At 66.3% G+C, this 42699-nt stretch carries 50 protein-coding genes and 1 pseudogene (1 of these 51 only partly in view); 28 read left to right on the plus strand and 23 right to left on the minus strand.

Annotation, left to right across the window (positions count from 1 at the left end; genetic code table 11):
- A protein-coding gene (locus tag ACT3SZ_RS09535) for a TetR/AcrR family transcriptional regulator (protein ID WP_444618295.1) crosses the window boundary here: on the minus strand, nt 1–565 show its 5' portion. Its footprint begins 80 nt before the window's first position; only the first 565 of its 645 coding nucleotides appear in the window; it begins with the start codon at nt 563–565; the stop codon falls past the left edge of the window.
- A gap of 66 nt (nt 566–631) precedes the next feature.
- Here ACT3SZ_RS09535 and ACT3SZ_RS09540 point away from each other — a divergent pair, with 66 nt between their 5' ends.
- Nucleotides 632–2053, plus strand: a complete 1422-nt coding sequence (locus ACT3SZ_RS09540; protein WP_444618296.1) for a DHA2 family efflux MFS transporter permease subunit — start codon at nt 632–634, stop codon at nt 2051–2053.
- Nucleotides 2054–2427: 374 nt separating this feature from the next.
- Here the strand turns inward: ACT3SZ_RS09540 and ACT3SZ_RS09545 are convergent, their stop codons facing one another.
- Complete coding sequence (locus tag ACT3SZ_RS09545) at nt 2428–3063, minus strand: GNAT family N-acetyltransferase (protein ID WP_444618297.1); 636 nt, start codon at nt 3061–3063, stop codon at nt 2428–2430.
- Nucleotides 3064–3087: 24 nt separating this feature from the next.
- A complete protein-coding gene (locus ACT3SZ_RS09550) occupies nt 3088–3705 on the minus strand; it encodes a TetR/AcrR family transcriptional regulator (RefSeq protein ID WP_444618298.1) in 618 nt (205 codons plus the stop codon).
- A 116-nt stretch (nt 3706–3821) separates the two neighbouring features.
- On the opposite strand from ACT3SZ_RS09550, the gene ACT3SZ_RS09555 reads away from it, so the two are divergent.
- Nucleotides 3822–5027, plus strand: a complete 1206-nt coding sequence (locus ACT3SZ_RS09555) for an MFS transporter (protein WP_444618299.1) — start codon at nt 3822–3824, stop codon at nt 5025–5027.
- Here ACT3SZ_RS09555 and ACT3SZ_RS09560 read toward each other — a convergent pair.
- On the minus strand, nt 4951–5574 hold the full coding sequence (locus tag ACT3SZ_RS09560; protein ID WP_444618300.1) for a TetR/AcrR family transcriptional regulator: 624 nt from the start codon (nt 5572–5574) through the stop codon (nt 4951–4953). The genes ACT3SZ_RS09555 and ACT3SZ_RS09560 overlap by 77 nt on opposite strands.
- Nucleotides 5575–5634: 60 nt before the next feature.
- Between ACT3SZ_RS09560 and ACT3SZ_RS09565 the strand changes: the two genes are divergently transcribed.
- Nucleotides 5635–6207: a GNAT family N-acetyltransferase gene (locus tag ACT3SZ_RS09565; RefSeq protein ID WP_444618301.1), complete on the plus strand. Its 573-nt coding sequence runs from the start codon at nt 5635–5637 to the stop codon at nt 6205–6207.
- A 143-nt stretch (nt 6208–6350) separates the two neighbouring features.
- On the opposite strand, the gene ACT3SZ_RS09570 is transcribed toward ACT3SZ_RS09565, so the two are convergent.
- The 4 genes from ACT3SZ_RS09570 to ACT3SZ_RS09585 all read right to left on the minus strand — a co-directional run bounded on the left by ACT3SZ_RS09570 (nt 6351) and on the right by ACT3SZ_RS09585 (nt 8682).
- A complete protein-coding gene (locus tag ACT3SZ_RS09570; RefSeq protein WP_444618302.1) occupies nt 6351–6980 on the minus strand; it encodes a class I SAM-dependent methyltransferase in 630 nt (209 codons plus the stop codon).
- An 82-nt stretch (nt 6981–7062) separates the two neighbouring features.
- Nucleotides 7063–7419 (minus strand): excisionase family DNA-binding protein, encoded by a 357-nt coding sequence (locus tag ACT3SZ_RS09575; protein ID WP_444618303.1) that lies wholly within the window; start codon nt 7417–7419, stop codon nt 7063–7065.
- A gap of 80 nt (nt 7420–7499) precedes the next feature.
- Nucleotides 7500–7796: a PLD nuclease N-terminal domain-containing protein gene (locus ACT3SZ_RS09580; RefSeq protein ID WP_444618304.1), complete on the minus strand. Its 297-nt coding sequence runs from the start codon at nt 7794–7796 to the stop codon at nt 7500–7502.
- A gap of 106 nt (nt 7797–7902) precedes the next feature.
- Entirely contained in the window at nt 7903–8682 is a 780-nt protein-coding gene (locus ACT3SZ_RS09585; protein WP_444618305.1) for a class I SAM-dependent methyltransferase, read from the minus strand.
- Between the two features lie 103 nt (nt 8683–8785).
- Here ACT3SZ_RS09585 and ACT3SZ_RS09590 point away from each other — a divergent pair, with 103 nt between their 5' ends.
- Both ACT3SZ_RS09590 and ACT3SZ_RS09595 read left to right on the plus strand, forming a co-directional pair.
- Nucleotides 8786–9109 carry an ArsR/SmtB family transcription factor gene (locus tag ACT3SZ_RS09590; RefSeq protein ID WP_444618306.1) on the plus strand — a complete coding sequence of 108 codons (324 nt, stop codon included), beginning with the start codon at nt 8786–8788 and terminating at the stop codon, nt 9107–9109.
- Nucleotides 9106–10269: an MFS transporter gene (locus tag ACT3SZ_RS09595; protein ID WP_444618307.1), complete on the plus strand. Its 1164-nt coding sequence runs from the start codon at nt 9106–9108 to the stop codon at nt 10267–10269. The genes ACT3SZ_RS09590 and ACT3SZ_RS09595 overlap by 4 nt, the downstream gene beginning before the upstream one ends.
- On the opposite strand, the gene ACT3SZ_RS09600 is transcribed toward ACT3SZ_RS09595, so the two are convergent.
- Nucleotides 10250–11299: a glucose 1-dehydrogenase gene (locus ACT3SZ_RS09600; protein WP_444618308.1), complete on the minus strand. Its 1050-nt coding sequence runs from the start codon at nt 11297–11299 to the stop codon at nt 10250–10252. The two genes, ACT3SZ_RS09595 and ACT3SZ_RS09600, sit on opposite strands and share 20 nt — an antisense overlap.
- Before the next feature lie 18 nt (nt 11300–11317).
- Nucleotides 11318–12196, minus strand: coding sequence for an SMP-30/gluconolactonase/LRE family protein (locus tag ACT3SZ_RS09605; protein ID WP_444618309.1), 879 nt, complete (start codon nt 12194–12196; stop codon nt 11318–11320).
- Nucleotides 12197–12239: 43 nt separating this feature from the next.
- On the opposite strand from ACT3SZ_RS09605, the gene ACT3SZ_RS09610 reads away from it, so the two are divergent.
- Complete coding sequence (locus ACT3SZ_RS09610; protein ID WP_444618310.1) at nt 12240–12887, plus strand: YczE/YyaS/YitT family protein; 648 nt, start codon at nt 12240–12242, stop codon at nt 12885–12887.
- On the opposite strand, the gene ACT3SZ_RS09615 is transcribed toward ACT3SZ_RS09610, so the two are convergent.
- Genes ACT3SZ_RS09615 through ACT3SZ_RS09625 form a run of 3 tightly spaced genes read right to left on the minus strand, consistent with a single transcriptional unit; the run spans nt 12888 to nt 15045 of the window.
- On the minus strand, nt 12888–13673 hold the full coding sequence (locus tag ACT3SZ_RS09615; RefSeq protein ID WP_444618311.1) for an SCO1664 family protein: 786 nt from the start codon (nt 13671–13673) through the stop codon (nt 12888–12890).
- 1 nt (nt 13674) lies between these two features.
- Nucleotides 13675–14259, minus strand: a complete 585-nt coding sequence (locus ACT3SZ_RS09620) for a DUF3090 domain-containing protein (protein ID WP_444618312.1) — start codon at nt 14257–14259, stop codon at nt 13675–13677.
- A gap of 54 nt (nt 14260–14313) precedes the next feature.
- Nucleotides 14314–15045, minus strand: coding sequence for an MSMEG_4193 family putative phosphomutase (locus tag ACT3SZ_RS09625; protein ID WP_444618313.1), 732 nt, complete (start codon nt 15043–15045; stop codon nt 14314–14316).
- 429 nt (nt 15046–15474) lie between these two features.
- On the opposite strand from ACT3SZ_RS09625, the gene ACT3SZ_RS09630 reads away from it, so the two are divergent.
- From ACT3SZ_RS09630 to ACT3SZ_RS09645, 4 genes are all read left to right on the plus strand, one after another.
- Nucleotides 15475–15654, plus strand: coding sequence for a ribbon-helix-helix protein, CopG family (locus tag ACT3SZ_RS09630; protein WP_444618314.1), 180 nt, complete (start codon nt 15475–15477; stop codon nt 15652–15654).
- A 319-nt stretch (nt 15655–15973) separates the two neighbouring features.
- Nucleotides 15974–17509 (plus strand): DUF3375 domain-containing protein, encoded by a 1536-nt coding sequence (locus ACT3SZ_RS09635; protein WP_444618315.1) that lies wholly within the window; start codon nt 15974–15976, stop codon nt 17507–17509.
- Entirely contained in the window at nt 17506–18153 is a 648-nt protein-coding gene (locus ACT3SZ_RS09640) for a DUF4194 domain-containing protein (protein WP_301441868.1), read from the plus strand. Before ACT3SZ_RS09635 ends, ACT3SZ_RS09640 begins: the two co-directional genes overlap by 4 nt.
- Before the next feature lie 2 nt (nt 18154–18155).
- On the plus strand, nt 18156–21512 hold the full coding sequence (locus ACT3SZ_RS09645; protein ID WP_444618354.1) for an ATP-binding protein: 3357 nt from the start codon (nt 18156–18158) through the stop codon (nt 21510–21512).
- Between the two features lie 269 nt (nt 21513–21781).
- Here the strand turns inward: ACT3SZ_RS09645 and ACT3SZ_RS09650 are convergent, their stop codons facing one another.
- From ACT3SZ_RS09650 to ACT3SZ_RS09680, 7 genes are all read right to left on the minus strand, one after another.
- Nucleotides 21782–22252 carry a universal stress protein gene (locus tag ACT3SZ_RS09650; RefSeq protein ID WP_444618316.1) on the minus strand — a complete coding sequence of 157 codons (471 nt, stop codon included), beginning with the start codon at nt 22250–22252 and terminating at the stop codon, nt 21782–21784.
- A 78-nt stretch (nt 22253–22330) separates the two neighbouring features.
- Nucleotides 22331–22801: a universal stress protein gene (locus ACT3SZ_RS09655; protein WP_444618317.1), complete on the minus strand. Its 471-nt coding sequence runs from the start codon at nt 22799–22801 to the stop codon at nt 22331–22333.
- Nucleotides 22798–24411: a tripartite tricarboxylate transporter permease gene (locus ACT3SZ_RS09660; RefSeq protein WP_444618318.1), complete on the minus strand. Its 1614-nt coding sequence runs from the start codon at nt 24409–24411 to the stop codon at nt 22798–22800. Before ACT3SZ_RS09660 ends, ACT3SZ_RS09655 begins: the two co-directional genes overlap by 4 nt.
- Entirely contained in the window at nt 24408–24899 is a 492-nt protein-coding gene (locus ACT3SZ_RS09665; protein WP_444618319.1) for a tripartite tricarboxylate transporter TctB family protein, read from the minus strand. The genes ACT3SZ_RS09660 and ACT3SZ_RS09665 overlap by 4 nt, the downstream gene beginning before the upstream one ends.
- Nucleotides 24899–25912 carry a tripartite tricarboxylate transporter substrate binding protein gene (locus tag ACT3SZ_RS09670; RefSeq protein WP_444618320.1) on the minus strand — a complete coding sequence of 338 codons (1014 nt, stop codon included), beginning with the start codon at nt 25910–25912 and terminating at the stop codon, nt 24899–24901. The genes ACT3SZ_RS09665 and ACT3SZ_RS09670 overlap by 1 nt, the downstream gene beginning before the upstream one ends.
- 125 nt (nt 25913–26037) lie before the next feature.
- Complete coding sequence (locus ACT3SZ_RS09675; RefSeq protein WP_444618321.1) at nt 26038–26349, minus strand: cupin; 312 nt, start codon at nt 26347–26349, stop codon at nt 26038–26040.
- Nucleotides 26350–26380: 31 nt separating this feature from the next.
- Nucleotides 26381–27538: a DNA alkylation repair protein gene (locus ACT3SZ_RS09680; protein WP_444618322.1), complete on the minus strand. Its 1158-nt coding sequence runs from the start codon at nt 27536–27538 to the stop codon at nt 26381–26383.
- Nucleotides 27539–27684: 146 nt separating this feature from the next.
- On the opposite strand from ACT3SZ_RS09680, the gene ACT3SZ_RS09685 reads away from it, so the two are divergent.
- The 6 genes from ACT3SZ_RS09685 to ACT3SZ_RS09710 all read left to right on the plus strand — a co-directional run bounded on the left by ACT3SZ_RS09685 (nt 27685) and on the right by ACT3SZ_RS09710 (nt 30844).
- Entirely contained in the window at nt 27685–28227 is a 543-nt protein-coding gene (locus ACT3SZ_RS09685) for a type IV toxin-antitoxin system AbiEi family antitoxin domain-containing protein (RefSeq protein WP_444618323.1), read from the plus strand.
- A 66-nt stretch (nt 28228–28293) separates the two neighbouring features.
- Nucleotides 28294–29082, plus strand: coding sequence for a nucleotidyl transferase AbiEii/AbiGii toxin family protein (locus ACT3SZ_RS09690; RefSeq protein ID WP_444618324.1), 789 nt, complete (start codon nt 28294–28296; stop codon nt 29080–29082).
- On the plus strand, nt 29042–29614 hold the full coding sequence (locus ACT3SZ_RS09695; RefSeq protein WP_444618325.1) for an NUDIX hydrolase: 573 nt from the start codon (nt 29042–29044) through the stop codon (nt 29612–29614). Before ACT3SZ_RS09690 ends, ACT3SZ_RS09695 begins: the two co-directional genes overlap by 41 nt.
- Nucleotides 29615–29945: 331 nt before the next feature.
- Nucleotides 29946–30239, plus strand: coding sequence for a hypothetical protein (locus ACT3SZ_RS09700; protein ID WP_444618326.1), 294 nt, complete (start codon nt 29946–29948; stop codon nt 30237–30239).
- A gap of 84 nt (nt 30240–30323) precedes the next feature.
- The gene (locus tag ACT3SZ_RS09705) at nt 30324–30665 is read left to right on the plus strand and encodes a hypothetical protein (protein WP_444618327.1); all 342 of its coding nucleotides are present in this window, start codon (nt 30324–30326) and stop codon (nt 30663–30665) included.
- Complete coding sequence (locus tag ACT3SZ_RS09710) at nt 30662–30844, plus strand: hypothetical protein (protein ID WP_145942898.1); 183 nt, start codon at nt 30662–30664, stop codon at nt 30842–30844. Before ACT3SZ_RS09705 ends, ACT3SZ_RS09710 begins: the two co-directional genes overlap by 4 nt.
- Before the next feature lie 266 nt (nt 30845–31110).
- Here ACT3SZ_RS09710 and ACT3SZ_RS09715 read toward each other — a convergent pair.
- A pseudogene (locus tag ACT3SZ_RS09715) lies at nt 31111–31356 on the minus strand (GMC oxidoreductase); the annotation flags it as partial.
- 431 nt (nt 31357–31787) lie between these two features.
- On the opposite strand from ACT3SZ_RS09715, the gene ACT3SZ_RS09720 reads away from it, so the two are divergent.
- The 7 genes from ACT3SZ_RS09720 (at nt 31788) to ACT3SZ_RS09750 (ending at nt 38096) form a co-directional block, all read left to right on the plus strand.
- A complete protein-coding gene (locus ACT3SZ_RS09720) occupies nt 31788–32105 on the plus strand; it encodes a hypothetical protein (protein WP_444618328.1) in 318 nt (105 codons plus the stop codon).
- Nucleotides 32105–33457: a tripartite tricarboxylate transporter permease gene (locus ACT3SZ_RS09725; protein WP_444618329.1), complete on the plus strand. Its 1353-nt coding sequence runs from the start codon at nt 32105–32107 to the stop codon at nt 33455–33457. Before ACT3SZ_RS09720 ends, ACT3SZ_RS09725 begins: the two co-directional genes overlap by 1 nt.
- A gap of 14 nt (nt 33458–33471) precedes the next feature.
- Complete coding sequence (mvk, locus tag ACT3SZ_RS09730; protein WP_444618330.1) at nt 33472–34449, plus strand: mevalonate kinase; 978 nt, start codon at nt 33472–33474, stop codon at nt 34447–34449.
- Nucleotides 34446–35456 carry a diphosphomevalonate decarboxylase gene (mvaD, locus tag ACT3SZ_RS09735; protein ID WP_444618331.1) on the plus strand — a complete coding sequence of 337 codons (1011 nt, stop codon included), beginning with the start codon at nt 34446–34448 and terminating at the stop codon, nt 35454–35456. Before mvk ends, mvaD begins: the two co-directional genes overlap by 4 nt.
- Nucleotides 35453–36580: a phosphomevalonate kinase gene (locus tag ACT3SZ_RS09740; RefSeq protein WP_444618332.1), complete on the plus strand. Its 1128-nt coding sequence runs from the start codon at nt 35453–35455 to the stop codon at nt 36578–36580. The genes mvaD and ACT3SZ_RS09740 overlap by 4 nt, the downstream gene beginning before the upstream one ends.
- Nucleotides 36581–36593: 13 nt before the next feature.
- Nucleotides 36594–37658, plus strand: a complete 1065-nt coding sequence (gene fni / locus ACT3SZ_RS09745; protein WP_444618333.1) for a type 2 isopentenyl-diphosphate Delta-isomerase — start codon at nt 36594–36596, stop codon at nt 37656–37658.
- A 177-nt stretch (nt 37659–37835) separates the two neighbouring features.
- On the plus strand, nt 37836–38096 hold the full coding sequence (locus tag ACT3SZ_RS09750; RefSeq protein WP_444618334.1) for a lipopolysaccharide assembly protein LapA domain-containing protein: 261 nt from the start codon (nt 37836–37838) through the stop codon (nt 38094–38096).
- 31 nt (nt 38097–38127) lie between these two features.
- Here the strand turns inward: ACT3SZ_RS09750 and ACT3SZ_RS09755 are convergent, their stop codons facing one another.
- Entirely contained in the window at nt 38128–38871 is a 744-nt protein-coding gene (locus tag ACT3SZ_RS09755) for a PIG-L deacetylase family protein (protein ID WP_444618335.1), read from the minus strand.
- Between the two features lie 149 nt (nt 38872–39020).
- Here ACT3SZ_RS09755 and ACT3SZ_RS09760 point away from each other — a divergent pair, with 149 nt between their 5' ends.
- Genes ACT3SZ_RS09760 through ACT3SZ_RS09780 form a run of 5 tightly spaced genes read left to right on the plus strand, consistent with a single transcriptional unit; the run spans nt 39021 to nt 42367 of the window.
- Nucleotides 39021–39962, plus strand: a complete 942-nt coding sequence (locus ACT3SZ_RS09760) for a tyrosine-protein phosphatase (RefSeq protein ID WP_444618336.1) — start codon at nt 39021–39023, stop codon at nt 39960–39962.
- A 49-nt stretch (nt 39963–40011) separates the two neighbouring features.
- The gene (locus tag ACT3SZ_RS09765) at nt 40012–40485 is read left to right on the plus strand and encodes a mycothiol transferase (protein WP_444618337.1); all 474 of its coding nucleotides are present in this window, start codon (nt 40012–40014) and stop codon (nt 40483–40485) included.
- Nucleotides 40482–41297: an AraC family transcriptional regulator gene (locus tag ACT3SZ_RS09770; protein WP_444618338.1), complete on the plus strand. Its 816-nt coding sequence runs from the start codon at nt 40482–40484 to the stop codon at nt 41295–41297. Before ACT3SZ_RS09765 ends, ACT3SZ_RS09770 begins: the two co-directional genes overlap by 4 nt.
- A 50-nt stretch (nt 41298–41347) precedes the next feature.
- Entirely contained in the window at nt 41348–41980 is a 633-nt protein-coding gene (locus ACT3SZ_RS09775) for a LysE family translocator (protein WP_444618339.1), read from the plus strand.
- A gap of 9 nt (nt 41981–41989) precedes the next feature.
- Nucleotides 41990–42367, plus strand: coding sequence for a nuclear transport factor 2 family protein (locus tag ACT3SZ_RS09780; RefSeq protein ID WP_444618340.1), 378 nt, complete (start codon nt 41990–41992; stop codon nt 42365–42367).
- Nucleotides 42368–42370: 3 nt separating this feature from the next.
- Here ACT3SZ_RS09780 and fdxA read toward each other — a convergent pair whose 3' ends face one another.
- Entirely contained in the window at nt 42371–42694 is a 324-nt protein-coding gene (gene fdxA / locus ACT3SZ_RS09785; protein ID WP_441582473.1) for a ferredoxin, read from the minus strand.
- Nucleotides 42695–42699 lie beyond the last annotated feature (5 nt).

Here is a 42699-nt window from a genome sequence, read left to right on the forward strand (position 1 = left end):
TGTTGTCTTCAAAGATGCAGGTCATGAGATTCTGTGCGTCGGGGTTGTCACCGGCGACTTCGGGAAGGCCGAGTCCGAGGACCGTGTTGATCAGCATCCCCTTGGCGAGGAATGCTTCGCACTGCGTGTCCGAGAGGCCCACGTCATCGCGCAGGACTCGGTAAATCCCCAGCATTCCTTCCCTGGCCAACGGGCCGAAACGGGGATGGTGGCCCAGGGTAAACAGGTGCATTGTGGTCAGGAGGATTCCTCGGTCTGCAACGAGGTCGACATAGGCTCGTCCGAGGACTGCCTGCATGTCGCTACCGGAGGTAGGGGGGAGGCTGCCCACCTCACGGAAGACTGTGGCGATGCGGTCGATCGCCCGCGACGCCGTCTCGGCGAAAAGATTCTCTTTGGAGCCGAAGGTGCGTACCACGTACGCCTGGCTTACGCCGGCGGTATCGGCGATGACATCGGTGGTCGCGCCGGCATATCCGCGTTCGCCGAAGACGAGGCTTGCCGCGTCGAGCATCAGTTCGCGGCGCTCGGCCGCAGGGATCCGTCCGGTTGCGCCATTGTTCACGTTGACAGGCTATCACTTGATTACTTAGATTAGTTGTAATCAATTGATTACAACTAAGGAGGCGTGATGGCTGACATCTCGGTTCAATCCCAGGACGTGAGGATGCGGCCCACATGGCTGGTGGTGCTCGCCGTGTCGTTGCCGATGTTCATGGCCGCACTCGACAACCTCGTGGTAACTAACGCTCTACCGGTGATCCGCGAGGATCTCGGTGCCTCGCTGGAAGCACTGACGTGGACCGTGAACGCGTACACCCTGAGTTTTGCCTCGTTGATCCTGATGGCTTCCGCCCTGGCCGACCGGTTCGGGCGCCGACGGGTGTTCATGGGCGGGCTGTTTGTGTTCACGCTGGCCTCCCTCTGGTGCGGATTCAGCGATGATGTCGGCATGCTCATCGCCGCTCGTGCATTGCAGGGAGCAGGGGGAGCAGCGGTCATGCCCCTCTCGCTGACACTGCTGAGTACCTCTGTTCCTCCGCGCTTGCGCCCCGCGGCGATCGGCATCTGGGGTGGCGTCTCCGGTCTCGGAGTGGCACTGGGGCCGATCATCGGGGGAGCCGTCGTGGAAGGGCTGAGTTGGCAGGCGATCTTCTGGCTCAACGTACCTGTGGGATTGATCTGTCTGCCGCTTATTCGCTATGCGCTTCCGGAGTCGCACGGCCGCCTCGAGCGGCTCGATGTCCTCGGCGTCATGCTGGCGGCTGGTGGTATCTTCACGCTTACCTTCGGCATCGTCCGCGGTAATGATGCCGGTTGGACCAGTGGTGAGATTCTCGGGTCGTTGGTAGCAGGCGTATCTCTGCTTGTCGCGTTCATTGCCTGGGAGGCCAGGGTGGAAGCCCCACTGTTACCGCTGCGGCTCTTTCGGAACAGGAGCTTTGCCGCGGCGAATGTGATCGGCGTGGTCTTCTCCTTCGGGATCTTCGGTTCCATATTCCTTCTGATCCAGTTTCTCCAGCTCGTTCAGGGAGCCAGTCCGCTCCATGCCGGAGTCATGACCATGCCCTGGACGCTGGCACCGTTGGTGGTGGCACCACTGACCGGCTTCATCACACCACGCACCGGGACGCGGCCGGTGCTGATCACCGGACTGCTGCTGATGGCGATCGGACTGTCCTGGATTGCTGTTCTTCTCGACCCTTCAGTGGAATACCGCGTTCTCGTTCCAGCATTTATCGCAGCCGGTGTGGGAATGGGCCTGGTGTTTGCGCCGTTGGCGACAGCCACGCTTCACGGGGTAGTGGCGGAAGACCAGGCGACGGCATCGGGGACTAACTCGACAGCCCGCGAACTCGGCATCGCGCTGGGAATCGCTGTGCTCACCGCCGTCTTCACCGGAGCGGGAGGCGAACTCACTCCGACCGGTTTCACCGAGCCAGCCGTCTCGGCAGTTCTTGTCGGTGCGTTGGCGCTCGTAGCTGCAGCAGCGACGGCCATGATGATTCCCCGGGAGTCCGGTACGGTGCCGTCTCAGTCGGACGTCACCTGACAGGTTGCGGGCAGAACATCACGCTGCGAGGGCCTGTTTTCCCGGACGGAGGCTTGAATTCACCAGGAAGGCAGGTTGACAATGGAATGAGTTCGTTACGGACCATTCTTGGCACTGGGGAGGGGAATGACCTACGCGCGGGGTTGTTCTTTTTGTGTATGACCATTCACGTCGCGTGAAAGAGCTTCCACTATGGGGGCCAAGTCGCATTTGCCGTCCCGTCTCACCCGTCGGTCTCCGGCACAGTATGCGCAGCGCAAACCTGTCCCGCGATAGACGGAGATGGGGCGCTGGCGACGGCCGGTCGCCCTGCTTGCCCTCGCGCTCGGCGGATTCGGCATCAGCGAGGCCCAATCGGGATACATCGTCACCTCCTACGCCCTCGGCGTGGTGGTCGGTGCACCGCTGATCACCACCTTGACCGGACGAATCCGGGGGTCGGCCCCGTCGCCGTCAGGGGGCCGTGCGACGTCGATCCGGGTTATGTCATAGACGTAGTGCAGCAACGTCGTGGTGTGTCCGGACGGGGCGCTTTCTGCTGTTCGTCCGACGGGTACGAACCCCGCCCGAGTCAAGACGTGCCGGGAGGCAGTATTCACCGGCACGGTTCGCGCTGTCAGCTGTGAAAGACCGCTGCGGCGAACGAATGACACGGCCAGATCCAGGGCCTCGGTTGTCCGACCCGTTCCCCGGTGTGCCGGATGGAGCCAGAATCCCACCTCGGCATGGTCATCGGTGACGTCGAAGAGCACAAGACTTCCACAGAAGTCGTCGGTGGAGACGTCGGCGATAGTCAGGACGGCAAGGCTGCCGCGGGACAGGCCCGGGACGACCTCGTCGCGGACTATGGCTCGGACGGAATCTGGAGTGTAAGTAGATTCCGGCAGGTGGCCGTACTGGCGTACGTAGGCGTCCTGGGTGCCCTCGGCGAATGCCTGCGCATCTTTGTCGGCGAGCGGTCGGAGGCGGGTGCGGGTGCCCTCGAGGGGGAGGAGCGAGCTGTCGAGCATGTCATCAAAGCTAACATAGATAGTTTAATGGGGTAGGGCGAGGAACCGCCTGACTATCTCGTGGACCTCATCAGCCAACGGCAGGCGGGTGGGTGCCGCTTTCATGAGGCGTAGGTGCGTGACTCCGTGGAGTGCGCTCCAGAGAAGAACGCTGTCTTCAGCTATCTCCGGGTTGTCGGCGCTGATCTGCCGTACGTCGGCAAGGCACTGTTCAAGGAGTTTGAGGGCGCGTTCGCCTATGACTCCGGTCGCGTCGGCGGTCGAACTGCTCGTGATCGGGGTTGCGAACATGATCTTGTACGGTCCGGGGTTGTCCAGGCCGTACCGGGCGTAGGTGAGGCTCAGCTCGACAATCTTCTGCGTCGGGTCCGTGATGTCACGCACAGAACGCTGCATGGCGTCGAAGAGTTGCGAGTAACAGAACTTCTTCAGTTCGATCAGGATCTCGTCCAGGTCTTTGAACTGTCCGTAGGGGGCTGTCGGGCTCACCCCTGCCTGACGCGCGACGCTGCGGAGGGTCAGTGGGCTCTCATTGCTGAGCAACTCAAAGGCGGCCTGGATGAGATCCGTGCGCAGGGTGTCCCCGTGTCCGCGAGGAGAACGCTTCCGTCGGTGTCCGGGGTCGGAGGGTGAGGCCGTCATAGTGCTTCAGTCTAACGCGGCTTCCAGGGGGTGTAGGTGAGTATTGACGGGCGTCAATTTACACCTGTAAAGTCAAATGGCAAAGCGGCGAATGCTTCTTGTGGACGGAGAAGGTTATGGCTGGAGGATTTGCACGACCGACTGTCTCGGTCACCTACGCGGTGACACTTGCTGTCGTCGTGGTTTGTCTTGCTGCGGCAGCGATCCCGTCACCTCTCTACGACGTGTGGCGTGAGCAGATCGGGTTCTCTATCGGCTCCCAGGGGGTAGTTTTCGGTGTATATGCGCTGACGCTGATACCGGCGCTACTTCTGGGGGCCGTACTGGCGGACAAAGGCAGGGGATGGGCGGTTCTGGGGGTAGGTCTGACCCTGAGTTTGATCGCGAGCCTTGTTTTCGTCTGCGCCTCAACGCTCTGGATCCTTGTCGTCGCTCGAGCGGTGCAGGGGGTGTCCGTGGGGCTCGTCAACGCGTCCGCCAATGTTCTCGCCTTGGAGTTCCAGCCGACGAACAACAGTCGCCGAGCATCGGTGGCCACGGCAACCGCAGTCGCCGGAGGGCTGGCATCAGGGGCACTCGGGTCCGGGGTGCTTGCGGAGTATGTCGGCGCTCCGACGCGGCTCGTCTTCCTGGTGCACGGGGGTGTCGCCTGTGTGCTGCTGGTTATTCTCACATCTCAGAGGCGAAAACGGTATGGCGTCGACGGGGCGCAAAGCCCACCGGAGCATGTACCTGCTCTCTGGTCGCCGGCGCTCTATGTCGTGTGTTGTCTCGCAGTGATGGCTGCGTGGGCTCTCGGTGCAATGTTTCTTGCAGTCGGGCCAAGTTACGCTCTCGAGCTTCTCCATGTGGAGAACTTGGCACTGGCCGGTACGGTGACCTCCGCATTGTTCATTCTTGCCTGTGCTGCCGAACAGTGCGCCTCGCGGATCGATGACCACAAGAATCTGGCCATCGGGCTGTGTTGTCTGATGGTCGGTTCCGTCCTGGTCGTCGCTGCTTTCCCGTCCTCCAGTGTCATCATCCTGGGACTGGGAGCGGTCTTCTGTGGCGTGGGACTAGGTCTCGTCTTCGTCTCCACGCTCGCGATCGTCAACCTCATCATTCCCCCGGAGCGCCGGCGCATGTTGACTGCGCTGTATTTTTCACTGCTTTTTCTGGCGAATTCGCTGCCAGTGGTCATCATCGGATATCTCGCGGATGTCGTCGGGCTGCCGTGGGCCGTCACAGGATTAGCTGCCGTGATCATCGTGACCGCCCTTGGTCTGCTGCTTGCGCTGAGAGTGCTGCGAGTCCGGCAGCGACAATTGCGTCAGCGCTGACGGAGTGTTGGGCATGGAGTTGGGAGTACGTCGGCGCGATCCCGGGATCAACGGCGGCCGTGCGCTCGTTGTCCACCATGGGGGCAGCGTTGGCGCTGCCGACGACGAAGTTCGAGAGCATGTAAGCAGACCCGAGGGGGTCGGTAGATCCGACGTCATCGAGCAGGACACACATCCGTTCTGACAGTCGGAGATAATTCGGGCCGCGGGGAGCTCGCATGCCGATGACCTGACAGGCCCACCTGTGTCGCACCAGGTGGCGGTAGTAGACGAGCATCAGTGGCTGTATGGAAACGTCCTGTAGTGCTGCGGATATCTCAGGGTCGCTCCCGAGTGTCTCGTCCAGCGCGAGATCGAAGAGATCGTCCGCTGATTCAATGCGTGAGTAGAGACTCGGTGCGGCGACGTCGAGTTCTTTCGCGACCGCCCGGACCGTCAGTGCGCGTAGCCCGCCGGCGTCGAGGAGCATGGCGGCGGCGCGGGCGATGTCCTGCTCCGTGATGGTCCGCGTGCGTTGGACGGGCTTGCGGTGCTCCCAGTAATTCACGTGTCCCAGGCTATAGGCCGGGCGCGGAGGATGCTAAGCGAACTATGTTAGTTTTTGGGTATGGCCATTGATGGGAAACCTGCATGGAATCTGACCACTGACCGCCTCTGCCTACGCCTGCATGACCGGGAGGACGCGGCGGCGCTTCATGCCATCTATTCGAGGGAAGACATCGCCCGTTTTCTTCTGGATGAGCCGTGGACCGCGGCTGATGCCTGCCGGCACGTAGAGGAACGGCTGGTGAAGGGTGACCTGGACGGCGACCGTGGTGCCCTCGCCCTCGTCATTGAATGCGACGAGCGCGCGGTCGGGGATGTGCTGGTCTGGTGGACCGACCGGAAGCATCGCATCGCGGAGATCGGTTGGGTACTCGATCCGTCCTACGGGGGACGGGGACTGGCACGTGAGGCAGTTGGCACGGTCCTCGACTTCGTCTTCGTGACGTACCGGGCGCACCGTGTGGTGGCGCAGATGGATGCGCGCAATGTGGCGTCGGCCAGACTTGCTGCGGCGGTGGGGATGAGCAAGGAGGCGCATCATCGCCAGGACTGGTGGAGCAAGGGGGAGTGGACCGATACGGTCATCTACGCTGTCCTCGCTGAAGACCGTGTGCATTGCCCTGAACGGTCGTAGTCACGGGCAACCGCCGAAGCGACAGTGCCCCGAGCGCCGCTGGAATTGCAGGAGGGATCACCATTGCGGTGGTTGCGCTTGGAAACCTTGGTCACTGATCCGCGTGGTCGCCGGGGAGCGCCAGTTGGCGTCGCTCCGAAAACTCAGAGGGGTTTCTGCCAGGTGAGTAGGTAGCGCCAGAACAGTAGTCGGCGCACTCGGCACCCCGGTAGCAAGGCACCTGCGGTGCTGCGGACGTCACGGGTTGTCAATGGAGGGGCCAAGACCATGGGCATTGAGTCTTCTGCCGGACCGGTCGGGTACGTATTCTGATACCCCAGCAACTTCCTGGCGTAGAAGAATCCACCCAGAGCGTGGTGGGTGACCGTTGCGGCGAGCTCAATCGGCCACTCCCTCCGGAGGTCGGTCTTCGGCAGAGCGATAGCAGCGAGTGTCCCTCCGGGCCGCAGGGCGTCGGCAAGTACCGGCAGCGCATCCGTCAGATTCATGTGGTGCAGCGTGCTGATAGAGAAGATCGCGTCGTACGAGTCCGGTAGGGGAGGAGACTCCAGTACATCGGCGAGATTGCACGTCACATTGTCGGGGACCCGTCGTTGCGCGCGGTCGATCATTGTCGGTGAGCGATCGATTGCGTCGACGCGGTCGGCACGTTCTGCCAACCGCGCAGCGAATGCCCCGGAACCACAACCGACATCAAGCACCTGTCCGCAGCCTGTCGGCAGGTGCTTCATCAGGAGCCGGTGATAGAAGGAATTGTGGTCCCAGGGCAACATGACCGCAGGCTACCTGGCCCGGGCCGCGACAGGGGAGGTCGGTCGTCAGTCCGCGGGACGATTCATGGTGATCGCTGGTGAGCTATTCGCCATCGAAAAGCTCGGCCTCGATGTCGTCCATCGACGCAGAGACGGCTTCCGTCATCGACTCGTCCCAGAGCCTTCGGTACTCGGGGTAAGGCACATGGTGTCGGTTCCCGACCTTGACCGACCGGATGGTGCCGTCGGCGATGCGCCGCGAGACCGTGGATCGGGAGAGGTTGAGTCCCCGTGCAACCTCATCAGGGGTCAGCGTGGTGACTTCGGTGCTGACCACGACCGTCTTTCCCTCGGCTGAAGCGCCCCGGACGAAGTCAATGAGTGCTTTTTCCCACACAGACTCACCACGGGGCACGCCTTGTACGGCCTCCGGCGCGAGGGTCAACATCTGCTTCTTCATGGCACCGATTCTACGGCGTTTCTACGGCGTTGTGAACAGATTGACACATGAACTGTGCAGTGACGGGGAGCCGAGTTAAGTCAGGGAGCGACGTTCTGGGGTCGCTTCGCGGCGACGTCGTTCTGGGTGAAACTCCCGTTGCGTCCCCACAGGAACCACAGGGCCGCGCCGAGCAGCGGGAAGGCGAGGATCAGCAGGAACCAGACTGCTTTGCCGCCGCCGGCGAGCACATCGCTGGTGACCACGCTGATGAGCGCGGCGACGATGAAGGCCAGCAAAGCCAGAGCGATGACGCCGAGGACGACCAGGAGGGCGATGGCCCAGCCGTTGGACAGGCTTCCGTCGGAGTTGGTGGCCGCGGCGAGTGTGTACTGCATTGTTTTCCTCCAGAGGTGGTGGGGATGTGTTGACACCATGATGCCTCGTCCGGAGGGGCTGGTCGTCAGACCATGGGATGATTCACGGGACGGCTCACGGTATGACTCACGAGAGGCGGGACGCCTCGATGAGGTGCCGGCTGGAGTGGGCGATGAACGGACGGCCCGCGCGCATGCCGGCGTCCAACTCTCGCAAGGCATCGGCGTAGCGCTCCACCGAGAAGTCCGGGACCCACCACACGCACTTGCGCAGCAGCCACACCATGGCACCGACGTCGAAGAACTGCATCTGGCAGCGGGCCGTCTCCAGGCGTCGGACGCTCAGGCCGGACGCCTCGGCGGCGGCGACCTCGCCGTCCGGCCCGTGCGGGTCGCGCGCCGCGCGTTCCACGGGACGCGGACCGAGGAAGAACTCGATGAGTTCGAAGCCGGACGCTGGCCCCACGTGTTGCGCGAGGTAGCGTCCGCCGGGCTTGAGCACCCGGTGGATCTCGGCCCAGTCCGGGGACACCGGGTGCCGGGAACTGACCAGGTCGAAGGTCTGGTCGGGGAAGGGGAGCGGCCCCGCCCCGTGCGTCTCGACGACCTGTACTCCCCGGGGACCGAGCCGCTCGCGGGCGCGGTCCGCGTTCGGCGGCCAGGACTCCGTCACCGACATGCGGGGTGGCAGGACGGGGGCTTCGTCGACCACCTCGCCGCCGCCGGTGTCGATGTCCAGGGCTGCGGTGTCGGCGCTCTGCGCCAGGGTTCCCAGCTGCGCGGACAGCAGGCCGGCGTACCCCCAGGGAGGGCGCTGCTCGGTGGCCCGGCCGTCGAGCCAGGCAAAACCCCAACCGTCAACGTCGGCTGCTTCGGCTTCGCCAACAAGCTCTTCGAAAGACTTCATGGGGCCACCCTAACGAACCGAGAAAGCGCGGCTTCCTCTTGACCGTGCGAGAATTGTCGCACTATCATCGTGCGGAAATAGTCGAACGAATGAGGAGAAGAGCATGTCCCCATCCCGGACCTACGAGCACCCCGACACCGACGACATCGCCATCCACCGCGTACTTTTCGCGCTCAGTGAACCCCTGCGGCTGAATATGGTTCGCATGCTCGCCGATGGTGGCGAGGTTGACAGTATTGAGCTTGGGCCTGACCTTCCTCGCTCCACCTTGACGCACCACACCAGGCTGTTGCGTGAATCGGGCGTGGTCTTCGTCCGTGCGGAGGGACGCAAGTGCATGATCGAGTTGCGAAGGGATGACCTTGAATCCCGCTTCCCTGGGCTTATCGACACCGTGCTCGGCGGATACGACGAGGTGGACCCTTGATTCGCAAAGTATGGCCGTTGACCGCCGCCGCGGTCGCCCTGGGTATCGACGCCTACGTCCTCGCCGGCGTTTTGCCGCAGATCGCCGATTCCCTGTCCACCACCGCAGCGATGATCGGACTCGGTGTCACGGCGTTCACTGCCGCGTACGCGGTAGCGGGCCCGCTGTTGTCCGGACGGCTGACTCGTGGAAGCACTGCCCGTGCGTTATTGATCGCGCTGGGGGTGTTCAACCTCGGCAATCTCATCACCACACTGGCTCCCGGCGTGGAAGTATTCCTCGTCTCACGGGTCATCGCCGGCGCGGGTGCCGGAATTCTCACCGCTGTCGCCACGGCGACGGCGGCGGCCATGGTGGACGACGCCGAACGGGGCCGCGCGATGTCGATGGTGACCTTCGGGCTGTCCGCCGGGACGGTCGCTGGTGTACCCCTCGGCATGCTGATCGGCGATACCGCAGGTTGGCGGTGGACCATGGCCCTGGTCGTCGCGTTCGGAGTGTGCAGTATGACGGCGCTCGCTGTGCGCGCCCGTCACCTCCCGGTATTGGACAGCGGTGGTGGTCCAATCTTCAGCGTGCTGCACTCGGCGAAGACCAGCCTCGGCGTTGTCGCCGCATTTCTTCTCGGTATCGCGAGCCTGGGGCTGTACACCTATCTCCTGCCGATGGCGGAATCCCGGGGCCTGGACGACTGGGGATTCGCACTGGTGTGGGCCTGGGGTATCGGTGGTGTCTGCGCGACGGCCCTGATCGGAAAACCGCTCGACCGCTTCGGTCCGCGACCGTTCCTGATCGCCCTGCCGGTGATCCTCGCACTCGGCTTCAGCCTGGCCTGGACCAGTGGGAACCCCATCGTGTGGATCATCGCCGCGGTGCTCTGGGGTGCGGCGGGGTGGGCGACGGTGCCCACACTGCAGCAGGCATTGACCGCCGATCGACCTTCCCAGGCCATGCCGGTCATCGCCTTCCAGATGGCGGCAATGTACCTCGGTTCTGCCGTCGGAGCAGCGGCGGGTAGCAGTCTGCTCAGCGGCGGGACCGTCGCCGCGGATCTTGCGGGATGGGCTCTCCTCCCCGCTGGCGGAGCATTGCTGCTCGCCGGTGCCGTCAGCCTGCTGATACCGCATAGACGCGACCCGGTCAGGCCTGCAGGTCGATGAGCACCTTGATGTCGTCGGACCGGCGCTCGAAGGCCTCTTCGAAGCGTGACAAAGGCACCACGCGGGTGATCAGCGATGACAACCACTCGCGGTCGGCCTCGCCGAGGGCCTTCGCCGCGGCACGCCAGTGATCCACGTTGGCGTTGACCGAACCCACCACGGCGGTGTTGTTGAGCACCATGCGCTTGCCCGCGGCGGCGATGTCCACCTCCATCGGGTCACCCTCCTGGATGCCGAGCAGGCAGACGACCGGGTAGGGGTGCGCGTGGGTCAGGGCGGCACCGACGAGCGGGCCGGCACCGGTGGTCTCGATGACGATGTCCGGGTCCACGGTGTCCAGGATCTCCCGGAACTCGCCGGAGTGGTACGTCGCGCCCAGTTCAGCGACCAGTTTTGGCTTGATGCCGTCCTCCACGCGGTCTACGACGTGGACGTCCAGGCCACGCTGTTGGCCGATCAGGGCTGCCAGCAGGCCGACTGGCCCGGCACCCGTGATCACCACGGACGTCGGATCGTTCCATGCGCGCCCGCCGACGCGGTCGACCTGGTCCCAGGCCTTGGCCACGACGGAGGTCGGCTCCAGCAGGGCACCGCTCTTACCCAGCGCGCGGTCGACCTTGACCACGAAGTCCTTGTCCACGACCCAGCGCTCGCTGCCGAAACCGTCGATCTCCTTGATGCCGCGCTCGCGGTACTTGCCGTTGCGGCACATGTCGAACTCGCCGCGGGCACACGCACCGCAGGGCTCCGGGTCCGGACGACGCACCACGCCGACCACCAGATCACCCTCGGCGAAATCGGAGCCTTCGGGTGCAGAGATGACCTCTCCCAGCGACTCATGCCCGATGATCAGTCGTTTGTGGCCCTGCGGCGCCCAGCCGTAACCGCCGGAGTTCAGGTCGTGGTCGGTCCCGCACACGCCGAGGGCGAGTCCACGGACGAGGAGCTCACCGGGACCCGGGGTGGGGGCGTCGAACTCCTCGACGGTGAGAGAACCGGCCCTGCCGGGTTCCACTGTGATGGCTTTCATGGTTCCTCCTGAAGTCGACTATCCGGCGAACGGCCGGACGGGTTGGCCCTGGACGCCAGGGGTGGCCACGTAGACCGCCCCGGCAGTGGGTTGGGTGCCCTCGGGGACGTTCTCCCTGGTGGTGGTAATGAACAAGCGGTCCAGATCCGCACCGCCGAACGTACAGGCGGTGATATTCGTGACCGGCAGGTCGATCTGCCCGATAAGGCGTCCGGACGGGTCGCGACACTCCACGCGTGATCCGCCGTAGATTGCCGTCCACACATTGCCTTCGGCATCCACGCACAGGCCATCGGGCCCGCCGGCCGGGTCATTGTCGTCGAGGGTGAACAGTGTCCTCCCATCGTGCAGACCCTGGTTGGCGTCCCACGAGAACACTTGCGTTGAGCGGGTGGGGGTGTCGTTGTAGTAGGCCAGCGAGCCGTCCGGGCTCCAGTCGATGCCATTGGAGACCGTCACCGCGTCCAGCACCGTCGTCACCGTGTGGTCGGCACCCACCGCCACCAGCACACCGCCGCCGGACGCCTGGTCGTAGCGCATCGACCCGGCGTACAGCGTCCCGTCCGGCGCGCAGCCGCCGTCGTTGAGACGCGCCGACGAGGACGTCAGGACGTCCACCGCCGGGGCCAGGTCGGACAGGACGGCGTCCTGCGCCACTGCGATCCCCCGTGAGGTGGCGACGACCGCGCCGCCGCCGCGGCGGGGACGCAGGAAGGCGGCGACGGGGTCGCCGATTGCGGCGGCGGTGACCGATCCGTCCTGCCCGGCGGTGAGGACGCGACCTGCGGTCATGTCGACGTAGCGCAGCGTGCCGGCGACGGAGGAACCGTCCTGCGGCCACCACACGGGGCCCTCGGCGTGGAAAGCGACCGGCTCGGTGAACTGTTCGGCGATCATGACTCAGAGTGTAGGCATCCCCGCGGCGGAGTAGCGTGGCGGCATGGCGACGACCGAACACCGGGACACCCGGGAAACCCTGTTACGCAGTGGATACGCCCTGCTTGGCGTGATGATTATCGGGCTCGGCGCGGCCATCCTCCAGACGGGTGGGGTCGGCGTCGACCCGTACACCGCGATGAACATCGGTATCGCCGAGTCGCTCGGGTGGACGCTGGGGGCCTACCAGCTCCTCAGCAACCTCGTGCTGTTCATCCCCGTGCTCATCTGGGGGCGGCGGTTCATCGGGCCAGGCACCGTGATCAATATGGTGCTGACCGGGTTCTTCATCGACCTGTTCACCTGGCTGCTCACGCCGCTGAAGCCCGAGGACCCGTCGATGCTGGTGATGACGGTGTTCTTCCTCATCGGCATCGGGGTCTTCGCCTTCGGCGCCAGCGCCTATATGAGCGCCGGGGTCGGCACCGCGCCCTATGATGCGATCGCGCCGATGATCGTGGAGCGCACAAAACTGTCCTACACCTGGGTCCGCGTCCCGCAGGACGTGCTGGTCGTGGTCCTGGCGATCCTGTTCAAGGGCCAGGTCGGCTTCGGCACCGTGATGACCGCGTTCTTCAACGGGCCGCTGATTCAGAACTTCACCGAGAAGGTCAACCGGCCCGCCGTGGAACGCCTCGTGGGAAAGAAGTAGTCAGAACACCGGCCACGGCACCGCCGGCATGTGGCCGCTGGGTGCGGGGAACCGGCCCGAGGTGAGCAGCCGGTCGCACCGGTCCGACAGGGCGGCGACCTCCGCGACGCTGAGCAACTCGCCGAGGTGGTCGGCCAATTCGCCGGTGAGGCCGTCGCGCACCGCGCGCACCGCGGCGAGTTCGGCGTCCTGCAGGTCCTCACCGACCCAGCCCCACAGCACCGTGCGCAGTTTGTCCTCCGTGTGGAAGGTCAGGCCATGGTCCACACCGAACAGATGCCCGCCGGCGGCGGGCAGGATGTGGCCGATTTTGCGGTCGGCGTTGTTGACCAGGACGTCGAAGAGCGCCATGCGCCGCAACGCGGGGGAGTCCTCGTGCAGCAGCGACACCGGTTCGTCGTCTTCGTCGACGCCGTCGAGGACGAGACGCCAGCCGTCGGCGAGCAGCCGCGGGGCGTCCTGCGTGGCCACCAGTTCGACCGGCGAGGTGTCGGTGACCGGCTCGCACCACAACTGCACCATGCCCTCGCCGAACGGGCCGTCGCGTAACCACGTGCGCGGCACCACGTCGAAACCCAAGGCGTCCGACAGGACGTAGGACGCCACCTCGCGGCGCGCCAGCGTACGGTCCGGGAAATCCCACAGCGGCTTCTCGCCGATCAGTGGCTTGTACACCACCAGCGTCCCGCCGATGGTGCCGCGGAAGGTGGCGTTCGACGCGGCGACGATGCGTCCTTCTAGCTCGAGCTCGCCCTGCGGGATAGTGCCGGTGACGTCGGTGTTCACGTCACATCCCGTCGGGGATGCCGCACTCGTGGCCCTCGGGATCCATCGGCTCCCCGCAGCGCGGGCACAATGGGCGCCCCGAGTTCACGATCGCCAACGTCCGGTCCACGAACGCCTTCGCCGCACCCACCGGGATGCGCACCGACAGCAGTTCGTCCGGCTCGACTTCGAGCTCGACCGGCTCATCGGCGTCCACCGAGGCCTGCAGCTCCTCGAGCTCCTCGGCGTCCAACTCGGGCGGGGGAGCGGCCTCGATTACCACCTGCGAGGTCTTCGGGTCCCAGCCCAGGCTGAGCACCCCGACCCGGAACTCCTCGTCGACGGGCATGTCCAGCGGATCATCGTCGACGAGCAACTCGTCGGTGACATCCGGGACGTTGAAAGGGTTGCCGTCCTGGCTGCGGAGCTTGCCGAGCAACTCGGCGATCCCCTCCGCCAGGGCGGCGGACTGCTGCTTCTCCAAGGCGACGCTGACCGTGGTGCCCTTGTCCTGGGCCTGCAGGTAGAACGTCCGGTCACCGGGCATCCCCACAGTGCCGACAACGAAGCGGTCCGGCCAGTCGAATCCGTGTGTGGTGGTGGGCATGGGGCCCATTGTAGGAGCCTTGGTCGCAGTAGCGCAGTAAATAGGTCGCGGAGATCAGTGAGAGTGGCCGGGTTCTGGGTTTGGCTCGTGGCCGGCGCCGCCGCCGACCTGTGCTTCGGTGTCGCCGGTGTTGCTGGCGGCCGTGGCCAGTGCCGCGAGCCAGGACAGGTCACCGTTGGTGGTGTTCACACACAGGACGTGCGGCATCGCCGCGGTGTAGTGGATGATCGTCACCGACGCCGGGTCGGCGTGTACGCGCTGGAAGTGGTCGAAAGGCATGCCGTAGGCGTCGGCGATGATCGACTTGATGATGTCGCCGTGGCTCACCGCCGCCCACACCGCGCCTGGGCCGTGGTCGGACTCGATCGCGGCATCGTGTCGACGGACCGCAGCGACGGAACGCTCCTGCATAGTCGCCAGGGACTCCCCGCCGGGGAACTGCGCGGCGGACGGTTGCTCAATGACCGTCTTCCACAGCTCCTCCTTGCCCAGGTCGGCGAGCGTGCGGCCCTGCCAGTCGCCGTAGTCGCACTCGACGATGCCTTGCTCGGTGATGAACTCGGGCGTCGTTGTCTGCTGGTCGATGATAGTTTTCGCGGTCTGTTGGCAGCGCTCCAGCGGGCTGGCGACGACGGCGGCCAGGGGAACCTCGGCGAGGCGGGCGGCGGCGCGTTGGGCCTGGTGGTGCCCGGTGTCGTCGAGGTGGACGCCGGGGGTGCGTCCGGCGAGGATGCCGTCGGTGTTCGCGGTGCTGCGTCCGTGGCGGACCAGGATGACTGTGGCCATGGGGCCGAGGTTAGCCGTGGTGGGGCAGGTCGTGCAGTGGTGTCTGTCGGGGCGGGAGGTAGCTGGCCGTGGACTTCGTGGCGCGGGAACTTCCCACTTAACTTCCCACCTACTCACCACTGAACTTCCCACTTAACTCACCAGGGTGTTATGTCGGGTGGGAAGCTTCGGTCGTTGGCCCGGGGCAGTGGGACGTCGGGCGCTGCCTTTCGTAGTCCGTTGAGGCGGCAACTCGGGAGGTTGGTGCGACTGACCTCTGGGTTTGCAGGCTGCGACGAGGTGGCTGAGGGGACTGGGGCCGGGGCTGGGAGGCGGCTAGTCCGTGCATCTTGTGGCGGGGCTACTTCCCACTCAACTTCCCACCTACTCACCACTTAACTCACCAGGGTGTTATGTCGGGTGTTGAGCTGGACACAATTGTCCGCGGGAATGGTCAGGGCGCTCAAGAAGCGTGGTCGTGGACGCCCTGGCCGCGGTGCAGAACCTTCACAGGTGGTCGCACTTCGTCTCACCGCCGAGGAAATCGCCGAAGTTGATGATCGGGCAGGGCGGGAAGGGAAAACCCGCTCCGACGTCATCCGCGAGGCTCTGCGCAACTCGGTCGCATGAGAGTTCATGATTCGGCTCTGAAGCATGGCATTCCGCCTCAAGAGTCGATTCAGTCGCGTCCTCTAGCGTGGTGTATCTGTAACCGTCGGTGATCACGCCGTCAACGACGAGACCATTGGCGGCCAACCTGGGGACAAACGGGCGGATGTCACCTGAGTCATGCCCTGGGGTGTTTTCAGGGCGGAATCCGCCCTGGGGCATGACTCAGGTGACATTGTGGCAAGAGGATCAGCGGCCCGCCCGCCCTCACCAGAAGCCCCACCCACCCCTGACCCCGACGACTCTGTAGCCCGCGAGCCGGGGGCTACACTCTTCCCCGATGGTAATCATGCGTGCAGAGGCGGCCTATCAGCGGACGGCGGCGGCCTTCAGGAATCCGACGCTTGACCTGCTGCACGGCAGGTACGCGCCGTTTGTCGTCGCGGCGTTGTCGCTGATCTTCACCCCGGACCGTCCTACCGTGGCGATCTCGGACGCCCACGTGGAGGTCGGGGACGTCGTCGACGAGCTGCGCGCCGCCGGCTACGACGAGGACGACCGAGCCGACCGGGCTGACCGGGGCTCCCGCGGCCTCCCGTCCGGCACCGGCCGGGAGATCTGCCGCTACTGGGTGCGCGTCGGCTGGCTCGTCCCGCAAATCGAGGACGGTGTGGAGGTCTACCGGCTCTCCGCGCAGGCCGTGGGTGCCTTGGAGATCGTCGGACGCAGCGGCCTGGGGCGTGCGCGGGTGTCGCGCTCGCGTGTGCGCACCCTGCTGGACGCCGTCGACCAGCTCGCCCACGCCGCGGAGACCGACCCGCAGGAACGTATCGCCACGCTGCAGGCCGAACGTGCCTCGATCGACGAGGAGATCGCACGGCTCGAACGCGGCGAGATTGACCCCGTCGACGACGACCAGCTGCTCGAGGAGGCAGAGAACGTCGCCCACCTGTCCCGCGAACTGCCGGCGGACTTCGCCCGGGTGGCGGAGTCGATCAACGCGATGCAGCGCGACGTGGTCGCGGACCTGCGTCAGGACGTCCGGCCCACCGGCGAGGTCCTGCGCGAGTACCTGCACCGTGGCCAGCACGTCATGGAGGCCACCCCGGAGGGTCGGGCGTTCTCCGGGGCGTTGAACCTCATCGGCGACCCGGAGCACATCGACCACCTCACCGACCAGCTCAGCATGCTGATGGCCTTGCCGTTCTCCCGGCACATGGGGGCGGAGCAGCGTCGGGAGTTGCTGGCGATCGCGCGGCGCGTGGAGCAGGGCGTGCAGGAGGTGCTCACGGCGCAGCGTCGGGCGTCGCATGTGATCACCGCGCAGGTGCGCACCCATGACCCGGTGCGTGACCGGGAGGTCGATGACCTGCTGCGCAGCGTGATGTCGGGGCTGCAGACGTGGATGCAGCAGACCGGGGCGCAGGCGCGCCGTCATGACGAGGTCGAGCCGCTGCGCAGTTTCCCGACCGCGCACCTGGGGCATCTGCGTCAGACGCTCAACGACCTGGAGGTGCCCGGAGGCCCCGAGCCGCTGCGGTCGGACGAGTCGGACGTGGAGTTCCTCCACGCCGATACGCGCGCCTGGGGCGGGCCCTACTACCGCGAGCTGGAGGAGTACGTCGCCGGGTTGGACGGCGACAGCTTCGACCTCGCCGACGCCTTCGCCGCGGTCCCGCAGGACGCCCGACGTCCCGTCGACCTGCTGGGACTGCTGGAGATCGCGCACCGCAACGGCATGCAGGACGGCGAGGACGTCTCCGTGGTGGAGACCGTGCGCCCCGACGGCACCGTCCGGCGCTTCGCCTTCGGCGCCGTCACCGCAAACACAGCAGCCGACACCGCAGCCGACACCGACCGAGGAGCTGAGCAATGACCGAGAACGAGCCGTTCATCGACACCGTGCCGATGGAGCAGGACCCGGACGAGTGCTTCGCCGGCGACCGCGGTGTGCTGGACCCGGAGGTGCGCCGGGTGCTGGTGCGTCTGCTGCAGCGTCGGTTCCTGCAGGCCGACCGTAACCGGGAGGACTGGAAGGTGCTGATGGACAACCAGCAGGTCATCGAGTCGCGGCTGCACGACCTGTTCGTGCGACTGGTCGTCGACTCCGATCGTGGGGTGGCCTACAAGCAGCAGGTCCGCTCCGATGAGCTGGACGTGCCGATCCTGCTGCGCGACGAGGCCTACACCCGCGCAGAAACACTGGTGCTGGTGTACCTGCGCACCGTCTACCAGCGCGAGTCCACCGCCGGCGAACTCGCCGCCCGGGTGGACGTCGAAGAGGTCGAGCAGACCGTGATGACCTACTTCACGCAGGCCAACGGGGACGTCGCGCGGCGTCAGAAACTCATCCGCAACGCCCTCGGACGGTTGCGCCAGGAGGGCGTGATCGACGAGGAGACCGAGGGCCGCTACCGCATCAGCCCGCTGGTGGAGATCGTGCTCAGCGCCGACCGGCTGCGTGAGCTCGACGAGTGGCTGAAGAAACAGGTTCAGGAAGACGGAGGTACAGAACTGTGACGATGCTCGACACGTTGTTCGGTCTGGTGCCGGCGGAGTCCCGCGGGCAGCAGTGGTTGGCCGATGAGCTGCACCTGGTCAACTGGGGTGGCTACGACGGCGCCCACCGGGTGAAGTTCTCCCCGGAGGCCACGCTGCTGTGCGGCGGGTCCGGCTCCGGCAAGTCCACGCTGATGGACGCCTACATCGCGCTGATGATGCCGCACACCACCCCGTTCAACGGTGCGTCCAACGGGGGAGTGACCGGCCGGCCGCGCGGCGAGGACCAGCGCAACATCTTGTCCTACGGGCGCGGCAAGATCGACGAGTCGCGCACCGACGACGGCACGCAGGTCACCGTGCTGCGCGGTGACGGCTGCGACACGTGGACGGCGGTGTCGATGACCTGGACCGACCACGACGGCTCCCGGTTCACCGCGGTCCGCGCCTGGTACATCCCGGCGTCCGCCCGCGTGCTGGACGACACGGTGAAGGTGCGCGGCGTGGCCGAGGGCGAGTTCGACCCGGCCGTGCTGGAGCAGGCGGCCGAGCGTCGGCTGTCGGACGCCGCGGTGCGGGCCGTGGGTCTGGAGACCATGGCCACCGACCGGGAGTTCCTGGCGCGCGTGCACTCGGTGCTGGGCATCGGTGCGGCGGGTGCGGGGGCCAAGGCGATGAGCCTGCTCGCCCGGATCCAGGCCGGTCAGCAGATCACCACCGTCGACGAGCTGTACAAGCGCATGGTGCTCGAGGAGCCGGAGACGATGGCCACCGCCGACGCCGTAGTCGCCCACTTCGACGAGTTGGAGAGCACCCGCACCCGGATGGTCACCGCCCAGAAGCAGGTCCGGGTGCTGCAACCCGTCCGCGGCATCCGGGCGAGGATCGAGGAGTCCGCCGAGCGGCTGCGCCTGCTCGACGAGCTCGGACGCTTCGCCGACGCGTCCTCCCTGGCGTCGTTGTGGCGCACCTCCCGTCGCCTCGACCTGCTGCACGCCGCGGAGACCGAGGTGCGCACGCGCAAGCAGGCCGCGGACGCCGAGGTGCGTGCGCAGGTGGCGTCCGCCGAGGCGGCCGAGGCCGAGCGCGACGGCCTGGTGGACGTCCTGCGACACTCCGGCGGCGACCGCCTGGACACCGCCGAACGCGAACTCACCCAGGTCGACCGGCGGCTGACCGCGGTGCGGCAGAACCGGGAACGCTTCGAGGAGAACACCGCCTGCCTGGACCTCGACGTGGCCACCGGCGACGACTTCGCCGCGCTGGCCGAGCGGGCGCGCGCCGCGCTCGCCGACCGCGACGCCAAGACGTCCTCCCGCGACGCCTACGCGGAGTCGCGCGTGCAGCTCAAGGACCTGCGCCGGCGGCTCGCCGAGGTCGAGACCGAGCACCGCTGGACGCAGCAGCGTCGCGACAACATCCCCGAGCGCCTGCACGTCGCCCGCCGGCTGCTGGCCGACGCCGCCGACCTGAGCATCGACGACCTACCCTTCGTCGGCGAACTGGTGGACGTGGCCACCGAATACGAGCCCTGGCGCGAGGCATTCAACCTGGCCCTCGGCGGTTTCGCCACCACGATGCTCATCGACGCCGACGACCTGCCCCGCTTCCGCCGGGCGGTGGAGACCGTGCGCACCGACGTGCGGCTGCGTTACGAGGGCGTGCACACCGGCTTCGAGCAGCGCGACGGCCTGGACCCGCAGCGCCTGCCCGGCCGCCTGGACTACCGCGAGACCGCCTTCACCGGCTGGCTGCAGGACCGCCTGGAACGCCAGTTTGGCTTCTACTGCGCTGACTCCGCCGACGAACTCTCCGCACGTCAGCCGGCACTCACCATCACCGGGCAGGTCTCCCAGGGCGACCGCGGTGCCCACGGCGGGCACGGCGGACGCAACGTGCTGGGCTTCTCCAGCCACCGGCGCCTCGGCGAACTCGAGGAGACCATCGGTGCGCTGCGCGCACAGGTCCGCGAGGCGGAGGACGCCGAACGCGCCGCCGGCACCGACCTCGATGCCCTCGACGCCCGGCACGCCGCCTACGCCCGCGTCACCGACCTGACCTGGGAGGAGATCGACGTCGCCAGCGTGGAGGCCGAACGTGCCCGCTGGTCCGGCATCATCGACGAGATCACCGACGGCAACCCCGAGATCGCCGACCTACAGCGGCAGATCGCCGAGCTGAAGGTCACCGTCACCCGCCTGCAGGAGTCCACCGGACGCGCCAAGGGCGATCAGGAACGCCTGGCCGCGCAGTGGGCCGACACCGTCGACGAGGTCGACGCCGCCCAGGAGGCACTCGACGAGGCGGAGAGCGCCGGCCGGGAACTCGACGACGCCCAGGCGTCCTACCTCAACGAACGCTTCGACCCGCCGGAGACCGCAGGCGACGGTTCCGGCTCTGCGGCCACCGCGAAGCGTCTGGCCAGGTTCGACGCCGCGCTGGACACCGCATCCAGGCGCCTGGAGGACGACCGCACCGCCGCGCAGAACACCGTCGCCGAGCAACGCGAGGCGCTGCGTCGGACGATGGAAACCTTCCTTGACGCCTGGCCCAACCCCACGCTGCGCGCTGATCCCGATACGTCCCTAAAGGACTTCGAACGCATCCTGGTCGACCTGGAGACCAGCGGCCTGCACGAACTCGAGGCCGAATGGCGCGACAGCCTGCTCACACTCTCCGGCAACGACCTGACCAACCTGGACTCCACGCTGGGACGCTCGCTGCGCGAGATCCGCGAGCGCATCGAACCGATCAACCGGATCATGGAGGACCTGCCGTTTTACGACGATGACCACCGGCTGCAGATCTCCCCGCGGGAGAACCAGTCCGAGGTACGCCGCCGATTCCGCAAGGACCTGCGCGACGTGCGCACCCTCATCGCCGAGGCAGGCAACGACGGCGAACGTGAGCAGGCCTACGAGCGCATGGCGCGACTCATCAACCGCATCCGACGCACCGCGCCCGACTTCGCCGACCTGGTGGACGTGCGCAACCACGTGCGCGTCAGTGCCGAGAAGATCCACGCCGTGACCAAGGAACACGCAGCCCTCTACGACCACATCGGCGAGAAGTCCGGCGGCGAGTCCCAGGAACTCATCGCCTTCATCGTCGGTGCGGCACTGCGCTACCAGCTCGGCGACGCCGACGCGGCGCGTCCCCGCTACGCACCGGTGTTCCTCGACGAGGCGCTGATCAAGGCGGACGCCCACTTCACCGAACGTGCCATCGGTGCCTGGCGGGGCCTCGGCTTCCAGCTGGTCATCGGCGCGCCGAACGACAAGTACAGCGCGATCGAACCGCACGTGGACGTGGAGTACGACATCCTCAAGGACACCCGCGGGCGCTCCTGGGCCAAGCCGAAGGTGGGGTTGGTGGGGTAGTCGAGGTGGTGCTGGCGGCGGGGCTGGTGCTTCCGGTTCCTGCCGGTTCCTGCCGGTTGAGGGGAGCACCCCGCGTCGCGTGCCGGATCCGGTCTCTGCGTGCCGTGAAAGGGACGAATCCGGCACGCTACCGGGGGTCGGTGGCCTCCGACGGTGCCGAATGCTGCGGGGCGCTGCTGGTTGAGGTGAGCACCCCGCGTCGCGTGCCGGATAGGGTCCTCGCGCGCCAAGAAAGGGACGGATCCGGCACGCTACCGGGGGTTGCCGTACTACTGCTGCGTGGTGTTGACGATGTAGAGGTCGCAGGGCGACTCTGCGGAGACCTTGCGCGCGATACTGCCCAGGATCCGGGAGAAGCCCTGGACGTGCTTATTGCCCACCACGATGGTGTCCGCGTCGAGTTCCTCGGCCTTCTTCAGCAGGGCATCGGCCGGGGTGCCCTCCACCGCGGCGGCGTGCACGGTGAGGGAGGGGTACTTCTCGCGCAGGACGTCCGACACGGAGTCAGCGACCTCCTGCGCGGCGTGGGAGTAACTCTCCGTGAGCCGACGGTAGGCGGCCTGCGTCCCGGCGCTCGGGTTGTTCGCCCGGGCGGCCTCCAGGGTGACCGTGCCGCTGATGCTGAACGCGGAGAGCACGTGCAGCTCCGCACCGGTGCCGGCGGCCAGCTCCGCGGCCTTATCGGCGGCGGCGAGGGCCGTCTGGCTGGAGTCGACACCGGTCACGATCGTCTTGGTCATGGTGCACCTTTCGAGGGAAGGACGGATACTTTCGTCAGTGTAGTCTGCGTCGGAACAGTGCGTGTCCCGGTACGAGCCTCAGTGCGTGGTGTGCACGATGTAAAGGTCGCACGGGGCCTCGGCGGCGACCTTGCGGGCCACACTTCCCAGTACCCGAGAAAAGCCCTGCACGTGCTTGTTGCCGACCACGATCGTCTCGGCGCCGAGCAGTTCGGCCTGGCGCACGAGCACCGCCGCCGGCGTCCCCTCCTGGGCGGACGCTTCGACGGTGAGCCCGGGGTGCGCCTCGCGCAGCACGTCGGCAACCGCCTCGGCGACCTGTCCGGCGGCTCGGGCCTGCCCTTCGCTCAGTCGCTGGTAAGCGACTGAGGTCGACAGGCCGAGGTCTCGGGACTTGAGAGACTGCAGGGTGTCGGCAGTGCTGGTGCTGAAGGCGGAGAACACGTGGAGTTCAGCCCCGGTGCCCTCGGCGAGTTCTGCGGCGCGCAATGCCGCGTTGAGCGCGGTTTGGCTGGCGTCCACGCCGGTCAGGACGATCTTCTTGCTCATCGGGGGCCTTCCTGGGAATCGGTGGGTGAGGTTGTGGCGGTGGCAGCGGTCGTCGAGGTTGTCGAGGTCGTGTCGTCCTCGGTGGTCGCGTCCTCCTCGGCAGTCTCTGCGGTCTCGCTTGCCAGCCCGGCCTGCTCGATGAGCTTGGGGCGGCGCACGGCCTGCCAGATGGCGAAGGCGATGGAGGCGATGGTCAGAATACCGAGAACCAGCGGGATGGGCTCGAGCATCCAGGAGAAGCTGCCGTTGTTGATGATCATCGCACGGCGGAAGCCGCTCTCGGCGATGGGTCCGAGGATCACACCGATGATCAGCGGGGCCAGCGGGTAGCCGCCCTTGACCATGATGTAGCCGAGGATCGCGGCGAGGAACATCACCAGCACGTCGAAGACGCTGGAGCGCATGGCGTAGGAGCCGACGACAGCGAGCACGATCACCGACGGCCACAGCAGGCGCGGCGGCACGGACTCGATGAGCTTCACCCAGAAACTCGTGCCGAACCAGCCCAGGATCAGCAGCACCAGGTACACCAGTGCGAAGCCGATGAACAGGCCGTAGATCAGGTCCGGGCTGCCGGTGAACAGGGTCGGGCCGGGCTGCAGACCGTGCACGGTCAGCGCGCCGATGAGGACGGCGGAGGTCACGTCGCCGGGGATGCCCAGGGTCAGGGTGGGCACCATCGCACCGGCGGTGCCGGCGTTCTTCGAGGACTCCGCGGCGGCGATGCCTCGCGGGTCACCCTTGCCGTACTGCGACTTGTCCTTCGCCGCACGCTTGGACTCGTTGTAGGCCACGAAGGAGCTGATGTCGCCGCCGACACCGGGGATGATGCCGATGATGAAGCCGATCGCGGAGCCCAGGAGGCTCGACGGTGCCAGTTTGCGGAACCAGGACGGAGTGGCGCGGAACTTCTCCGGCTTCATCTTCAGGTTCAGCTTCGTGACCCGCTCGACCTGCAGGAAAGCCTCGGAGACGGCGAACAGGCCAATCATCAGCGGGATGAAGGAGATCCCGGAGATCAGGTCGGCGTTGCCGAAGGTCAGGCGCGGGTAGCCCTGGATGGTGTCCAGGCCGATCATGGCGATGGCCAAGCCAAGGAAGCCAGCGATGAGGCCCTTGACCATGCGTCCCTCGGAGATCGAGGCAATGATCGTCAGCGCGAACAAGGCGAGCATGAAGTTCGCCGAGGAACCAAAGCCCAGGGCGAAGTTCGCGATCACCGGGGCGAAGAACGCGAGCAGCAGCACACCAACGAAACCGCCGACGCAGGACGCCAGCACGGAGATCTTCAGCGCCTGCACGCCCTTGCCCGCCACGGTCATGGCGTGCCCGTCGGCGACGGACGCGGCGGAAGCCGGCGTCCCCGGCGTCCTAATCAGAATGGCGGGAATGGAGCCGGCGTAGACGGCTCCGCCGTAGATGCCGAGAAGCAGCATCATGCCGGCCAGCGGTTCGAAGGCGAAGGTGAAGGGGAGCAGCAGCGCCACTCCGACCGTCGCCGAGATACCGGGCAGTGCACCGACGACCACGCCGATGAGCACACCCAGGAAGAGCATGAACAGGACCTGCACATCGGCGATGGCGCCGAAACCTTCTATCCAGTTACTCATGGCATGATCCCCTCGATGATGCCGTCGGGCAGGTAGACACCCAGGGCGGCGGTGAACAGGTAGTAGACGATGACGGAGACCCCGACCGGTACCAGGACCAGTCGCAGCGGGCTACGGATACCCATGATCAGCAGGCCGACGACCATGAAGACCAGGGTGGAGAGCATGAAGCCCAGCGGTGTCATCGCGTAGGTGTAGGCGATGCCGGCGGCCACGATGAGCACCGTGCGCAGCCGGGCACCCTTCTCGGGCAGGAAGGTGTTCTTCTCCGAGTTGAACAGCAGGAGCACACCGAGCCCGGCGAGAGCGAAGCCGATGAGTCGGGGGAGCGCGGCGGTGCCTGGATCTTCTGGCTGTCCCGGTTCGGGGAAGCCGGCTGCCAGGATGAGCAGGGCGACGCCGATTATTAGGGCGATCACCGCGATGATGCGGTCACCCAGTATGGAGCCCTGCGGTTGTGCTTGGGGTTGAGCTTGGGTGTCAGTCATCATTCCCCTCCCAGTCCTGCGTCGGAGACGACTGTCTCGTAGCGGTCGTATTCCTCGGAGAGGAAGTTGTCGAAGCCGGCGGCGTCCTTGTACTCCTGGGTGAACCCGAGGTTGTCCATGTAGTTCGAGAAACCCTCACTCTGGCGTGCCTCGTTGAAGCACCGGTTGAGTTCCTCGACATCCTCGTCCGGGGTGCCGGCCGGGGCGAACAGGCCGAGGATGGCGTAGCTCGTCCAGTCCATGCCGACCTCCTTGAGGGTGGGCACACCCGGGAGGAAGTCGTCGAGTCGCTGGTCGCCGGCGATGGCCAGGGCGCGTAGCTGCCCGCCCTCGATGAATGGGGCGATCTCGGCTGCGCCGACGGAGACGGCACGGGTCTCACCGCCCATCACCGCCTGGAGTGCGCCGGCCGCACCGCCGTAGGGGACGTTGCGGATATTGGGTTGCTCGGCCTCCTGGGCGAGCCCGGCGAAGCCCATGTGGTAGATCGAGCCGGTGCCCGAGCTGGCCATCGTGACGTCCTCGTCGGTGGTCAGCAGTTCCTCGATGTCCTCGATGTCGGAGTCCGGCGGCACGCCGTAGGCGATGGGCTGCTCGCTGTACTGCATGATGCCGCGGACATCGTCCGGCCCGATTTCAGACACACCGAGGTGCGGGAGGATCGAGAGCTCGATCGACGCCACGCCGATGGTGTTGCCGTCGGCGGCGGAGGAGGCGACGGACTGGAAGCCGACCGTGCCGGAGCCGCCGGACTCGTTGCGGATGATCACGTCGCGTCCGCACGTCTGTTGGGCGTAGACGGCGAGCTGGCGGGCGGTGCCGTCGGCGGAGCCACCTGGGTCGAAGGGGACGACCAGGTTCAGGGGTGAGCCGCCGGACGAAGAGCCCTCGGACTCATCGTCGGTGCCGCAGGAGGTCAGTGCGAGGGCACCGACCATGGTGAGCGCGGCGACGGCTCGTCCTGCCCTGCGGGCGGTTCCTAGTTTTGGTCGTGTTGGGATCTGTCCACTCATGCATGGTCCTCGGGTCTCAACGTCGGTCACGAGCGAGTGTTCACTGTGCGAACGCTCGTTCGCTTTACGACTAAAACTTACCCGATGGAAAGTGTTCTACACAACACCACTGGTGAAATAGGAGGTTACTCACTACCTTCGCGCTCGACGACGAGGATCCGGGCCTCCGGGGCGGGGTGGGCGACGTGGGCGTCGCCGACCTCGACGCAGCACAGCGAACCCGGGGTGAGGTGCTCGACACGCTCCTCGCCGTCCACGGTGTAGTGCATGTCCACCGCACCGTCGAGGACGACGAAGATCTCCGGGCCGTCGTTGACGTGCCACTTATACGGTTCGTTGGTCCAATGCAGCCTGGCGGTCGCGGTGTCGAACTCCCCGAGGTCGAGGGCGCCCCACGGGCGCTCGGCGGTGAACTCGCTGGCGTTGATGAATCGCATGTACGGCTCCTTGTAATTGTTCGGTTTCTCGCTAGGGGTGGACGTGAACGGTCGTTCCGCCGAGGACCCGCCCGTTGACCTGCACCTCGATACGGTGCGGACCAGGGTGGATCGTGCGGATCGACACGTGGGCGAAGGCGTGCCGACGGCTGAACTGCACGGGCTCACCCGGCGGGAGGTCACGCACCGCCAACTTGAACACCTTGCCCGCCTTCGGCCCGCGCGCCCCCTGGTAGTGCACCACATAGTCCACGGCCGCGCGCGTCGGCGCCGGCGCAGCGTCCGAAGTGTCCGGGGCGCCTGCAGCGTCCGCCCGCAGGGTGAAGGACAACGTCGTCGCCTCGCCGATGGCGAGCGTCGACGGGGAACACGACAGTTCCAAGAGTTCGACCGGGGCGTCCGGATCGAAGCCGAGGATTGCCAGGGCGCGCGGGTCGCCGGCTTTGATCAGTGTGCGCAGGCTGTGCCGCACCACGAAGTCGCCCTGGGTGGAGGCCTCCGCCCACCGTCGAGCGGTCTCCAGTGCGGTCTCCGGATGATCCTTGGCGATGTCGTTGAGGTGGTTGGCCACCGAGCGCCGGACGTAGAGGGAATCGTCGTTGACCAGGCCTTCCAGCAGCTCCAGGGCGTCGGACGGATCGGCGATGAACTGGGGGAGACGTCCCGCCCAGGGCAGACGCGGGCGCGTCCCCTCCGAGACCAGCCGGCGCACGTGTTCGTCCGGGCTGTCGACCCAGGAGCGCAGGTGAGCCATGGTGGTCTCGTAGTGATTCAGGATGAACGGGCGGATCGCGAACTCCGCGGTGTGGTGCGAGGTGAGGTCGGCCAGCAGGGGCAGGGCGACATCCGGCTGCTCCAGCATCGCCATGGCGACGTAGTCGTTCACCGGCATGCCCGCCCACTCCGGCAATGCCGTCGCCGTGCCGTCGTCGCTGGCGCGCAGGACGCGGCGGACGACGTCCGCGGCGTCGGACGCCGGCAGCGTCGTCGCGAGCGCGGCGGCGATCTGCGCGCTCCGCGCCTTGAGCTCCAGGTCATCCAGGCCGGTGAGCGCGATTTTCTCGAAGGCCGCGCGGTCGAAGGTGGGGGATGCCGCGGCAAATGCGGCCCCGATGCCCGTGACGAGCTCCGGTGACAGGTAGTCCTTGAACGCTGACTTTTGGGGCTTGTCGTTCTGCTCGTCCGTCATAGGCGACAGTCTGCCACGGGGGTGTCGGCCGAGCGCTGTGGTGGGCTTGGCGTCGCATCAATTAAGACCAGGTCTCACCGCTAACCTGTGTTTTTCGTTGACGGGCGACCCTGTCACAACACTACCGTTTTCGGTATAGTCGTGACATGGCTGCTGACGTGAAGTACCGGGAGATCGTGCGTGAGATCGCACGTGATCATTATGGGTATGTCACGACTCGTGAGGCTGCTGAAGCCGGGGTGCCTGCAGTGGAACTGCCCAAGCTTGCCGCACGCGGTGGTCTGGAAAACATCGCGTACGGCCTCTACCGTGTGCCGGATATTCCGCCGACGGCCTACGACCAGTTCGCTGAAGCACTCCTGCGGGTCGGTGAGGGTGCCTATCTGCATGGTGAATCCACGCTCGCGTTGTTCGGTCTCGCAGACGTTAACCCGCGGCGGGTCGAAGTAGCGGTCCGCCGCCGTGTCCGTCCTCAACTGCCACCGTTCGTCGAGGTGACATGGGTGAGGGATGAGCAGCGCACGACATTCTATGAAGGGCTGCGGGCTCAACCTGTTGTTGATGCCATCCTCGAATGCCGAGGTCGCATCGGGACCGAGCGCCTTCTGGACGCGGCCAAGCAAGCACGGGGCGAAGGGTTGTTGACCACGACCGAGTGGCAGCAGGTGAAGAAGGAGGTTCGGTCGTGAATTACACCGCCATGCCGACAAGCGTGCGCTCTCTCGAACAGCGCATTCGCAATATGGAGGGCAGCGATGGGCTGGTACTGCGGCGTCGTGTCGGGATGGCACTGGTGGTCGTTGGTCAGATGCTGCCCGACGGAGCGATCAAGGGGGGGCAGCGCGATGGCGTTGCGCTACGGGCGAGGTACCCGGTTCACTCAAGATCTCGATGCCGCGAGAGTCCAGCCGATCGCGAGATTCCGCAGCGACTTCGAGGACGCTCTTTCTGTCGGGTGGTCGGGGTTTACCGGAAGGCTGGTCGAGAAACCGCCACCTCGTCCTCCAGCGGTGCCTAGGGCGTATGTCATGCAGCCCTTCGAGGTGAAGATCGACTACAGGGGACGGCCATGGTGCACTGTGAAGTTCGAACTGGGGCACAATGAAATCGGTGACGCTGACGAGCCAGAGTACCAACTCGCACCGGATTTGGTTCAGCTCTTCACTGAGGTCGGACTCGAAGCACCGAAGCCCGTGGCTGTCATGCGCTCTGACCATCAGGTTGCGCAGAAGCTTCACGCCGTTTCGAGCGCAGGAAGCGAGCGGGCGCACGATCTCGTCGACCTCCAGCTCCTCGACAAGGGGGAAGAACTCGATCTCGCCCAGTTGGCAATGACGTGTTCGCGTCTCTTCGACTATCGCCGTCAGCAGGTCTGGCCACCCACTATTATGACTGGTGCCCAGTGGGGTTCCCTGTACGCCGAAGCCGCTGAAGGCCTCGACGTTCTCTCGGATGTCGAGGAAGCGGTGGTGTGGGCGAACAACTTCGTCCATCGCATCGTAGGTGGGCAAACGGGCGAGGCTTCGAGCGTGGAGTCACGCTGAGCGACACGAGTCAGGGAGGAGTGGATTCACGATCGAGGAGGGAACAGGATTCTACGCGGTTCCGAGTTCGGTGAAAGTGGTAGTCCTAGTCGCTGGATACGCAGGCCGGAAGGTTCTGCTCGGATTCAATGGAAGAGGTGAGTGGGAGTTGCCTGGCGGGTGGCCGGATAAGCAGGACGTGACCCTGGCGGATACTGCGGCTCGGGAGGTACTGGAGGAATTGGGGATCGTTCTTGCTGATGATCCCGTACTCGTCGGTGCCGAGCTTTTCTCCCCGTTCCCAGGGCACCAGGTGACTCTGGTCTGCCTCGCAACCCGACTGAATACTGCAGAAACACCCACGCCGAGTTCGGAGCATAAGGACGTGCGATGGTTCAGGGTGGATGCGCTGCCCGCGAACCTTCCCCAGGTGTACCGGGGTTTTATCGAGTCTGCTGCTTCAAGAGTGTTGACAAGAGAAGACCTTCATCGGGCCAACGAACTGGTGAGGGACGTGCTCGACGATGATTTCATGTCCCGTGGGTGGAACTGACCTATTTTTCCTGACAACAGAGTGTGGTCGTGGCGATTACAACCGCCACAACACAGAATTCTGGCCAGCGTGGCGATTACAATCGCCACGCTGGCCAGGACAAGAGGCGTCAGTTAGCGTCCTCGTCAGATGGCGTGGACTCTCGCACCGTCGTCGACGGGAGACGCCTCCGGCGTCGCACCCGCGGCCTCAGCGTCCTTCGGCAGGTGCAGGAACGCGCCGAGCAGGATCGCCGCAACCAGCGCGATAGCGGCGTTGACGCCGATCGTCCGCTGAAGACCGGGGGTGGGCAGGGGAGACCCTGCCGGTCGGTGTCGCCATCGTCGGCTGGATGATCGGCGGATTCGGGATGAAGCTGGCTTACAACGCCAGTACTGCCGAGACGTTCAGTGAGACCAGCGAGGATGCCTCGGGACAGATGAGCGGCACCATCCAGATGGCGCAGACGCTCGGCACCGCCTTGGCCGCAGGTATCGGTACTGCGGTGATCGGTGGGTCTGGAGGTGGCGCTGAACTGCACACCCCGATGATCGCGATCTTCGTGTTGACGGGCTCTTTCGCACTGGTCGCGGTGCCGCTGGTTACGAGAATCCGGACGGCGTTTCCGTCAGGGAATCGGGTATGAGCGGAACCTTGTCGCCATCGATGGAGTCTCTCTGCTCGGACGGCTATCGCCTTGATATCCGCGCTGGCAAGGAAGTGAGGCACAGTGGATACAGCCACCTGGATTCAGCTGGTGCAAGTACTGGTGGGCATCGCAGCAATCATCGTTGCGGTGGTCACCGTAAAGCAAAAGCAGGCAGCTGACGGTCGGACAGCATGGTGGAGCAGACTTCAGTGGACGTTGGACCGGATCATCAGTGAGGACCGGATCGGAGAAGTGACGGGGCTCCGGCTCCTTCCTGTGATCACCCAATCATCTTTGTCCAGTGAGGATGACCGCAGACTAGCCGAAACAGTCGACGCCCTCGTCGAGAGCCTTTCGGACATCAGAACCCCTTCCACTGCCGTAGACTCGGTGTCAGCATTGAAGGAGGATGAAGACCTATGAGCGGGTTCTACATCAGCGACGCCCAGTTTGAAGAGATCAAACGTGAGTCTCTGGAGGAGACGCGTCGGGTCATTCGAGAGAAGTTTCCGGACCTGGATGAAGTCCGTGAAGCGCGCAAGGCTGGCGTCGAGCAGCCGAAGCGCCGTCGCTGGCCAGCTCGGCTGTTTAGCACAGGCTAGTCCTGTGGAAACTGCAACTTCGATCAGTTTCTACGGTGCCCACTAAAGATCTGAGCTACAGGAGACGACTGGATAGTGACCCGATGCGCGGGGTGTCCGGGCTCTCCTCTCCACGAACGGATTCCGATGACGCGGGCGGCGTGAAGAACGGCAGACCGTTCGGTAAACGGTAGCGTAGAGCGTCGGAAAATGGTCGTGTTGGCGTGATTCAGGTGCCAGAAACGGTCACCGCGGGGCCTCCGCTCGGACAGTTTTTGGCAGCTGGCTCACACAGGTCTCAAGAAGCGCGCCAGTTCCCCTCCTCGAGTAGATCGAGAAGATCCCTCACCCCTCCGCCAAGATGAACTCCGCAGCCTTATCCCAATCGCGATGGACGGGGCGTGGGTGTGGCCGTGGATGATCTCCGGCATCACCGAGGAGTCGGCGACGCGGAGACCCTGCACACCACGGACCCGCAGATGAGGATCCACCATCGAACTCTCGTCGGTGCCCATCCGGGCGGTACTCGTCGGGTCGCGCTGGTGCTCGACCGAGACGTCCACACGGTCCAGGGTGCGCGAGATCTCTGAGCCGGACCACTCCGGCCCGGCGAGCTCAGCCCACCGGTCGTAGTCCCCGGCGAAGCCGACGACTCACATCAACGTGTTGATCGACGAGCTCCCACCGAGGACCTTGCCACGCGGCCCCGGCCCCTTGTCCTTCCCACCCGCCTCCAGGAGCAGGACGGACCGGGATCCGTCCGCGCTGGGCTGGTTCGCCACCACTCATTCCGCTGAGCCGGCGCCGACGACCACGTAGTCGTAGGTCTCCGTGGTCTCTGTCATCTGGGGCCCCTGTGTGAAGACGGCCACGAGTGCTCGGCTCCGAAACTAGCGCACCCTCGGACTCACACCCTCCGGGCACTAATGCGCCACGCAGCGCCCACAACGTAAGGTTTGTAGGCATGCCTAACACTGATGCCGACCCCGGGGAGCGGGACGACTACATCGAGGTGTGGAACGACCTCGTCTCCACCCGCGATCTGACCTGGTCACTGGTCATCTGCGGGGTCACCACCGCCCTCGCGCTGCTGGTCGCCACGCTGCTGTCGTCCAGCGAGTTCTTCTGGGGTCTCGGCGGCGCCGTCGTCGGCTTCGCGATCTGCGTGGCGCTGTTCACGCCGAAACGCGCCGTGCGCATCACCGACGCGACCGACGCGACCGACGGCGCAGACGCAGAAACCGGAGCAACCGCGACCACCCCGGCAGGTGACCCGACCTGATGGACGCAACCCTGATGCTCCCCATGCTGCTCGCCGCCATCGCGGCGATCCTGCTCTACACCTTCATCGGTTTCATCCCCGGCACCGACGAGACCAGTGTGCTCGTGCCGGTCACCCTCGCCCTGGCGTTGGCCGGGGTGGACCCGGCGGTGCTGCTGACCTTCTTCATCGCCGCAATCGTCACGCTCAACCTCACCAACGCCATACCCACCGCCCTGGTCGGCCTGCCCGGAGGGGTGCTCTCGGCACCGATGATGGAGCACTCGCTCTACCTCAAGTCCCAGGGCAGGGCGGCGGAGACGATCAAGAAGATGGCCGCCGGCAGTGCGATCGGCACGATCATCGCCATCCCGGTCAGCCTGGCCATCGCCACCGCCATCGCCCCCTACGCCGACACCCTGCGCGAGTACGGCAACCTGCTCTTCGTCGGCGGCGCGGTGCTGCTCGCCCTGCTCGGCGCGAACCGGCTGTTGTCGTTGATCTCGATCATCCCGATGTCCCTGCTGTTCCAGGGGCTTCTCTCGCTCTACCGGGACCAGGGCGTTATCCCGGAGGACGGCAACATCTCGGTGTCCTTCTTCCTGGGTATCACCATTGGCCCCCTGCTGGTCTCGGTGCTGGGCCTGCTCAACCGCAGCCACCGGGAGAACCTGCCGGGCCGGCCCGCCACACAGGTGGACATTTCGCGCAAGAGCCTGCGCGGCCAGTCGCTGAAACCCAATAGGATCCTCACCCGCGACGAGACCGCTCGCACCGGCCTGTGGTCGCTGGTCTCCACCCCGTTGTTCTTCCTCAGCCCCGTCGGACTCACGTTCCTGCTCGGTGAGGGCGCGGCCGGACGCTCCGGGAATCGCACCACCCGGGCGAACCGGGCGGTGGCCGGCATGAACGGGGTGGCGCACGCCAGCTACCTCTCCGGCACGATCATCCCGCTGTTGGCGATCGGTATCCCGTTGTCGCCGGTGGCGATCGGCCCGGCGCAGGCCCTGTTCAACGCCCCGCCGGCACTCACGCTGGACAACAACCTGCACCACATGCTGAACACGCCGACGTTCATCGTGGCCGTGGTACTCGGCGCGGTCCTGGCCCTGGGGCTGACGTATGTCATCGCGGTGCGCTACTCCTACCGGATCACCTACGTGGTGATGCGCTACATCCCGCACGAGGCGGTGCTGGGACTGTTCATCGGTTTCATCCTGCTGCTGGCCTACCTGGACGCCGGGGTGGCGAACATCTTCGGTGTCCTGCTGGTCGGGGTCACCTGCGGGACGCTCAACAAGTTGGGCGTAGGCTACGGCGTGCAGTTCATGACCCTGTACGCATCCCCCTGGATCGTGCAGAACCTGCTGTGACGCGAAAGGAAGCTGTGCAGTCTTCACCTGAAACCCCTACCGGAGCCCATACCGGACACGGCCGGACGGTGGCGAAGGTCATCCTCCTCGGCGAGCATTCCGTGGTCTACGGGCATCCGGCGGTGGCCGTGCCCCTGCACAGCCTGCACATGAGCGCCACGGTCGAGCCGCTTGCGGAGGTGGGGGAGCCGTCGCGGCTGACCTGCCTGGACTACGACGGTCCGGCGGACGGCGCCCCGGAGCGTCTGGCGTCGGTGGTCAAGGCGCTGGAGGTCGCGTGCGCCTTCGCCGGACGCCCCACTACGGGTCTGCACGTCAGCACGCGGGCGGACTTCCCGCCGGAGCGCGGGCTGGGGTCCTCGGCCGCCGCCGCGGGCGCGGTGGTGCGCGCGGTGCTGGACGCCGCCAACGTCGCGGCGTCCCCCCGCGAGCTCTTCGAGCTGACGCAGGAGGCCGAGCGCATCGCGCACGGGCGTCCGTCCGGCCTGGACGCGCTGACCACTGCCGCGCCCGGGCCGGTGTACTTCCGCGACGGCGTCGGTTCGACCTTCGAGATGGACCTGGCGGCCTGGATCGTCATCGCGGACTCGGGTGTACCCGGCCGGACGCGGGAGACCGTCGGTGACCTGCGGCGCAGGTACGACGCCGATCCGCAGGGCGTCGGGCCGCTGCTCGACGAGCTGGGCGAGATTGCCGACGGTGCGGTCGCCGATCTGCGCGCCGGCGACGTCGACGCGCTCGGTGTCCGGATGGACGCCGCCCAACATCTGCTCGCCGACCTCGGCGTGAGTGACGACCGGTTGGACGCGCTGACGGCCGCGGCACGCGCCGCCGGCGCGGTCGGGGCGAAACTGACCGGCGGAGGACGCGGCGGCTGCGTCATCGCGCTGGCCCGCACCGCCGGCGACGCCGCGGCGATCGCCGGGGCTCTCACCGACGCCGGGGCGTCCGACACCTGGATCCACGCACCACACCTGCAGGAGGAAGCATGACGGCCCCAATAAGAGCTACAGCAACGGCGCACGCCAATATCGCGCTGATCAAGTACTGGGGCAAGGCGGACGAGGAGTTGATCATCCCGCGCACGCCGAGCCTGTCGCTGACCCTCGACGAGTTGTATACGACCACGACCGTGGAGTTCGGCGCGGCAACTCAGGACACCGCGACACTGGACGGGGCGCCGGTCACCGGGCGGGCGATGGAACGCATCACCGCCTTCCTCGACCTGGTGCGCGAGCGCTCCGGTGTATCGGACGCCGCGGTGGTGACCTCGGTGAACACCGTGCCCACCGCCGCCGGGCTGGCGAGCTCGGCGTCCGGTTTCGCCGCGCTGGCCGGGGCGGCATCCACCGCCGCCGGGCTGCAGCTCGACGAGCGGGACCTGTCGCGGCTGGCGCGGCGCGGGTCCGGTTCGGCGTCGCGTTCGGTCTTCGGCGGACTGGCGATGTGGAATGCCGGCCACGACGACGTGACGTCCTACGCGGCCCCCGTACCGGGTGGGGAGATGGCCGCTGACCTGGCGATCGTGGTGCTCGTCATCGACGACGGGCCGAAGGCGGTCTCGAGTCGCGAGGCGATGCGCCGCACCGTGGAGACCTCCCCGGATTACGCCGGTTGGGTCGAGGCGCACGCCGGGCACCTGGCGGAGGCGCTGGACGCCATCGCCGCCGGCGACCTGGCCCGCCTCGGGGCGGCCGCCGAGGCCAATGCGCTGGGCATGCACGCCACGATGCGCGGGGCCGTCCCGCCGGTCGACTACCTCGGACCCGGCAGCCGCGCCGCACTGCAGGCGGTGCAGGACGCCCGCGCAGCCGGGCTGCCCGCTTGGGCGACGATGGACGCCGGCCCCAACGTCAAGGTCCTCACCAGCGCCGACAAGGCCCAGGAACTGGACGCCCACCTGCGCGAGGCACTGGCTGGGCAGGTGCCGGGGCTGAGCACCGTGGTCACTCACGCCGGGCCGGGAATCCAGGTCGATGCTGAGGAGGCGCAGTCGTGACGGCACCACGCGCGGTCGAGGTCCGGGCCCCCGGAAAGCTCTACATCGCCGGTGAATACGCCGTGGTCGAGACCGGTTTCCCCGCGATCCTCGTGGCCGTGGACCGCTACGTGACCGTGCGGGTCACCCCGGGCTCCGGCACCGGTCACATCACCTCCGACCTGTCGACCCAGAGCCGCCTGGAGTGGCACCGCGGGGAGCGGGGCATGATCGTGGAACCCGACCAGGCGCCCTTCGACTTCGTGCTCGCCGCCGCGGGCATCGTCGAGGAGGCGGCCGTGGCGATGGGCACCCCGCTGGAAGTCTTCGACATGGACATCACCAGCGAGCTCGACGACGACTCCGGCCGCAAGTTCGGCCTCGGCTCGTCCGCCGCGGTCACCGTGGCCACCGTCCGGGCCCTGTGCGAGTACTACCGCCTGGACCTCACCCGGATGGCCCAGCTGAAACTCGCCCTGCTGGCCAGCATCTCGGTGCAGTCCTCCGGCTCTGGCGGCGACGTGGCCGCCAGCATGTTCGGTGGCTGGATCGCCTATACCTCTTTCGATCGCGAGTGGGCACGCGAGGAACGCGATGTGCGTCCCCTGATCGACCTGGTCACCATGGACTGGCCGGGACTGTCCGTGAAGCGTGTGTGTCCGCCGGACCGGCTGCGCCTGCTGGTCGGCTGGACCGGGTCGCCGGCGTCGACCTCCCGGCTGGTCGGCGACGTGCAATCCCACAAGCAGGGTGGGGGAGCTGACAGGGGAGGAGTGCAGCTGGACTACCCGCGCTTCCTCGCCGAGAGCAGGCGTTGTGTGACAGCGCTGGTCGAGGCGCTGAACAACGACGACGCCGACGGCATCCGTGCCGGGATCCGCCGCAACCGGGAGCTCTTGCGCGAGCTCGGCGAGCACACCGGCACCACCATCGAGACCCCCACGTTGCGCCGGCTGATCGAGATCGCCGAAGCCTGCGGCGGGGCGGCGAAGACCTCCGGTGCCGGTGGCGGCGACTGCGGTATCGTGCTCATCGACAGCCAGAGCGGCGCCTCGGATGTGGACGGATTACTTGCCGCCTGGGAGCGGTCGGACATCCGGCTACTCAACCTGCACGAACACCAGCCCGACGGGATCACGGAATGACGGGAACGAGCGCATGAGCAGCAACCGCAAGGACGACCACGTCCAGCTGGCCGAGGAACTGAATACGAAGAACCGTGCCGCCGGTGGATTCCACGACGTGCGGTTCATGCACCACACCTTCAACGGTCTGGCCCGCGACGAGGTGGACACCTCCACCACCGTCGCCGGGGCCCGGTGGGAAGTGCCCTTCTACATCAACGCGATGACCGGCGGCAGCGAGAAGACCGGACGCATCAACGCCGACCTCGCGCGCGCGGCGTCCTCCGCCGGGGTGGCGATGGCCAGCGGTTCGGTCAGCGCGGCCCTGCGCGACCCGGCGCTGGAGCCGACGTTCCGCATCGTGCGCGAGAGCGCGCCGCAGTCCTTCCTCTTCGCCAACGTGAGCCCGGAGGCCACGGTGGAGCAGGCGCGCCGGGCGGTGGAACTGCTCGATGCCAACGCCCTGCAGGTCCACGTCAACCCCGCCCAAGAGCTGGTGATGCCCGAGGGTGACCGGGACTTCCGGCACTGGCTCGACCGGATCGCTGAGATCGTGGAGGCGGTGGACGTGCCCGTGGTGGTCAAGGAGGTCGGCTTCGGGCTCAGCGCCGACAGCGTGGCGGAGCTGGTAGCCCGTGGCGTCACCACCGTGGACGTCAGCGGACGTGGCGGCACGAACTTCATCGACATCGAGAACCACCGGCGCTCGCGCCAGGAATACACCTACCTGTCGGGGTGGGGGCAGAGCACCCCGGAGTGCCTGCTGGACACGGTGCACGGCCCCGGCGGCGCACCGGCGGTGGACGTCCTGGCGTCCGGCGGTGTGCGCACCCCGCTGGACGTGGTGCGCGCCCTGGCGCTCGGCGCGCGCGCCGTGGGCGTCAGCGGGCACTTCCTGCACGTGCTGCTCACCGACGGGCCGGACGCTCTGGTCGAGGAGCTGGGCGCGTGGACCGACCAGGTACGTACCCTGATGACGCTGCTCGGGGCACCGGACGTGCCCTCGCTGAGCTCGACAGACGTCCTGGTCACCGGGGAGACCGCGGAGTTCGCCCGGCTGCGCGGGATCGACCTGCCGTCGCTGGCGCGTCGGCGGTAGTTGCTGGCCTTCCTACACGTAGGAAGCTATGGGAACGTCACCTACGAGGCGCGGCTGTGGCCTCGGGGTCTGAACCTCCGAGCGCCGCCACACCATGTTGCTAACTAGGCGAGCGGAATGGGCGCCTTTCGCCTATGCTTTTGGAGTACGCACTCCAACTACCGAAGGGCCTTCATCATGAACGAGGACAACACCGCGCCTGGCAACGTGAAGGAACGACGGTCATCCGTCGGACTGGTCGTCACGACGGCGGTCATCGTCGTCGTCGCGATCGCCCTGATCATCCTGATCGGCCAGAACACCGACCAGGTCGACATGGGCTTCCTCGGATGGGAGTTCGCTTTCCCGCTGTCCGTGGGGCTCGTCGCCGCGGCACTCGGAGGCGCGATCGTCGCGTTCGCACTCAGCGGACTCATCGCCATCCGGCGCAGGAAATGACGCTGCCGCTCCTCGGCACAACCGGGCGGACCTACAACCCGTACCGTCCGAAAGCCACGGCGTGATCCACGCCAGCCCTGGCGCCGGCGTCTGAGGTGACGCCGCCGATGAGGTCGCGAGGAGCGGGGTGGTCGTCCAGGGCGGCGAGGTAGACCTTGTGCTGTTCCAGTGAAGCGATGCTGCGCTCGACCGAGTTGGGGGAGACCGCCACGGCATGCGTCGGTCTCGACGCCCCGAAGACGAGAAGGTGGTCGGCCTGCCAGCGCTCGAGGACCTCACCGTCGCTACCGGTGATGTCGGGGAAGACCCAGCGGTTGCCCGCATCGCGCGCGGCGTCCAGGACCACGAGCCCGGCCACCCGGTGGTCCGCCTGGTTCAACCCCCACGGCATCTCCTCGGCCCACCCCAGCGTGACCAGCGTGGTGGGCCGGACCTCGCGGATCACCGCGGCCACCGCACGGCGCAGCGCCAGCGAGTACTCCAGCACTCCGTCGGGGAAGTCGAGGATGCGCAGGTCGTCCACCCCGACCTGGGCGCAGGCATTGCGCTGCTCGGCGGCGCGCGCTGGTCCGGTCTCATCCGGGGACATCGAGTCGATGCCCGCCTCGCCGGAGGTCAGCAGCAGGTAGGACACCGACGCACCGGCGTCCGTCCACTCGGCGACGGCGGCGGAGACGCCGTACTCCAGGTCGTCCGGGTGCGCGACGACGCACAGGACGCGGTCGGCCTCGTCGAGGTGGAGTAATTCGAGTTGATCGAGATGATCGTTGGTCATGGGTCGGCCTCCATACCTGCTACATGCCTGCGGACAAACGTTCACGGTCAGGATGTGTGGGCGCTATCGTCCGTCCACCTTGTGGCCATTCAAGCACGACATCATCGGCGGTGACCACCGACAACTCTCCGCGACCGACTGAAGGCCCCATGAACTCACGTCCCTCCCGCCCGCTTCCGACCCACCCCGGGCGTCGTCTGCTCGTCGTCCCCGCGGCGGCCGGATTCCTTGCCACGTCGTTGTTGCTCGTGGGTTGCCTGGCGGATGCTGCCGAAAGCGTGCCCGACGCAGCGGAGTATTCGGAGCAGGTACAGGCTGTCGCCCTCGACACGCCACGGTTGTCCTCGGCTGACAACTTCCGGGATCTGGCCGGCGTCGACCGGGCCTACGCCGCGACGGGCGGTCACCTGAAATCTGAGTCGGTCTACCGATCGAATGCCCTGGACATCACTGACGAGGACCTCGACACCGTGGAGGATCTCGGGATCTCCACCGTGATCGACCTGCGCACCGACAGTGAGATTGAGGAGCACCCTGACCGTGTTCCCGCCGGGGCAGACTACGTTCACATCGACATCGTTGGGGGAGGGACCACCGCAGCGAATCCTACCGAGGACTTCTCCGTCGACTCTCCCGAGGACGCAGCGACGATGCTTGGCGACCTCAACCGCAACTTCGTCACCGACGAGGGCATGAGGGCCCAGTTCGCACAGGTCATCACCGCCGTCATCGAATCCGACGGGCCTGTTGTCTTCCACTGCACCGCCGGCAAGGATCGGGCGGGGTGGACGAGTGCCGTCCTGCAACTTGCCGCGGGCGTGAGCGAACGCGACGTTATCGACAACTATCTGGCGACGAACGACTACTCGAGCGAGCGGATTGCCGCCACCACTGAGCAGATTCGGATGAGCCAAGGCGATGAGGCGGCGGAGGCCTACGGGGTACTGCTCGGCGTGCAGGAGGGCTTTCTGCGGTCCGGGTTGGATGCGATGAAGGAGTTCTACGGAGACGTGGACAGCTACCTCGTTGACGGGTTGGGGCTCGAAGTCTCCGCCGTGCTTGCGCTGAAAGAAAAGCTCGTGGAGGCGTGAGACTCCCCGGCCGACACACCGGGCGCATCGACGTGGTTGACTCGTGGACATGATCAACGATGCTGACGCACGGTACGACGACTTCGTCTCGGTGGCCACCGAGGTCCTCGACAAGTACGACATCGCGTTGGACACCCTCGACGACACCACCGTGAATGCCACCCCGGTACCGGGGACGGTCAACTCGGCCTTCGCGCTGGCCACCCACGTCCACGGCATGGCGCGCTTCTGGGGTGGTGCCTTCATCGGAGGAGAGGAGATCTTCCGCGACCGCGAAGCCGAGTTCCAGGCGACGGGGACCGTGGCCGAGGCACACGCGCTGATCGCCGAGACCAGGGCGAGCCTGCCCGGCTGGGCACGCATTGCCCTCACCGAAGGGATTCGCAACCGGCAGGCACAAGGGACGGCGCGCCGGAACTACACCGAGGCGACGCCCGGTTGGGTCCTCGAGCACATCCTCCACGAGCTCGCGCAGCACCTCGGTCACCTGGAGGTCTGCCGGGACGTGGTGGCGACCCGGTGACGGCGACGGCACCGGAGTTCCACCGCAGCACGGCCGTACCGTCGCTGGAGGTCAGGCGGTCCTGCCGCGAGAACTCCTGCTACCGTCCGCACACTCACGACGTGCTGTCGATCGGGCTCATCGATGAGGGAACTTCCGTATTCGCCGGCCCGCTCGTCGGGCCGGTGGAACTGACGCCGGGGGACATCGTGGTGATCCCGGCCGGGCACGTCCACTCATGCAACCCCGACCGGGGCAGGTGGCGCTACCAGATGACGCACCTGGACACCGGCTGGATGGACGGCCTGGCCCCCGGAGGATTCGACACCGGAGGGGTTCGAGTCCTGCGGAGCGCCACTCTCTACCGGCAGATCGAGATGGTAAATGACGCCATCGTCGCCGATGCCCCCGTTGGCGAACTGGAGGACGGGTGTCGCCGTCTCGCGCAGCTGCTCGCACATGCCGGGGAGAGCTCGGACGAGGGGCCGGCACAGAACTTGAGGGGGAGGGGCGGGGCGAACAGGGATCTGTCTGTGCGGCTGCAGCCCGTCCTGGAGCATCTGCGACATGACGAGACGACACCGTCGATCGACGCCCTGGCGCGTGAGGTCGGTATGGGCCGCTACCAGCTCATCCGGTCGGTGAAACAGGTGACGGGGCTCAGTCCGTTGGCATGGCGTCAGAATGCTCGCATCCTGGAGGCCCGGCGGCTGCTGCGCACCGGCATGACGATCGCCGACACCGCGGTCGCCCTCGGATTCACCGACCAGAGCCATTTCCATCGGGTCTTTCGAGCGCATGTCGCCGCCACACCCGGCACATACCGCCACTGAGTGCACGAACGTACAAGACTCCGGTACCGCGGGCCCCAGAGACTGGGGGCATGGACCAGTTCTTCGTCGTCGCCGTCGCGCATTTCCTCGCCCTGTTGATTCCCGGGGTGGACTTCTTTCTCATCCTGCGGCTCAGCGTCACCGAAGGATGGCGGCGCGCCGGGGCCGCCTGCCTGGGGATCGCGACGGCCAACGGGATCATCGTCGCCGCGGCGTTCTCCGGGCTCTCGGTGATCGAGAACCCGGTGGTCCTCGGGGTGGTTCAACTCGCCGGAGGGTTGTTCCTCGTCTATCTCGGGGTGGCGTTCCTGCGGTCGAGTCCCCAGATGGCACCCCACGGTCCTGCGGAGAAAGTACGTGACGCGCCGCCGGGGCGGGCGCCATGGGCGAGGAACTTCGGCCTCGGTCTGGCCTCGGGTCTGCTGAACCCGAAGAACGCCCTCTTCTATGTGAGTCTCGCGACGGCGGTGTCCGGGGCGGCAGCGATGTCGCTGGTCCTCTATGGAGTGTGGATGGTCGGCCTGGTCCTGGTGTGGGACGTCCTGGTCGCCGTGCTGTTCGCGTCGCCGGCGGCGCTGAACCGCCTGGGCCGTTTCGTCCCCGTGCTGACGAGGGGTGCCGGAGCATTCCTCGTCATTTTCGGTGTGTTCATGCTCGGCGAGCTCGTCACAGGGCTGTGTTAGCGTGGGTCGATGAAGAGTTTCGAAACTGAAGAACTCCTCGAGGTTGAACACGCAGGTTGGACGTCGCTTTGCGAGTCCCGTGGCGGAACCTTCTACGGACGGCTGTTGACGGATGACGCCGTGTTCGTTCTGGTCAATGGGCTGACGATGTCTCGTGAACAGGTCGTCGACTCGCTCGACGGTGCGCCCTCTTGGGACACGTACAAGATCGAGGATGTCCAGCTCATACCCGTCGGAGAGGACGCGGCGGCACTGACGTACCGCGCGACAGCTACACGGTCAGATCTTGCCGAGCCGTTCATTGCCTTGATGTCCAGCGTGTATCGCCGCGTCGATGGAGAGCCGAGGCTCGTTCTCTACCAGCAGACGGCGGTCAGTGGCGACTGACCGCTACTCCTGGTTCTGCGGTGGCATCGCGGTGATCGACGGGTGGTCGGTACCGGTGGGGCCGATGCTGTCCGCCCCGCCGGGGGAGCCGATCTCATCGAAGAACGCGGCGTTGTAGTCGATGTAGTCCTCCCACTCGTCCGGCAGGTCGTCCTCATAGAAGATGGCCTCGACCGGGCAGACCGGCTCACACGCTCCGCAGTCGATGCACTCGTCCGGGTGGATGTACAACGTGCGTTTTCCCTCGTAGATGCAGTCGACCGGGCACTCCTCGACACATGCCCGGTCCATCACGTCCACGCAGGGTTGTGCGATGACGTAGGTCATACGTC

Origin of the sequence: Corynebacterium sp. AOP40-9SA-29 (assembly GCF_052377405.1) — a bacterium.
Taxonomy (GTDB): domain Bacteria; phylum Actinomycetota; class Actinomycetes; order Mycobacteriales; family Mycobacteriaceae; genus Corynebacterium.

Bases quoted from the DNA above. Each gene is read 5' to 3' on its own strand.
- ACT3SZ_RS09575 (WP_444618303.1), bottom strand. From the start codon at position 7,419: ATGAAGAAGCAGATGTTGACCCTCGCGCCGGAGGCCGTACAAGGCGTG.
- ACT3SZ_RS09685 (WP_444618323.1), top strand. From the start codon at position 27,685: ATGGCTGCTGACGTGAAGTACCGGGAGATCGTGCGTGAGATCGCACGT.
- ACT3SZ_RS09580 (WP_444618304.1), bottom strand. From the start codon at position 7,796: ATGCAGTACACACTCGCCGCGGCCACCAACTCCGACGGAAGCCTGTCC.
- ACT3SZ_RS09600 (WP_444618308.1), bottom strand. From the start codon at position 11,299: ATGAAAGCCATCACAGTGGAACCCGGCAGGGCCGGTTCTCTCACCGTC.
- ACT3SZ_RS09720 (WP_444618328.1), top strand. From the start codon at position 31,788: ATGCCTAACACTGATGCCGACCCCGGGGAGCGGGACGACTACATCGAG.
- ACT3SZ_RS09550 (WP_444618298.1), bottom strand. From the start codon at position 3,705: ATGACGGCCTCACCCTCCGACCCCGGACACCGACGGAAGCGTTCTCCT.
- ACT3SZ_RS09570 (WP_444618302.1), bottom strand. From the start codon at position 6,980: ATGTTGCCCTGGGACCACAATTCCTTCTATCACCGGCTCCTGATGAAG.
- ACT3SZ_RS09690 (WP_444618324.1), top strand. From the start codon at position 28,294: ATGGGCTGGTACTGCGGCGTCGTGTCGGGATGGCACTGGTGGTCGTTG.
- ACT3SZ_RS09625 (WP_444618313.1), bottom strand. From the start codon at position 15,045: ATGGCCACAGTCATCCTGGTCCGCCACGGACGCAGCACCGCGAACACC.
- ACT3SZ_RS09640 (WP_301441868.1), top strand. From the start codon at position 17,506: ATGACCGAGAACGAGCCGTTCATCGACACCGTGCCGATGGAGCAGGAC.
- fdxA (WP_441582473.1), bottom strand. From the start codon at position 42,694: ATGACCTACGTCATCGCACAACCCTGCGTGGACGTGATGGACCGGGCA.
- ACT3SZ_RS09635 (WP_444618315.1), top strand. From the start codon at position 15,974: ATGGTAATCATGCGTGCAGAGGCGGCCTATCAGCGGACGGCGGCGGCC.
- ACT3SZ_RS09590 (WP_444618306.1), top strand. From the start codon at position 8,786: ATGTCCCCATCCCGGACCTACGAGCACCCCGACACCGACGACATCGCC.
- mvaD (WP_444618331.1), top strand. From the start codon at position 34,446: ATGACGGCCCCAATAAGAGCTACAGCAACGGCGCACGCCAATATCGCG.
- ACT3SZ_RS09765 (WP_444618337.1), top strand. From the start codon at position 40,012: ATGATCAACGATGCTGACGCACGGTACGACGACTTCGTCTCGGTGGCC.
- ACT3SZ_RS09670 (WP_444618320.1), bottom strand. From the start codon at position 25,912: ATGAGTGGACAGATCCCAACACGACCAAAACTAGGAACCGCCCGCAGG.
- ACT3SZ_RS09555 (WP_444618299.1), top strand. From the start codon at position 3,822: ATGGCTGGAGGATTTGCACGACCGACTGTCTCGGTCACCTACGCGGTG.
- ACT3SZ_RS09620 (WP_444618312.1), bottom strand. From the start codon at position 14,259: ATGCCCACCACCACACACGGATTCGACTGGCCGGACCGCTTCGTTGTC.
- ACT3SZ_RS09710 (WP_145942898.1), top strand. From the start codon at position 30,662: ATGAGCGGGTTCTACATCAGCGACGCCCAGTTTGAAGAGATCAAACGT.
- ACT3SZ_RS09665 (WP_444618319.1), bottom strand. From the start codon at position 24,899: ATGACTGACACCCAAGCTCAACCCCAAGCACAACCGCAGGGCTCCATA.
- ACT3SZ_RS09700 (WP_444618326.1), top strand. From the start codon at position 29,946: ATGATCGGCGGATTCGGGATGAAGCTGGCTTACAACGCCAGTACTGCC.
- ACT3SZ_RS09650 (WP_444618316.1), bottom strand. From the start codon at position 22,252: ATGACCAAGACGATCGTGACCGGTGTCGACTCCAGCCAGACGGCCCTC.
- ACT3SZ_RS09675 (WP_444618321.1), bottom strand. From the start codon at position 26,349: ATGCGATTCATCAACGCCAGCGAGTTCACCGCCGAGCGCCCGTGGGGC.
- ACT3SZ_RS09630 (WP_444618314.1), top strand. From the start codon at position 15,475: ATGGTCAGGGCGCTCAAGAAGCGTGGTCGTGGACGCCCTGGCCGCGGT.
- ACT3SZ_RS09585 (WP_444618305.1), bottom strand. From the start codon at position 8,682: ATGAAGTCTTTCGAAGAGCTTGTTGGCGAAGCCGAAGCAGCCGACGTT.
- ACT3SZ_RS09750 (WP_444618334.1), top strand. From the start codon at position 37,836: ATGAACGAGGACAACACCGCGCCTGGCAACGTGAAGGAACGACGGTCA.
- ACT3SZ_RS09775 (WP_444618339.1), top strand. From the start codon at position 41,348: ATGGACCAGTTCTTCGTCGTCGCCGTCGCGCATTTCCTCGCCCTGTTG.
- ACT3SZ_RS09605 (WP_444618309.1), bottom strand. From the start codon at position 12,196: ATGATCGCCGAACAGTTCACCGAGCCGGTCGCTTTCCACGCCGAGGGC.
- ACT3SZ_RS09610 (WP_444618310.1), top strand. From the start codon at position 12,240: ATGGCGACGACCGAACACCGGGACACCCGGGAAACCCTGTTACGCAGT.
- ACT3SZ_RS09680 (WP_444618322.1), bottom strand. From the start codon at position 27,538: ATGACGGACGAGCAGAACGACAAGCCCCAAAAGTCAGCGTTCAAGGAC.
- ACT3SZ_RS09780 (WP_444618340.1), top strand. From the start codon at position 41,990: ATGAAGAGTTTCGAAACTGAAGAACTCCTCGAGGTTGAACACGCAGGT.
- fni (WP_444618333.1), top strand. From the start codon at position 36,594: ATGAGCAGCAACCGCAAGGACGACCACGTCCAGCTGGCCGAGGAACTG.
- ACT3SZ_RS09660 (WP_444618318.1), bottom strand. From the start codon at position 24,411: ATGAGTAACTGGATAGAAGGTTTCGGCGCCATCGCCGATGTGCAGGTC.
- ACT3SZ_RS09725 (WP_444618329.1), top strand. From the start codon at position 32,105: ATGGACGCAACCCTGATGCTCCCCATGCTGCTCGCCGCCATCGCGGCG.
- ACT3SZ_RS09540 (WP_444618296.1), top strand. From the start codon at position 632: ATGGCTGACATCTCGGTTCAATCCCAGGACGTGAGGATGCGGCCCACA.
- ACT3SZ_RS09565 (WP_444618301.1), top strand. From the start codon at position 5,635: ATGGCCATTGATGGGAAACCTGCATGGAATCTGACCACTGACCGCCTC.
- ACT3SZ_RS09755 (WP_444618335.1), bottom strand. From the start codon at position 38,871: ATGACCAACGATCATCTCGATCAACTCGAATTACTCCACCTCGACGAG.
- ACT3SZ_RS09645 (WP_444618354.1), top strand. From the start codon at position 18,156: ATGCTCGACACGTTGTTCGGTCTGGTGCCGGCGGAGTCCCGCGGGCAG.
- ACT3SZ_RS09760 (WP_444618336.1), top strand. From the start codon at position 39,021: ATGAACTCACGTCCCTCCCGCCCGCTTCCGACCCACCCCGGGCGTCGT.
- ACT3SZ_RS09545 (WP_444618297.1), bottom strand. From the start codon at position 3,063: ATGCTCGACAGCTCGCTCCTCCCCCTCGAGGGCACCCGCACCCGCCTC.
- ACT3SZ_RS09655 (WP_444618317.1), bottom strand. From the start codon at position 22,801: ATGAGCAAGAAGATCGTCCTGACCGGCGTGGACGCCAGCCAAACCGCG.